General features: G+C 61.0%; 55 protein-coding genes, 1 tRNA gene, 2 pseudogenes and 1 riboswitch (1 of these 59 running past the window's edge). Of the genes and pseudogenes, 25 read left to right on the top strand and 33 right to left on the bottom strand.

Annotation, left to right across the window (positions count from 1 at the left end; genetic code table 11):
• Positions 1-300: 300 nt before the first annotated feature.
• Entirely contained in the window at positions 301-2,586 is a 2,286-nt protein-coding gene (locus tag ACD590_RS10550) for an FdhF/YdeP family oxidoreductase (protein WP_439002528.1), read from the top strand.
• 33 nt (positions 2,587-2,619) lie between these two features.
• Here ACD590_RS10550 and ACD590_RS10545 read toward each other — a convergent pair whose 3' ends face one another.
• The 3 genes and pseudogenes from ACD590_RS10545 to ACD590_RS10535 all read right to left on the bottom strand — a co-directional run bounded on the left by ACD590_RS10545 (position 2,620) and on the right by ACD590_RS10535 (position 4,720).
• Positions 2,620-3,666 (bottom strand): glycoside hydrolase family 25 protein, encoded by a 1,047-nt coding sequence (locus ACD590_RS10545; RefSeq protein ID WP_115157502.1) that lies wholly within the window; start codon positions 3,664-3,666, stop codon positions 2,620-2,622.
• A gap of 153 nt (positions 3,667-3,819) precedes the next feature.
• A pseudogene (locus ACD590_RS10540) lies at positions 3,820-4,008 on the bottom strand (hypothetical protein); the annotation flags it as partial.
• A gap of 88 nt (positions 4,009-4,096) precedes the next feature.
• Complete coding sequence (locus ACD590_RS10535) at positions 4,097-4,720, bottom strand: TetR/AcrR family transcriptional regulator (protein WP_115157503.1); 624 nt, start codon at positions 4,718-4,720, stop codon at positions 4,097-4,099.
• 95 nt (positions 4,721-4,815) lie between these two features.
• Here ACD590_RS10535 and ACD590_RS10530 point away from each other — a divergent pair, with 95 nt between their 5' ends.
• Positions 4,816-5,784 carry an SDR family NAD(P)-dependent oxidoreductase gene (locus ACD590_RS10530; RefSeq protein WP_115157504.1) on the top strand — a complete coding sequence of 323 codons (969 nt, stop codon included), beginning with the start codon at positions 4,816-4,818 and terminating at the stop codon, positions 5,782-5,784.
• Between the two features lie 291 nt (positions 5,785-6,075).
• Here the strand turns inward: ACD590_RS10530 and gcvP are convergent, their stop codons facing one another.
• Genes gcvP through gcvT form a run of 3 tightly spaced genes read right to left on the bottom strand, consistent with a single transcriptional unit; the run spans position 6,076 to position 10,462 of the window.
• Entirely contained in the window at positions 6,076-8,940 is a 2,865-nt protein-coding gene (gene gcvP / locus ACD590_RS10525; protein WP_018242158.1) for an aminomethyl-transferring glycine dehydrogenase, read from the bottom strand.
• Positions 8,940-9,302 (bottom strand): glycine cleavage system protein GcvH, encoded by a 363-nt coding sequence (gene gcvH, locus ACD590_RS10520; RefSeq protein ID WP_017994172.1) that lies wholly within the window; start codon positions 9,300-9,302, stop codon positions 8,940-8,942. The genes gcvP and gcvH overlap by 1 nt, the downstream gene beginning before the upstream one ends.
• A 23-nt stretch (positions 9,303-9,325) precedes the next feature.
• Positions 9,326-10,462 (bottom strand): glycine cleavage system aminomethyltransferase GcvT, encoded by a 1,137-nt coding sequence (gene gcvT, locus ACD590_RS10515; protein ID WP_115157506.1) that lies wholly within the window; start codon positions 10,460-10,462, stop codon positions 9,326-9,328.
• A 156-nt stretch (positions 10,463-10,618) separates the two neighbouring features.
• A riboswitch (glycine riboswitch) is annotated at positions 10,619-10,711 on the bottom strand.
• Between the two features lie 157 nt (positions 10,712-10,868).
• Here gcvT and ACD590_RS10510 point away from each other — a divergent pair.
• Together ACD590_RS10510 and ACD590_RS10505 are read left to right on the top strand one after the other, a co-directional pair.
• Complete coding sequence (locus tag ACD590_RS10510; RefSeq protein WP_018445234.1) at positions 10,869-11,249, top strand: hypothetical protein; 381 nt, start codon at positions 10,869-10,871, stop codon at positions 11,247-11,249.
• 73 nt (positions 11,250-11,322) lie between these two features.
• On the top strand, positions 11,323-12,324 hold the full coding sequence (locus tag ACD590_RS10505; RefSeq protein ID WP_439020860.1) for a DUF1775 domain-containing protein: 1,002 nt from the start codon (positions 11,323-11,325) through the stop codon (positions 12,322-12,324).
• Positions 12,325-12,445: 121 nt separating this feature from the next.
• Here the strand turns inward: ACD590_RS10505 and ACD590_RS10500 are convergent, their stop codons facing one another.
• Positions 12,446-12,712: a hypothetical protein gene (locus ACD590_RS10500; RefSeq protein ID WP_018242153.1), complete on the bottom strand. Its 267-nt coding sequence runs from the start codon at positions 12,710-12,712 to the stop codon at positions 12,446-12,448.
• Between the two features lie 122 nt (positions 12,713-12,834).
• Between ACD590_RS10500 and crcB the strand changes: the two genes are divergently transcribed.
• The 7 genes from crcB (at position 12,835) to ACD590_RS10465 (ending at position 18,442) form a co-directional block, all read left to right on the top strand.
• On the top strand, positions 12,835-13,212 hold the full coding sequence (gene crcB, locus ACD590_RS10495) for a fluoride efflux transporter CrcB (protein ID WP_018242152.1): 378 nt from the start codon (positions 12,835-12,837) through the stop codon (positions 13,210-13,212).
• Between the two features lie 94 nt (positions 13,213-13,306).
• Positions 13,307-14,299: an RluA family pseudouridine synthase gene (locus ACD590_RS10490; protein WP_439002526.1), complete on the top strand. Its 993-nt coding sequence runs from the start codon at positions 13,307-13,309 to the stop codon at positions 14,297-14,299.
• A complete protein-coding gene (locus ACD590_RS10485; protein ID WP_439002525.1) occupies positions 14,296-14,949 on the top strand; it encodes an HAD-IA family hydrolase in 654 nt (217 codons plus the stop codon). The genes ACD590_RS10490 and ACD590_RS10485 overlap by 4 nt, the downstream gene beginning before the upstream one ends.
• A 9-nt stretch (positions 14,950-14,958) precedes the next feature.
• Complete coding sequence (locus ACD590_RS10480; RefSeq protein ID WP_334544354.1) at positions 14,959-15,744, top strand: ATP12 family chaperone protein; 786 nt, start codon at positions 14,959-14,961, stop codon at positions 15,742-15,744.
• Between the two features lie 67 nt (positions 15,745-15,811).
• Positions 15,812-16,270, top strand: coding sequence for a hypothetical protein (locus tag ACD590_RS10475; RefSeq protein ID WP_168319113.1), 459 nt, complete (start codon positions 15,812-15,814; stop codon positions 16,268-16,270).
• 107 nt (positions 16,271-16,377) lie between these two features.
• Positions 16,378-17,910: an acyl-CoA carboxylase subunit beta gene (locus ACD590_RS10470; RefSeq protein WP_018445240.1), complete on the top strand. Its 1,533-nt coding sequence runs from the start codon at positions 16,378-16,380 to the stop codon at positions 17,908-17,910.
• A gap of 139 nt (positions 17,911-18,049) precedes the next feature.
• The gene (locus tag ACD590_RS10465; RefSeq protein ID WP_018242146.1) at positions 18,050-18,442 is read left to right on the top strand and encodes a DoxX family protein; all 393 of its coding nucleotides are present in this window, start codon (positions 18,050-18,052) and stop codon (positions 18,440-18,442) included.
• Positions 18,443-18,483: 41 nt separating this feature from the next.
• Here the strand turns inward: ACD590_RS10465 and sugE are convergent, their stop codons facing one another.
• From sugE to ACD590_RS10425, 8 genes are all read right to left on the bottom strand, one after another.
• Positions 18,484-18,798, bottom strand: a complete 315-nt coding sequence (gene sugE / locus ACD590_RS10460; RefSeq protein ID WP_018072208.1) for a quaternary ammonium compound efflux SMR transporter SugE — start codon at positions 18,796-18,798, stop codon at positions 18,484-18,486.
• 166 nt (positions 18,799-18,964) lie between these two features.
• Positions 18,965-19,432 (bottom strand): YaiI/YqxD family protein, encoded by a 468-nt coding sequence (locus ACD590_RS10455; RefSeq protein WP_018242145.1) that lies wholly within the window; start codon positions 19,430-19,432, stop codon positions 18,965-18,967.
• Between the two features lie 43 nt (positions 19,433-19,475).
• Entirely contained in the window at positions 19,476-19,874 is a 399-nt protein-coding gene (locus ACD590_RS10450) for a hypothetical protein (protein ID WP_018242144.1), read from the bottom strand.
• Positions 19,875-20,025: 151 nt separating this feature from the next.
• Complete coding sequence (locus ACD590_RS10445; RefSeq protein ID WP_018246033.1) at positions 20,026-21,153, bottom strand: S-(hydroxymethyl)glutathione dehydrogenase/class III alcohol dehydrogenase; 1,128 nt, start codon at positions 21,151-21,153, stop codon at positions 20,026-20,028.
• Positions 21,154-21,267: 114 nt separating this feature from the next.
• Positions 21,268-23,289 (bottom strand): acetyl-CoA carboxylase biotin carboxylase subunit, encoded by a 2,022-nt coding sequence (locus tag ACD590_RS10440; RefSeq protein ID WP_130652459.1) that lies wholly within the window; start codon positions 23,287-23,289, stop codon positions 21,268-21,270.
• Positions 23,290-23,364: 75 nt separating this feature from the next.
• Positions 23,365-24,069 carry a hypothetical protein gene (locus tag ACD590_RS10435; RefSeq protein ID WP_439002524.1) on the bottom strand — a complete coding sequence of 235 codons (705 nt, stop codon included), beginning with the start codon at positions 24,067-24,069 and terminating at the stop codon, positions 23,365-23,367.
• Positions 24,070-24,166: 97 nt separating this feature from the next.
• On the bottom strand, positions 24,167-25,117 hold the full coding sequence (locus ACD590_RS10430) for a DMT family transporter (RefSeq protein ID WP_018242140.1): 951 nt from the start codon (positions 25,115-25,117) through the stop codon (positions 24,167-24,169).
• A gap of 97 nt (positions 25,118-25,214) precedes the next feature.
• Positions 25,215-25,299: transfer RNA gene (locus ACD590_RS10425), tRNA-Leu, on the bottom strand.
• Positions 25,300-25,481: 182 nt separating this feature from the next.
• Here ACD590_RS10425 and lipB point away from each other — a divergent pair.
• On the top strand, positions 25,482-26,201 hold the full coding sequence (lipB, locus tag ACD590_RS10420) for a lipoyl(octanoyl) transferase LipB (protein WP_130652458.1): 720 nt from the start codon (positions 25,482-25,484) through the stop codon (positions 26,199-26,201).
• An 82-nt stretch (positions 26,202-26,283) separates the two neighbouring features.
• Here the strand turns inward: lipB and ACD590_RS10415 are convergent, their stop codons facing one another.
• The 3 genes from ACD590_RS10415 to ACD590_RS10405 all read right to left on the bottom strand — a co-directional run bounded on the left by ACD590_RS10415 (position 26,284) and on the right by ACD590_RS10405 (position 28,059).
• Complete coding sequence (locus ACD590_RS10415; RefSeq protein WP_018242137.1) at positions 26,284-26,649, bottom strand: hypothetical protein; 366 nt, start codon at positions 26,647-26,649, stop codon at positions 26,284-26,286.
• A 322-nt stretch (positions 26,650-26,971) separates the two neighbouring features.
• Positions 26,972-27,481: a BON domain-containing protein gene (locus tag ACD590_RS10410; RefSeq protein WP_130652457.1), complete on the bottom strand. Its 510-nt coding sequence runs from the start codon at positions 27,479-27,481 to the stop codon at positions 26,972-26,974.
• 83 nt (positions 27,482-27,564) lie between these two features.
• Positions 27,565-28,059, bottom strand: a complete 495-nt coding sequence (locus tag ACD590_RS10405; protein ID WP_112903218.1) for a peptide deformylase — start codon at positions 28,057-28,059, stop codon at positions 27,565-27,567.
• Positions 28,060-28,301: 242 nt separating this feature from the next.
• On the opposite strand from ACD590_RS10405, the gene mgtE reads away from it, so the two are divergent.
• Complete coding sequence (mgtE, locus tag ACD590_RS10400) at positions 28,302-29,717, top strand: magnesium transporter (RefSeq protein ID WP_018242134.1); 1,416 nt, start codon at positions 28,302-28,304, stop codon at positions 29,715-29,717.
• Between the two features lie 63 nt (positions 29,718-29,780).
• Entirely contained in the window at positions 29,781-30,173 is a 393-nt protein-coding gene (locus ACD590_RS10395) for a MerR family transcriptional regulator (RefSeq protein ID WP_018242133.1), read from the top strand.
• Positions 30,174-30,197: 24 nt separating this feature from the next.
• Here ACD590_RS10395 and ACD590_RS10390 read toward each other — a convergent pair whose 3' ends face one another.
• The 3 genes from ACD590_RS10390 to rpiB form a co-directional block, all read right to left on the bottom strand.
• Positions 30,198-31,187: a heparan-alpha-glucosaminide N-acetyltransferase gene (locus ACD590_RS10390; RefSeq protein WP_439002523.1), complete on the bottom strand. Its 990-nt coding sequence runs from the start codon at positions 31,185-31,187 to the stop codon at positions 30,198-30,200.
• Positions 31,187-31,951, bottom strand: a complete 765-nt coding sequence (locus tag ACD590_RS10385) for a DUF599 domain-containing protein (protein ID WP_439002522.1) — start codon at positions 31,949-31,951, stop codon at positions 31,187-31,189. Before ACD590_RS10385 ends, ACD590_RS10390 begins: the two co-directional genes overlap by 1 nt.
• Before the next feature lie 255 nt (positions 31,952-32,206).
• Positions 32,207-32,656, bottom strand: a complete 450-nt coding sequence (gene rpiB, locus ACD590_RS10380) for a ribose 5-phosphate isomerase B (protein ID WP_168319105.1) — start codon at positions 32,654-32,656, stop codon at positions 32,207-32,209.
• Between the two features lie 95 nt (positions 32,657-32,751).
• Between rpiB and ACD590_RS10375 the strand changes: the two genes are divergently transcribed.
• Both ACD590_RS10375 and ACD590_RS10370 read left to right on the top strand, forming a co-directional pair.
• Positions 32,752-32,874, top strand: coding sequence for a hypothetical protein (locus ACD590_RS10375; RefSeq protein ID WP_427148533.1), 123 nt, complete (start codon positions 32,752-32,754; stop codon positions 32,872-32,874).
• Positions 32,875-32,978: 104 nt separating this feature from the next.
• Positions 32,979-34,175: an acyltransferase family protein gene (locus ACD590_RS10370; RefSeq protein WP_439002521.1), complete on the top strand. Its 1,197-nt coding sequence runs from the start codon at positions 32,979-32,981 to the stop codon at positions 34,173-34,175.
• 3 nt (positions 34,176-34,178) lie between these two features.
• Here ACD590_RS10370 and ACD590_RS10365 read toward each other — a convergent pair.
• Positions 34,179-34,616, bottom strand: a pseudogene (locus ACD590_RS10365) (VOC family protein).
• Between the two features lie 447 nt (positions 34,617-35,063).
• Between ACD590_RS10365 and ACD590_RS10360 the strand changes: the two are divergent.
• Together ACD590_RS10360 and ACD590_RS10355 are read left to right on the top strand one after the other, a co-directional pair.
• Complete coding sequence (locus tag ACD590_RS10360) at positions 35,064-36,467, top strand: L-serine ammonia-lyase (protein ID WP_026230502.1); 1,404 nt, start codon at positions 35,064-35,066, stop codon at positions 36,465-36,467.
• Between the two features lie 61 nt (positions 36,468-36,528).
• Complete coding sequence (locus ACD590_RS10355; protein ID WP_028733748.1) at positions 36,529-36,966, top strand: DUF1489 family protein; 438 nt, start codon at positions 36,529-36,531, stop codon at positions 36,964-36,966.
• A 90-nt stretch (positions 36,967-37,056) separates the two neighbouring features.
• Here ACD590_RS10355 and ACD590_RS10350 read toward each other — a convergent pair whose 3' ends face one another.
• From ACD590_RS10350 to ACD590_RS10320, 7 genes are all read right to left on the bottom strand, one after another.
• Complete coding sequence (locus ACD590_RS10350) at positions 37,057-37,332, bottom strand: hypothetical protein (protein ID WP_003559631.1); 276 nt, start codon at positions 37,330-37,332, stop codon at positions 37,057-37,059.
• Positions 37,333-37,445: 113 nt separating this feature from the next.
• Entirely contained in the window at positions 37,446-39,044 is a 1,599-nt protein-coding gene (locus tag ACD590_RS10345) for a serine hydrolase (RefSeq protein ID WP_439002520.1), read from the bottom strand.
• A 134-nt stretch (positions 39,045-39,178) separates the two neighbouring features.
• Complete coding sequence (locus ACD590_RS10340; protein ID WP_439002519.1) at positions 39,179-39,964, bottom strand: hypothetical protein; 786 nt, start codon at positions 39,962-39,964, stop codon at positions 39,179-39,181.
• Positions 39,965-40,168: 204 nt separating this feature from the next.
• A complete protein-coding gene (locus tag ACD590_RS10335; RefSeq protein WP_018242123.1) occupies positions 40,169-40,774 on the bottom strand; it encodes a transglutaminase-like cysteine peptidase in 606 nt (201 codons plus the stop codon).
• Positions 40,775-41,157: 383 nt separating this feature from the next.
• Positions 41,158-42,123: a prolyl aminopeptidase gene (gene pip, locus ACD590_RS10330; protein WP_439002518.1), complete on the bottom strand. Its 966-nt coding sequence runs from the start codon at positions 42,121-42,123 to the stop codon at positions 41,158-41,160.
• Positions 42,124-42,494: 371 nt separating this feature from the next.
• Positions 42,495-43,106, bottom strand: coding sequence for a PilZ domain-containing protein (locus ACD590_RS10325; protein WP_018072182.1), 612 nt, complete (start codon positions 43,104-43,106; stop codon positions 42,495-42,497).
• A gap of 124 nt (positions 43,107-43,230) precedes the next feature.
• Positions 43,231-43,875: a PAS domain-containing protein gene (locus ACD590_RS10320; RefSeq protein WP_130652447.1), complete on the bottom strand. Its 645-nt coding sequence runs from the start codon at positions 43,873-43,875 to the stop codon at positions 43,231-43,233.
• 260 nt (positions 43,876-44,135) lie between these two features.
• Between ACD590_RS10320 and ACD590_RS10315 the strand changes: the two genes are divergently transcribed.
• Positions 44,136-44,927, top strand: a complete 792-nt coding sequence (locus ACD590_RS10315; protein WP_065277530.1) for a rhomboid family intramembrane serine protease — start codon at positions 44,136-44,138, stop codon at positions 44,925-44,927.
• Between the two features lie 91 nt (positions 44,928-45,018).
• Complete coding sequence (locus tag ACD590_RS10310; RefSeq protein WP_130652446.1) at positions 45,019-45,453, top strand: CBS domain-containing protein; 435 nt, start codon at positions 45,019-45,021, stop codon at positions 45,451-45,453.
• A gap of 69 nt (positions 45,454-45,522) precedes the next feature.
• Here ACD590_RS10310 and ACD590_RS10305 read toward each other — a convergent pair whose 3' ends face one another.
• From ACD590_RS10305 to folE, 3 genes are all read right to left on the bottom strand, one after another.
• The gene (locus ACD590_RS10305; protein WP_018242118.1) at positions 45,523-46,485 is read right to left on the bottom strand and encodes a patatin-like phospholipase family protein; all 963 of its coding nucleotides are present in this window, start codon (positions 46,483-46,485) and stop codon (positions 45,523-45,525) included.
• A gap of 116 nt (positions 46,486-46,601) precedes the next feature.
• The gene (gene hisI / locus ACD590_RS10300) at positions 46,602-47,054 is read right to left on the bottom strand and encodes a phosphoribosyl-AMP cyclohydrolase (protein WP_018242117.1); all 453 of its coding nucleotides are present in this window, start codon (positions 47,052-47,054) and stop codon (positions 46,602-46,604) included.
• 25 nt (positions 47,055-47,079) lie between these two features.
• Positions 47,080-47,694, bottom strand: coding sequence for a GTP cyclohydrolase I FolE (folE, locus tag ACD590_RS10295; protein WP_003559608.1), 615 nt, complete (start codon positions 47,692-47,694; stop codon positions 47,080-47,082).
• Between the two features lie 307 nt (positions 47,695-48,001).
• Here folE and ACD590_RS10290 point away from each other — a divergent pair, with 307 nt between their 5' ends.
• The 5 genes from ACD590_RS10290 (at position 48,002) to thrS (ending at position 54,347) form a co-directional block, all read left to right on the top strand.
• Positions 48,002-48,448 carry an iron-sulfur cluster assembly scaffold protein gene (locus tag ACD590_RS10290; protein ID WP_018242116.1) on the top strand — a complete coding sequence of 149 codons (447 nt, stop codon included), beginning with the start codon at positions 48,002-48,004 and terminating at the stop codon, positions 48,446-48,448.
• A gap of 5 nt (positions 48,449-48,453) precedes the next feature.
• On the top strand, positions 48,454-48,867 hold the full coding sequence (yidD, locus tag ACD590_RS10285) for a membrane protein insertion efficiency factor YidD (protein ID WP_130652445.1): 414 nt from the start codon (positions 48,454-48,456) through the stop codon (positions 48,865-48,867).
• The gene (locus tag ACD590_RS10280; RefSeq protein ID WP_439002517.1) at positions 48,864-49,391 is read left to right on the top strand and encodes a DUF1697 domain-containing protein; all 528 of its coding nucleotides are present in this window, start codon (positions 48,864-48,866) and stop codon (positions 49,389-49,391) included. The genes yidD and ACD590_RS10280 overlap by 4 nt, the downstream gene beginning before the upstream one ends.
• Positions 49,392-49,610: 219 nt before the next feature.
• Positions 49,611-52,211 carry a tetratricopeptide repeat protein gene (locus tag ACD590_RS10275; protein WP_439002516.1) on the top strand — a complete coding sequence of 867 codons (2,601 nt, stop codon included), beginning with the start codon at positions 49,611-49,613 and terminating at the stop codon, positions 52,209-52,211.
• A gap of 150 nt (positions 52,212-52,361) precedes the next feature.
• Positions 52,362-54,347 carry a threonine--tRNA ligase gene (thrS, locus tag ACD590_RS10270; RefSeq protein ID WP_130652443.1) on the top strand — a complete coding sequence of 662 codons (1,986 nt, stop codon included), beginning with the start codon at positions 52,362-52,364 and terminating at the stop codon, positions 54,345-54,347.
• 226 nt (positions 54,348-54,573) lie between these two features.
• Here the strand turns inward: thrS and ACD590_RS10265 are convergent, their stop codons facing one another.
• Positions 54,574-55,294 carry the 3' portion of a hypothetical protein gene (locus ACD590_RS10265; protein WP_028733740.1) on the bottom strand. The gene runs 377 nt beyond the window's last position, so only the last 721 of its 1,098 coding nucleotides appear in the window; the start codon falls outside the window, past its right edge — the gene reads right to left on this strand; it ends in the stop codon at positions 54,574-54,576.

The following is a 55,294-nucleotide window of genomic DNA, read 5'->3' as shown; positions in this document are numbered from 1 at the left end:
GGATCAACAAGATCATCCCCAATACCTATGTATAGTTTCGTCGCCTGCTATCGGGACGGTAAGGTCTGGGTGTCTCTCGGAAGTGACTTCCATGTGGAGACCGGCACCGCGAATGTGCCGATAGACATCGGCATGTCCCCTCCCGCGCCGAAGTCTCGTGGATCCGATGATCCGCCAGGACCGCTCCGCCGCCCATCGGAGCGGTCCGATCTTTTTTAAGAGGATGTCCGCGCCATCTATCGCATGGCATCCCTTTGCATTGATAATGGGCTGACCCTCGGCGGATTTGTGGAGCAGGTGATGACCAAGAAGCGGCCGAAAGGCATCGAGAAATACACGGCCCCCGCCGGCGGCTGGGGTGCACTCAAAGCCGTTGCCGAAACCCTTGCGCGCCAGCAGGTCATTGCGCAGGGGGCTGCGACGCTGCTGAAAGCCAATCAGCCCGAGGGCTTCGATTGTCCGGGCTGCGCTTGGCCCGATCCCAAACATACGAGTTCGTTCGAGTTCTGTGAAAATGGCGCCAAGGCGATCACCTGGGAATCCACGGCGAAACGTGCCGGGCCCGACTTTTTCGCGGCGCATACGGTCGCCGAACTGTGGCAATGGAACGACCATCAGTTGGAAGACCAGGGCCGCCTGACGCACCCGCTGGTCTATGATCACGCCAGCGACCGTTACCTGCCGATCGGCTGGGAGGAAGCCTTCACGCTGATCGGCGCGGAACTGCGCAAACTGCCCGATCCTGACATGGCTGAATTCTACACATCGGGACGCGCCTCGAACGAGGCTGCATTCCTGTTCCAGCTTTTCGTCAGGGCCTACGGCACCAACAATTTTCCCGACTGCTCGAACATGTGCCATGAGGCAACCAGCGTCGGCCTGCCACACTCGATCGGGGTCGGGAAGGGCACGGTGACCCTCGAAGATTTCGATCATGCCGATGCGATCTTCAGCTTCGGCCACAATCCTGGCACCAACCACCCGCGGATGATGACCACTCTGCATGATGCCGCGAGGCGCGGCGTCCCGATCGTGGTCTTCAATCCCCTGAAAGAACGCGCGCTCGAGAAATTTGCGGCACCGCAGAACCCGGTGGAAATGGCGACGATGTCTTCGACGCCGATCGCATCGGCTTATCATCAGCTGCGCACCGGCGGGGATCTCGCTGCCCTCAAGGGCCTGATGAAGCGGATATTCGAGCGCGACGATGCCGATATCGCGGCAGGCGGCAAAGGCTTTCTCGACCGGGAATTCATCGAAGCCCACACGATCGGACTGGAGGCTCTCAAGGCCGATATTGCAAAGACGGAGTGGGTGTCGATCCTGAAGAGATCAGGACTGACGCTCGAAGCGCTCGACAGCGCCGTTGATGTCTATCTCAACGCCCGCAATGTCATCCTCTGCTATGGCATGGGCATCACCCAGCACAGCCACGGCACCGCCAATGTCCAGCAGCTTGCCAACTTCCTGATGTTGCGGGGAAATATCGGCCGCCGGGGTGCTGGTATCTGCCCGCTGCGGGGGCATTCGAACGTTCAAGGTGACCGGACCGTCGGGATCACCGAGATCCCCAACAAGGCGCTTCTCGATGGTATGGAGAAGGCCTTCAGTTTCCGCCCGCCCGAGGAGAAAGGCCATAATGCCATCGAGGCCATCGAGGCGATCATCGAAGGCCGGTCGAAGGCGCTTGTCTGTCTCGGCGGCAATCTCGCCGTCGCCATATCCGATCCGGAGGCGACGTTCGAAGGTATGCGCAAGCTCGACCTTGCGGTCCATCTCGCGACAAAACCCAATCGCTCGCATCTGCTGATCGCCCGAAACTCCATCATCCTTCCTGTCCTCGGTCGTACTGATCAAGACATTCAGAAGACGGGACCACAATCGGTGACCGTCGAGGATTCCATGTCGATGGTGCACGCCTCACGCGGCTTTCTGAAGCCGCCCGGCGACGAACTAAGGTCCGAACCGGCCATTATCGCCGGCATCGCCAAGGCAACGCTCGGCGCCAAATACGATATCGATTGGGACGGGATGGTCGCTGACTACAACCGCATTCGGGAAAAGATCGAGGTGGTCTTTCCCGATTTCCATGATTTCAACACAAGGGTCAGGAAACCCGGCGGTTTCCGGCTCACGGTGGCCGCCTCCGATCGGCAATGGCGCACGCCCTCGGGAAAAGCGCAGTTCCTCATCGCGCCTGGACTGGAGGAAGATCCGCGCCTTGCAGACGCAGACACACTGGTTCTGACAACGCTGCGCAGTCACGACCAGTACAACACGACAATCTACAGCCTTGACGACCGCTATCGAGGTGTCTTCGGCCGCCGTGACGTGATCTTCATGAACAGCGGGGATCTCTCCGCACGCGGCCTCGCCGACGGCGACAAGGTCGATATCGAGTCGGTCGCTGAAACCGGCAGCAGGGCGGTCAAAGGCTTCACCGCAGTGGCCTACGACATCCCTGTTGGCTCCATCGCCGGATATTATCCCGAGATGAACAGGGTCATCGCGCTTGGTGATTACGACCGGAGATCGGGAACGCCTGCCTACAAGGGCGTGCCGGTAAAGGTGCAGAAGTCCGCGTGAGGTCAGGCAAGCGGACTGGCCTGGCGGGCTCGGCTACCGCGACGCCACCCAGTCGTGCCAGTCGCTTTCGTTGCCGTTGAACACGTTGAGATCGATCTTGCCGTCGACGCCATCGGAAAGGCCGGAGCCGGAATACTGCCAGAAGAGCCACTTGCGGCCCGGATAAACCTTGGAGGGATGAGCGGCGACCGAGCGCAGCCAGAAGGGATAGTCGAGCAGTTGACCCTTCAAATTGTCGCGGTAGAAGTCCGGCGCCGTGTAGATGATCGGGCGTTGGCCGTAATAGCGCTCCAGCTTGTCCATGAAGACCTGCATCTTTTCCCGGACACGTGCAGGCGAGATGCGCCTCTTGCAGCTCGATTCGCCGTTCCATTCAACGTCGATGACGGGTGGAAGAGCGTTGGCTTCCCTCGGCACGTTGCGGATGAACCAGTCGGCCTGTTCGCCGGCTGTCCGGCACCAGTAGAAGAAGTGATAGGCGCCGTGTTTCAGGCCGGCTTCCTTGGCCCGGCGCCAGTTTTTCTTGAACATCGGATCGAGGTGATCGCCGCCGTCGGTGGCCTTGATGTAGACGAAGTTCGCGCCTTGCCGCCGCAACGTCTCCCAGTCGATCTCGCCCTGCCAGCGCGACACGTCGACTCCGTGGACGGCTAGCTTTCTCGGCGAGGTGGAGCCGAAGTTGATCGGCTTGGCATCGCGGAACCGGTGGCCGTAAATTTGTCCGCGGGTCGGCGACCTCGTGCCGACATCGGGCATTGTATTGCCGGTGGGATTGGTCGGCATCAGCAGGGCGACCGGCTTTTCCGTCGGCATCGGCATGCCGACCGGCCTGTCTGCGGGCACGAGCGCCTGCGGCTCTGGAACCTCTCCTGTCCAGCTCAACGCCTGCTGCGGCGGGCTTGCCTGGGGCGCAGGATCGCCCACGGCGGCAGCCGGTATCGGGCCGCTCGGCTGGGTGATGGCGTTGGTCGTTTCCCGCGACGGTACGGGGGTGAGCACATCTTCGGCGCCAGAACTTGCGGCGCATCCCGACAGGATCAAGGCGGCGAGGAGGATTGCTGGCACAGCCGATGGACGCATAAGAACCTGCACGCAAAACAAGGGACCGACGATGATCCATGTTGATGGAAGCCACTTTATGAATTGCTAACAGAGACTTGCTAAGAAAGGTTAAATTTGATCCTTTGGCCCAAAAGGCATGCAGCCCTTCCCAACCTGTGGAAGGGGCTTTGCCTAACACTGCCACTTAGCCGCCTCGGCGTCGCTTTCCACCAGCGGGCAGCTGCAGATCAGGTTGCGGTCGCCATAGACATTGTCGACGCGGTTGACCGGCGATCAGTATTTGTCGACGCGGAAGGCGTCGGGCGAGAAGCTGGCCTGTTCGCGGCTATGGGGGCGATCCCAATCGCCGACGAGGTTTTTCCAGCTTGTGCGCGGAGATCCTCCATGTCGATGTTGCCATTCTTGCGCAACTCCATCTGAGACGGCCGTGCCGGATGGTACGACAGCCTCAGCGACTGGCTTTCATGCCCGCTATCAGAATATCGATGAGTTGCCTTGCCGCATCCCGCCAGGCGGGGCTACAGCTGATGCTCGCGCCGCCCGCTAGGGCGCGCAGGATATCGAGCGGGTCCATCGCCAGACGGATTTCACCGGTGGCGACTGCGCGATCCACCAGCAGATTGACGGCACCTATGATCAAATCGGCAGAATCGGCATAGAGCTCGGAGGTGCCGCCGACCAAAGAATCCAGCACCTCGGACATGCCGTGTTTCGTCACGACATAATCCACGAACTGCACCAGCCACAGGCGAAGCGCTTCGACAGGCGGATGTGTATCGGCAAGACTTTTGGCGGCAGCGGCAAGCTGCGTCGTCTCGTTGCGGTAGATGGCGGAAACCAGTGCATCGCGCGTCGGGAAATGGCGATAGAGCGTGCCGATGCCGACGCCCGCGATGCGGGCGATTTCCTCCAGGCTGGCGCTGGAACCCTTGTCGGCAAAGACGGTCTTTGCCGTTTCCATCAGCAGAAGACGATTGCGTTCGGCATCCGCACGCGGCTTTCGGACGGTGGGTCCGTCACTTTTTTCAGCCATTTCCGAGAAGTCCCCTTGATAACCGGAGGCGCCCTCCATATTTATCTGGAGGCATCCTCCTTTTATTTCATTTGAGGCCGGCGGGCAATGGTCCACCAGCCCGGAGCGGTGCGTCCATAATCAAGGAGATAATCATGAGTGGACTTTTTGGCGCGACATCAACCACCGATGAGGTGCTCGCCGGCGTCGATCTCAAGGGCAAGCGAGTTCTGGTGACGGGTGTTTCGGCCGGCCTCGGCGTGGAAACCGCGCGCGTGCTGGCAGCCCATGGAGCGCAGGTGGTGGGTACGGCACGTGACCTTGCAAAGGCGGGGGTGGCAACGGAAGTCGTGCGCGCCGGTGCGGCCAATGGCGGCAGCCTGGATATCGTCGAGCTTGATCTTGCCTCTCTGGCAAGCGTGCGCGCCTGCGCCGATGCGCTCATTTCGGATGGCCGCCCCTTCGATGTCGTCATTGCCAATGCCGGCGTGATGGCCGCTCCCTTCGGCCGCACCGCCGATGGCTTCGAAACGCAGTTTGGCACCAACCATCTCGGTCATTTCGTGCTGGTCAACCGCATCGCACCGCTCGTCAAATCGGGCGGCCGAGTGGTGATCGTCGCATCCTCGGCCCATCGCATGGCGCCCTTTAGCCTCGACGACCTCAATTTCGAGAGCAAGACCTATGAGCCCTGGGCGGCCTATGCCCAGTCGAAAACCGCAAATATCCTGTTCGCAGTGGAACTCGACCGGCGCCTCAAGGAGCGCGGCATCCGTGTAACGGCACTGCATCCCGGCGGCATCCAGACCGAACTCGACCGTCATCTCGACCCTAATATGATCGAAGGCATGATAACGCAGATCAACGCAGCACTCGCCGCCGAGGGCAAGCCGTCCTTCCGGTGGAAGACGATTCCTCAGGGTGCGGCTACCTCCGTCTGGGCAGGTTTCGTCGCCCCGGCAGACGCGGTCGGCGGCAAATATTGCGAGAATTGCCACATCTCCGAAGTGACGGATGCGGAGATCAGCCCGATTTCCGAAGGCGTGCGCACCTACGCGCTCGATCCCGAGACGGCCAGGGCATTGTGGGCCAAAAGCGAGGATATGGTCGGCGAGCGCTTCTAGGCCGTAAACCGGCACGCTTCGACGCTGATAGAGAGCAGGGGAACTGGGAAACTGGTGCCCCTGCCGAGGAGTTGAACCTGGATCGGCGGCTAACCAGACACCTGCTCTGACGTTGAGCTACGTAGGGCGTAGCATGTTATGCCAGAGATGACGTTCGCAGGCGAACGGAGCTTCGAGAGACGGTTAGAGGCTGAGGTTAACCGCGCATCTCTATCAGAATTAGAAAAGCCCCTTCCATGATGGAAGGGGCTCGGATTGTTCGGCCCTTCGCTACAGCATCGGCCTTGACCGCTATTCCGCTGCCTCGGCGTAACTTTCCACCGGCGGGCAGGTGCAGATCAAGTTGCGGTCGCCATAGACGTTGTCGACGCGGTTGACCGGTGACCAGTATTTGTCGACGCGGAAGGCGCCGGGCGGGAAGCAGGCCTGTTCTCGGCTGTAAGGACGATCCCATTCGCCGACGAGGTCTTCCACGGTGTGCGGGGCGTTCTTCAGCGGGTTGTTCACCTTGTCCATGCGGCCATCCTCGATGGCGCGGGCTTCCTCGCGGATCGCCAGCATCGCCTCGCAGAAGCGGTCGAGTTCGGCCTTGGTCTCGCTTTCCGTCGGCTCGATCATCAGCGTGCCGGCGACCGGCCAGCTCATGGTCGGCGCGTGGAAGCCACAGTCGATCAGGCGCTTGGCGACGTCGTCGACCGTGACGCCCGAGCTGTCGACCAGCGGACGGGTGTCGATGATGCATTCATGCGCGACGCGGCCGGCAGCCGACTTGTAGAGCACGTCATAGGCGCCCTTCAGCCGGGTGGCGATATAGTTGGCGTTGAGGATCGCCACCTTGGTCGCCTGCGTCAGGCCTTCGCCGCCCATCATGAGGCAATAGCTCCAGGAGATCGGCAGGATCGAGGCGGAGCCGAAGGCGGCGGCCGAGACCGCACCCGAACGGCCGTCGGTTTCGGGATGGCCAGGCAGGTAGGGAGCCAGATGCGCCTTGACACCGATCGGGCCCATGCCGGGTCCGCCGCCGCCATGCGGGATGCAGAAGGTCTTGTGCAGATTGAGATGCGAAACGTCGGAGCCGATGTCACCGGGGCGAGACAGACCGACCATGGCATTCATGTTGGCGCCGTCGAGATAGACCTGGCCGCCATGCTCGTGCACCAGATCGCAGATCTCCTTGACGGTCTCCTCGAAGACGCCATGCGTCGAAGGGTAGGTGATCATGCAGCAGGAGAGGTTTGCCGCATGCTGCTCCGCCTTGGCGCGGAAATCGTCAAGATCGATATCGCCATTTTCGCGCACCTTGACGACGACGACCTTCATGCCGACCATCTGGGCCGAGGCCGGGTTGGTGCCATGCGCAGAGGTCGGGATCAGGCAGACGTCACGATGGCCGTCGCCATTGGCGATATGATAGTTGCGGATCGTCAGCAGGCCGGCATATTCGCCCTGCGCGCCGGAATTCGGCTGCATGGAGAAGGCGTCGTAGCCGGTGACGGCGCAGAGCTTTTCGATCAGGTCGTCGATCATCTCGCGGTAGCCGAGCGCCTGGTCGGCCGGCACGAAGGGATGGATGTCGGAAAACTCCGGCCAGGTGATCGGCAGCATTTCCGCCGTCGCATTGAGCTTCATCGTGCAGGAGCCGAGCGGGATCATCGAGCGGTCGAGCGCCAGATCCCGATCGGACAGCCGGCGGATGTAACGCGTCATCTCGCTTTCGGCACGGTTCATGTGGAAGATCGGATGGGTGAGGTAATCGCTGGTTCTGAGCAGGCCCTTCGGCAGGCGGTAGGAGGGCTCGAAATCGGCGATAGTGAAATTGCCACCAAAGGCGCGCCAAACGGCTTCGAGCGTCGCCGGCCGGGTGCGTTCGTCGAGGCTCATGCCGATCCCGGTTTCGCCGACCTTGCGCAGATTGACGCCTTCGGCGACGGCGGCACGCAGGATGAGGCCTTGCATGTGGCCGACATCGACGGTGATCGTGTCGAAAAAGGTGTCGGGTTCGACCTTATAACCGAGCTTTTCCAGGCCCTTGGCCATCAGCACGGCTTTCTGGTGCACTTGCTGGGCGATCGCCTTGATGCCCTTCGGGCCGTGGAAGACAGCGTACATCGAGGCCATGACGGCAAGCAGCACCTGGGCGGTGCAGATGTTCGACGTCGCCTTCTCACGGCGGATATGCTGTTCGCGGGTCTGCAGCGACAGGCGATAGGCGCGGTTGCCGCGGGCATCGACGGAGACGCCGACGAGGCGGCCGGGCATGGAGCGCTTGATGGCATCCTTGACCGACATGTAGGCTGCATGCGGGCCGCCGTAACCGACCGGGACACCGAAGCGCTGCGAGGAGCCGACGGCGATATCGGCACCCATTTCACCGGGCGATTTCAACAATGTCAGTGCCAGGATATCGGCGGCGACGATTGATATGGCGCCCGCCTGGTGCAGGCGCGCGATCAGGCCGGTAAAATCATGCACGTGACCATGCGTGCCGGGATACTGGAAGATCGCGCCGAAGACATCGACAGGATCGAGATCTGTGAAGGGATTGCCGACGATGACGCTCCAGCCGAGCGGCTCGGCGCGGGTGCGGATGAGGGCGATGGTCTGCGGATGGCAGTCGGCATCGACGAAGAAGGCCTTTGCCTTCGACTTGGCGACGCGCTCGGCAATCGCCATGCCTTCGGCGGCGGCGGTTGCCTCGTCGAGCAGCGAGGCGTTGGCGACGTCGAGGCCGGTGAGGTCGCAGATCATCGTCTGGTAGTTCAGGAGCGCTTCCAGGCGGCCCTGGCTGATCTCCGGCTGGTAAGGCGTATAGGCGGTGTACCAGGCCGGGTTTTCCAGGATGTTGCGCTGGATGACCGGCGGTGTGATCGTGCCGTAATAACCCTGGCCGATCAGCGAGACCAGCACCTTGTTCTTGTTGGCGGTCTCGCGCAGCTTGTCGAGCGCCTCGCGCTCGGTCATCGGCGCGCCCCAGACGAGCGGCGCCTTCTGGCGGATCGAGGGCGGCAGCGTCGCGTCGATCAGGCCGTCGAGGCTGTTGTAGCCGATCACCTTCAGCATGTCGGTCATCTCGGCCGGCGAGGGGCCGATATGACGGCGATTGGCGAAATCGTAAGGCTGATAGTCGGTGAACTGGAATTCTGTCGGCGTCGTCATTACGCAGTGAGCTCCTTGTAGGCCGCTTCGTCGAGCAGACCATCGGCGTCGGCAGCATTTGCAAGCTTCAGCTTGAAGAACCAGCCAGCGCCCTGAGGATCGGAATTGACCAGCGACGGATCTGCAACGATGGCCGGATTGACCTCGGTGATCTCGCCATCAAGTGGACAATAGACGTCGGAAGCAGCCTTGACCGATTCAACGGTCGCGGCATTGCCGTTCTTGGAGAAGGTTGCGCCGACTTCCGGGAGTTCGACGAAAACCAGGTCGCCGAGCTGATCGACGGCATAAGTGGTGATGCCGACCGTCGCAACGCCGCCTTCGATCTTCAGCCATTCGTGTTCTTCGGTAAATTTCAGCATTGTTCGTCCTCTCTGGAAAAGGTTTAGCGTTTGTAGGTCGGTGTGACGAAGGGCAGGGCGCTGACGGTGGTCGGCAGATATTTGCCGCGCACCTCGGCATAGACCAATGTGCCTGCGGCAGCATGGGAGACCGGCACGTAGCCCATGGCGACGGGGCCTTCAACGCTGGGGCCGAAGCCGCCCGAGGTGACCTCGCCGATTTCGATCTTGCCCTCGGCATCGGCATAGAGCTTGGCATGGCCGCGCACCGGCGCCTTGCCTTCCGGCTTCAGGCCGACGCGGCGGCGCGCAGCACCGTTTTCGAGTTCGGACAGGATGCGGCCAGAGCCCGGGAAGCCGCCGGCGCGCGCGCCGTTGCCGCGCCTTGCCTTCTGCATGGCCCATTCCAGCGCCGCCTCGACCGGCGAGGTGGTCGTGTCGATATCGTTGCCGTAGAGGCAGAGGCCGGCTTCGAGGCGCAGCGAATCGCGGGCGCCGAGGCCGATCGCCTGAACGTCCGGATGTTCGAGCAACCGCATGGTGACATCCTCGGCCTTGTCGACGGGGATCGAAATCTCGAAGCCGTCCTCGCCGCTATAGCCGGAGCGTGAGACCAGACAGGAAACATCGTGCAGGCGGCAATGGCGCACGTCCATGAATTTCATCGCCGCGACGTCGGCCCAGAGCTCGGCAAGAACTTCGACCGCGCGCGGTCCCTGTAGCGCGATCAAAGCGCGATTGAGGAGCGTGATGTCGCAGCGGTCGCCGATATGGGCCTGCAGATGAGCGAGATCGGCCTCCTTGCAGGAAGCGTTGACGACGATGAAAAGGTGATCGTCGAGATGAGTGATCATCAGATCATCGAGGATGCAGCCGGTATCGTCGGTGAAGAAGCCATAACGCTGGCGGCCTTCGGCAAGGCCGAGGATATCGACCGGCACCAGGCTTTCGAGCGCCAGCGCCGCATCCTCGTAGCTGCCAGATTTCGCCTTCACGATGACCTGGCCCATGTGGGAGACATCGAAGAGGCCGGCTTCGGCGCGGGTATGAAGATGCTCCTTCATGACGCCTGCGGGGTATTGCACCGGCATGTCGTAACCCGCGAACGGCACCATGCGGGCGCCGAGCGAAAGATGCAGGGCATGCAGCGGGGTTTTCTTCAGGGCAGCAGTATCGTCCAAAAGACGCCTCCGGGGTTTGCGCCTTCTCACGAAGGCGCGGGCTCAAATCTGAAGGCGCGGCTGCGCACTTCTCTCCTGAGCCCCCTCTGTCCCTTTGCCTGAGATTGTTATCCCTTCGGCGAGCGTTTTGAGAACGCTTCTCTCCAGAGTTCCGTCTGCCCCTTGCTGGTCCTTTTGCCTGAGAGTTTCCGGGGCGGTTGCTCCTTCGGCACCGGTGGCGAAAGCACCGGCTTCTCCCAACAAGGTTGGCGCAATTATCCGGCGGGTGCGGCGCTTGGCAAGGCCAAATGTCGTGACTGGACAATTTTTTGTCGCCATATCCCGGCCAAGCCCTGATCTGCGGCAAATCTGCTTTTGCATTCCGTGGGGAAACCGGCTATCGCGACATGCTTTTGAAGGGGATCTCATGCGGCAGACCGGACTGAAAGCGACGCTCTTCCTGCGCATGCTTTGCGCATTGAGCCTGCTTTTGCTTGGCCTCGCCCATCAGGCACCTCAGGCTGTCGCCTCCGAAGGCTACGATGCAGCGGCCTATGTGCTGCCTGACGGTACCTTCGCCTCGCTCTGCGTCACCGTGAAGGACACCGACGGCAAGACCGTCGCCTTCAAGCCGAATTGCGAAGCCTGCCGGCTGTCGGCCTCCGTCATCCTGCCGGCGCCGGATGCGGGCTCCTGGCTCGAGCGCAAGCTCGCCGCGCTGATCAACGCGCCGATCGAAACTTCAGCCGTTGCCAGCGTAAGCGCCGTCAGCCGGCCGAATTCCCGCGCACCTCCCGTCCTCGCCTGATCTGCTTCCGCAACCCATGATGCAGCATGCCGGTCCGCCCGAGAGAGGTCCGTGGCCGGCGAGGAGATATCCGATGAAAACTATCAAGACATTTGGCAAGACATTCGGGCTTGCCGCCGTTCTTTCCGCGACCGCTTTTGCCAGTGCCGAGGCGCATGTGACCTTCCTCGACAGAGAGGCGAAGCAGGACAGCACCATTCTTGCCACGCTGCAGGTGCCGCACGGCTGCGACGGCAAGGCGACCACGGAAGTGCGGGTCAAGCTGCCGGAAGGCTTCGTCTTCGCCAAGCCGCAGCCGAAGGCAGGCTGGGAGCTCGAGGTGATTAAAGGCGACTACCAGAAGACCTACGACAATCACGGCGACAAGGTGAAGACGGGCGCGATCGAAGTGCGCTGGAAGAACGGCAATCTCTCCGACGATTTCTACGATACTTTCGTCATCCAGGGTAAAGTGTCAGGAGTCGAGGCCGGCACCTCGCTCGCCTTTCCGGTGACGCAGATGTGCGGCGATACGGTCACGGCCTGGGATCAGGTGGCAAAGGAAGGTGGCGACGCGCATGGACTGAAAAGCCCGGCGCCGCTGTTGAAGGTCGTCGCCGGCGAAGACCATGGTCACGACCATGACGATATGGCAGGCATGGACATGTCCGGCATGTCCGGCATGTCCGCTGCCGCACCGGCTGGCGAAACGGTCAAGGCCGGCGATCTCGAAATTTCCGGCGGCTTCGCCAAGGCAATGCTGCCCGGCCAGCCGGTCGGCGGCGGCTTTTTCACGGTGAAAAACAACGGCAAGACGGACGATCGCTTGCTGTCCGTGACGTCGCCTGTATCAGGCGAAGTTCAGATCCACGAGATGGAGACCAAGGACAACGTCATGCGGATGCGCCAGCTGAAGGACGGCATCGCCATCGCCGCTGGCGAGACGGTCAAGCTTGAGCCCGGCAACCTGCACCTGATGTTCCAGAAGGTGAAGACGCCGTTCAAGCAGGGAGACACGGTGCCGGTGACGCTGACCTTCGAAAGGGCCGGCAAGGTCGATCTGGTCCTGCAGGTGCTCTCCGCTCAAGGCAAGTGAGAGCAGCGATTCAAAGTGCTACAGCGTCCTTTGCGCGTCTGGAAAGACGCGCGGCGCTGTAGTTAAAAAAAGCCCGCGACAGCAATCGCAGTCGCGGGCTTTCGTTTGGAAGGCGATCGCCTCAGAAGTCTTCGTAGGATCGCAGCGCCTGTTTCAGGCCGGACTGCGGCTGGCGGTTGCCCTTCGCCATCAAGTCGAGCGCAACTTCGGTTGACTGGATGATGCTGGAGGGCTCGTCTATTTCCTCAGTGCCTTCGGCCTTCAACTGCCGGTCGGCAACCCGCCGTGCGTCGCGCGCCGCAGTGCTCGTCGCGACACGCTGCGGGATTCGGAGCGACTCGAAAGCAACAGCGGCGGTGTTGGCCGATATGGACAGGAGCTGGGTCATGCCAGTCACCGTATCGGCATGATCTTGGCGCCATCATAAGAAAATCATTGGCATTTTACAAAATGGTAAGAATTCATATGAGCTCGATTGGAATCACTTTCGCAACGCGGTAAATCCGGCTCATGATCCAGGCTCTCCTTGTCGCCTTCGGCGGCGCTATCGGTTCCGTTCTCAGATATTACGTCGGTCAGTGGACGCTACGTCTCATGGGGCCGGCCTTTCCCTGGGGAACGCTTGCCGTCAATGTTGTCGGCTGCTTCGTCATTGGCGTCTTCGCCGAGCTGATCGCGCGGAAGTTTAACGCCTCGACGGAACTGCGCCTTTTGCTGATCACCGGCTTCCTCGGTGGCTTCACCACTTTTTCGGCCTTCTCGCTGGATGCCATCTCGCTATTCGAACGCGGCGAGGCTGTTGCCGGCGGCATTTATATCGCTGCGAGCGTCGGACTATCGATGGCGGCCGTCATCGCAGGCCTTGCTGTCATGCGCGCTTTGGCCTGATCTCTTTTCCGGTTTCCGTTTTGCGTGAAAATGCTCTAAAGGCTGCGGCAAGAACGCCGGCTTGGCCCGCGCAGCAATTTCCGAAAGATTTTTTATGGCTGGCATTGAACATATCAAGGTTGAACCCGACGAAGCCGGCATGCGGCTCGATCGCTGGTTCAAGGTACACTTTCCGGGGCTCGGTTTCGGCCCGCTGCAGAAGCTGCTGCGCTCCGGCCAGGTGCGCGTCGACGGCGGACGTGTCAAATCGGATGCGCGCGTGCAGCCCGGCCAGACGGTGCGCGTGCCGCCGCTGGATGTCGATGCCAAGCTGAAGTCAGGACCGATCGCCGGCAAGGATCTCAAGCATTCGACGGATTTCGAACTGCTGTCGCGCATGGTGCTGCATGAGGACGAAAAGGTGATCGTGCTCAACAAGCCACCCGGTCTTGCCGTGCAGGGCGGTTCCGGCGTCGCCAGGCATATCGACCAGATGCTCGAAGCCTGGACCAGCCCGAAGGGCGAGAAGCCGCGGCTCGTCCACCGTCTCGACCGCGATACGTCTGGTGTTCTCGTCATCGCCCGCACCCGCGGTGCCGCACAGAAGCTGACGGCGGCCTTCCGCGAGCGCGATACCAAGAAGACCTACTGGGCGCTGGTCAAGGGCGTGCCACGCAAACACGAGGACAAGATCTCGACCTGGCTGGTGAAGGAGCCGACGGCCGACGGCGACCGCATGCGTATCGCCAAACACGGCGAGGATGGAGCAGATCACGCCGTTTCCTTCTATCGTGTGCTCGAAACCGCCGCCCAGAACCTCGCCTGGCTGGAGATGGAACCCTATACCGGCCGGACCCATCAGCTGCGCGTCCATGCCCTGCATATCGGCCATCCGATCATCGGCGATCCGAAATATTTCGACGACGATCCGAATTGGGATTTTCCAGGCGGTGTCCAGAAGAAGCTGCATCTGCACGCGCGTCACATCGACATCCCGCATCCCTCCGGCGGGCGCCTGCGCATCAGTGCGCCGCTGCCGTCGCATATGGTGCAGACCTGGAATCTTCTCGGCCTCGATCTCGCCAACGCCGAAAGGGACGCCGAATGAAACTGGCGCTTTTCGATTGCGATGGCACACTGGTCGATAGCGCCGGTCTGATCCATGAAACCATGCGCAGGACCTTCGATAAGTTCGGCAAGTCGGAACCACGCTTTGAAGACACCAAGGCCATTATCGGCCTGTCCCTCGATATTGCGATTGCCCGCATGCAGGGCAGGCAGCATGTGGAGCAGGATGACATCGACATGACGGCGCATTACAAATCGCTGTTCTCGATCGTGCGTCAGGATCTCGATTACAAGGAGCCGCTGTTTCCCGGCATCCGTGAGATGATCGACGCGATCAGCGGGCGCGATGACCTGCTGATCGGCGCGGTGACGGGCAAATCCCGCCGCGGGCTCAAGCTCGTGATGGAGACACATGGTTTCGACGCGCATTTCATCGTCGCACGCACCGCCGACGATTGCCCCTCCAAGCCGCATCCAGCCATGGTGACGGAATGCTGCGATGAAACCGGCATGAATGCTGCCGACACCATTGTCATCGGCGATGCGGTTTACGATATGCAGATGGCAAAGGCTGCCGGCGCCAAGGCGATCGGCGTTGCCTGGGGTTATGCCAGCGTGGATGAGCTGATCGCCAACGGCGCTGATGCGATCGCCTACCATCCGAACGAGATATTGCGTCATTTTTCTTGAGGTGAGCCCATGCGCGATCTGCTGAACGACCTTTCCGAAGGCCTGAGCCATCCCGATCCCATCCGCCGCGCGCAGATTCAGATGAAGAAGCCGCTGCCCAAGCGCTTCTATACCGACGTCTCCGTTGCCGAACACGAGGGCGGTTTTGCGATCACGCTCGACGGCAAGATGGTGCGCACGCCGGCACGGCAGGTTCTCGCCGTTCCGACCGAGGCGCTCGCGCAGCTTGTCGCTGCCGAATGGCAGGCGCAGGGCGAGGAGATCAATCCCGTGAGCATGCCGGTAACGCGGCTCGTCAACACCGCACTCGACGGCGTTGCCGCCAACGCGCAGGCGATCTTCGAGGATATCCTGCGCTTTTCTTCCAGCGACCTCATCTGCTACCGAGCGGGGGAGCCGGAACTTCTGGTCGAACGCCAGGCCGAGCACTGGGATCCCGTGATCGACTGGGCGGCGAATGATCTCGGCGCCCGGTTCATCCTCGTCGAAGGGGTGATGCCTCAGGAGCAGCCGCGCGAGGCGACTGCCGCCTTCGCCGTCACGCTCGCGAGATATGATAGCCCGATGGCACTTGCAGCGCTCCACACGGTCACCACGCTGACCGGCTCGGCGATCCTGGCGCTCGCCTTCGCCGAGGGCCGGGTAACGACTGAGGAGGCCTGGTCGCTTGCCCATCTCGACGAGGATTGGACGATCGAGCATTGGGGCAGCGACGAGGAAGCCGAGGAGCGGCGGGCCAAGCGCTTTGCCGAGTTCAAAGCGGCAGCGGATGTTTTTTTCGCCCTAAGCGCCTGAAACATATTGCCTTCCAATGCATTATGACGAAGTCTGCGACTCCAACGGGGTGGTGCGGGATTTTGCAATGAATTGGCTGAGGTCGTGTTTTTGCCGGGCCGCACTTGTCTGTATCGCGCTTACGGCCTGCGTCGGCCTCTCGGCCACCAAGCCGGAGGCACCGGTCTATGATGTGCGCAGCGCCGTCGTTCTCTCCGGTCCGAACATGCCGGCCGAGCTGCTTTCCGGCATCAACGACCGCGTCAACGCCGCGATCAACGCCACCGTGCGCGACACCGTGCTGCCGCGGGTGGTGCTGACGATCCGCGTGGTTTCCATCCAAAAGGGCCTCGGCTTCCAGAAGGACCGCAACGTCGCCAAGATCAGCATCGACGCGGCCTCGGTCGAGGACGGCTCGGTCATCGCCGTCAGCGCCTTCGACGTGACCAGCATTGCTGCTGATCCCAAGCTTGCCGACGAGATCCTGGCCGAGGACGTCGCGGCAAGGATACGCTCGGTTTTCTCACTCAGCGGGCGCGGGCGCTAAATAGTTAGAACATGATGTTGTCCGAAAACCGCGCTCACTTTTCGGCATCATGCTCTAGCGCATAATCCAACCGCCGGATTGCCGCCCGCAGCGGCGAGGGAGATTACATGAAGGAAATTCTCGAGGAACTGGAACGGCGCCGCGGCATTGCCCGCCTTGGCGGCGGCGAAGCACGCATCGACGCCCAGCACAAACGCGGCAAGCTGACGGCGCGCGAGCGTATTGACCTCTTCCTCGATGAGGGCTCCTTCGAGGAATTCGACATGTTTGTCGAACATCGCTCCACCGATTTCGGCATGGATAAGAGCCGGATTGCCGGCGACGGCGTCGTCACCGGCTGGGGCACGGTCAATGGCCGCACGGTGTTCGTCTTCGCCAAGGACTTCACCGTCTTCGGCGGCTCGCTATCGGAAGCGCATGCCGAGAAGATCATGAAGGTGCAGGACATGGCGCTGAAGAACCGCGCGCCGATTGTCGGTATCTATGATGCGGGCGGCGCCCGTATCCAGGAGGGCGTGGCGGCTCTCGGCGGTTATGCCGAGGTATTCCAGCGCAATGTGCTCGCCTCCGGCGTCATTCCGCAGATCTCGGTGATCATGGGTCCTTGCGCCGGCGGCGACGTTTATTCGCCTGCGATGACAGATTTCATTTTCATGGTGCGTGATACCTCCTACATGTTCGTCACCGGTCCCGATGTGGTGAAAACCGTGACCAACGAGACGGTGACGGCCGAAGAACTCGGCGGCGCCGTGGTGCATACGGTGCGCTCGTCGATTGCCGATGGCGCCTATGACAATGACGTCGAAACGCTCTTGCAGGTACGGCGGCTGATCGATTTCCTGCCGCTGTCAAATACCGCGCCGCTGCCCGAGATCGAATGTTACCAGTCGGTGACAGAGATCGACACCTCGCTTGACACGCTGGTGCCGGCGAGTTCCAACAAGCCTTACGACATCAAGGAACTGATCCGGAAGGTGGCGGACGAGGGGGATTTCTTCGAGATCCAGGCGAGTTTTGCCGGAAATATCGTCTGCGGCTTCGGCCGCGTCGAAGGCTCCACCGTCGGTTTCGTCGCCAACCAGCCGATGGTGCTGGCCGGCGTGCTCGACAGTGACGCATCGCGCAAGGCGGCCCGTTTCGTGCGCTTCTGCGACTGCTTCAACATTCCAATCGTCACCTTCGTCGACGTGCCGGGTTTCCTGCCGGGTACGGCGCAGGAATATGGCGGCCTCATCAAACACGGCGCCAAGCTGCTCTTTGCCTATGCCGAGGCGACGGTGCCGAAGCTCACCGTCATCACCCGCAAGGCTTTCGGCGGCGCCTATGACGTGATGGCGTCGAAGCATCTGCGCGGTGATCTCAACTATGCTTGGCCGACGGCGCAGATCGCCGTGATGGGCGCCAAGGGCGCCGTCGAGATCATCTTCCGCAAGGATATCGCCGATCCCGAAAAGATCGCCGCCCATACGAAAATGTATGAGGACCGGTTCCTCTCGCCCTTCGTTGCCGCCGAGCGTGGTTATGTCGACGAGGTGATCATGCCGCATTCCACCCGGCGGCGGCTGGCGCGCGGGCTGAAGATGCTGCGCAACAAGGATCTCGCCAATCCGTGGAAGAAACACGACAACATCCCGCTTTAACGTTTTCCGCCGAACAAAGCTGCGCGATCGGGTGTTTACCCGCTGTCGAAAAAGTGAACGGCCGTCAGCGATCCGTGTGTTCAATCCTTGCGAGGGACAGGCTAACGCTCGGCTCTTATTGTTTTAATGGAGAGGTTTAATGTCAACTTTCGAGCGTCTTTCTGCCTATCGCCCCTATGGGCTGGCCGCTCTCAGAATCATCACCGCGCTGCTGTTCATCGAACACGGCACGATGAAGCTTTTCGCTTTCCCGGCTGCGCAGATGGCCGGCCCGCTGCCGCCGCTGATGCTTTTCGCCGCCCTTCTTGAGCTTATCGGCGGTATCCTCATTCTCGTCGGCCTGCTGACGCGCCCTGTCGCCTTCCTCCTCGCCGGTGAAATGGCCGTCGCCTATTTCATGGCGCATGCTCCGAACAGCTTCTTCCCGGCCGTCAACCAGGGTGACGCCGCGATCCTGTTCTGCTTCGTCTTCCTCTACCTGTTCTTCTCCGGTCCCGGCGCTTTTGCCGTCGATAACCGCAAGACAGCCTGAACGATAGACTGAGGGGCGTCGCGACGCCCCTCAGTCTGACATCAGGCGGTAAGCTTGAGACCGGCGATGCCGGCGACGATCAAAGTGATGCAGGCAAGACGGGAGACACTTGCCTCATCGCCGAGCAGCCAGATGCCGAGAAATACGGTGCCGACCGTGCCGATGCCGGTCCAGACCGCATAGGCGGTGCCGATCGGCAGGTGCTTCACCGCCAGGCCGAGCAGCACGATGCTCACCACCATGGATATGACGGTCAGCGCCGTCGGCAGCGGCCGCGTGAAACCATCGGTATATTTAAGGCCGATTGCCCAGCCACATTCAAAAAGACCGGCGAGAAAAAGCAGAAACCAGGCCATGCGACTCTCCTTGTTCAAGAGCGAGGCCGTCCCCGCGACAGTTGCATCCTGGAGGATGCCGCAGTCGTCTGCGATAACGCCTATATGCGTGAGGCGGCGGCGGTGTTCAAGGTCGGAATCGGCACGGCTGCCATGCCACCCGTTTCTTGCGGGCTTGGGAGCCGGATCAGGATTGCCCGCCAGCCTCGGCGGAAAGGCTCTTGGCGCGGCGGCAGAGGCGATCGAAGGTTTCGAGGAAGCGTGAACGGTCTTTCGGGCTGAAGGCGGCGTTGTAGCCCTTGCTCTCGCCGGTTTCACGCAAGTGCGCGCCGAGATCGCGCATGGCGCTCGCCATGCCGATATTGGTCTCGTCGAAGACGCGCCCTGTGGGTCCGCTGACGAAGGCGCTAGCGGCGACACAGCGTACGGCAAGCGGCACATCGGCGGTGACGACAACATCGCCCGCACCGGCTCGTTCGGCGATCCAGTTGTCGGCGGCGTCAAAGGCGTTGGAGACGATGACGTTGTGGATCATCGGATCGCGCGAGGGGCGCAGGCCGGAATTGGCCACGAAGGTGACTTCGAGGCCGAGACGTTCGGCCACCTTCAGGATTTCCGGCTTCACCGGGCAGGCATCGGCGTCGACATAGATCAAAGGCTGTTTACCTCATTCAATGCCGACGCCTGATACGCGCGGATTACTCGCGAGTCCAGATTTCGCTCGCAACCTTTTCCGAGCCGCCATAGGTCCAGACACCCTGCCAGCTGCCGTCCGGCTGCTCGAAATACATGGCGATGCCGAAATTCTCCTTGGAGACGTAGCCGACGGAGATCGCCGTATCCTCGTCGCTTGCCGGACCCATTTCGAAACGATCGCCGCTGAATTTTGCGCCGAGGCCGGTGCCGATCGACTCGTTCTTGCCGATCATCCAGTCGACGATATAGGTCTCGCCGTTGCGAAGCACCTTGACGGTGCCCTGATATTTGCTGCCGTCCTCGCTGGTGCCAGCGACCTTGTAGGAACCTGTGGGGTCCGCAAATGCAATGGCGGGCAGTAACACAAATGCACAGGCCGAAATAATAGTCCGAAAAATCATAGGGCCCCCCTTTTGGCGAAGCACGATTGCCAAGCACCGAAGCGGTAACATGAAAGGGCTTCACACTTGGTGAAGCCCTCTGCAGATCAGGCCCGTTATTTTTGGGGTATCGAGCGGTTTTACTTCAAGCCCGCAGTCTTTGTGTCATGCATTAGTACACCACGACGCCGCGGATGCTTTTGCCTGAATGCATCAGCTCGAAGCCCTTGTTGATGTCTTCGAGCGGCATGGTGTGGGTGATCATCGGATCGATCTGGATCTTGCCCTGCATGTACCATTCGACGATCTTCGGCACGTCGGTGCGGCCGCGCGCGCCGCCGAAAGCCGTGCCCATCCAGTTGCGGCCGGTGACCAGTTGGAACGGACGGGTGGAGATTTCCTGGCCGGCGCCGGCCACGCCGATGATAACCGACTTGCCCCAGCCGCGATGGCTGGCTTCCAGTGCCTGGCGCATCACCTTGGTGTTGCCGGTGCAGTCGAAGGTGTAGTCAGCGCCACCGATCAGGTCGCCGTTGCGTTTGGTCAGGTTGACGAGGTAAGGCACGATGTCGTCACCGACCTCCTTCGGATTGACGAAATGGGTCATGCCGAATTTCTCGCCCCATGCCTTGCGGTCAGGGTTGATATCGACGCCGATGATCATGTCGGCACCGGCAAGACGCAGGCCCTGAAGCACGTTGAGACCGATGCCGCCGAGACCGAAGACGATCGCCGTGGCGCCGATCTCCACCTTGGCGGTATTGATGACCGCACCGATGCCGGTCGTCACGCCGCAGCCGATGTAGCAGATCTTGTCGAACGGCGCGTCGGGATTGACCTTGGCAAGGGCGATCTCCGGCAGCACGGTGAAGTTCGAAAAAGTCGAGCACCCCATATAGTGGTGGATCTTGTCCTTGCCGATCGAAAAGCGGCTCGTTCCGTCCGGCATCAGCCCCTGGCCCTGGGTAGCGCGGATCGAGGTGCAGAGATTGGTCTTGCGGGAAAGGCAGGAATAGCACTCGCGGCATTCCGGGGTGTAGAGCGGAATGACATGGTCGCCCTTCTTGACCGAGGTGACGCCGGAGCCGACATCGACGACGATGCCGGCACCCTCATGGCCGAGAATGGCCGGAAACAGGCCTTCAGGATCGGCGCCCGACAGGGTGAAATCGTCGGTGTGGCAGATGCCCGTCGCCTTGACCTCGACCAGCACTTCGCCGGCCCGCGGCCCTTCCAGCTGCACGGTCATCACTTCCAGCGGTTTTCCGGCCTGAACGGCAACGGCGGCGCGAACGTCCATCTTCACATCTCCCTGTCGATTTTTGTTGGTTCCCAGCTGATTTATCGGGCTGAGCTTGGCATGGTCGGCGAACTCGGCTCAAGCGAAAACGGCCGGTCGCCCGGTCTTTTCCTCTCAGGCGAATTCCATGATCACGGCATCGACGGCCAGGCTTTCGCCGGCCGCGGCATTGATCTTCGAGATGACGAGATCGCGGTCGGCGCGCAGCACGTTTTCCATCTTCATCGCTTCGACGATCGCAAGCGTCTCACCGGCCTTGACCTCCTGGCCCTCGGCAACCGCGATGGCGACGACGAGGCCAGGCATCGGGCAGAGCAGGAGCTTGGAGGTATCGGGCGGCAGTTTCACCGGCATCAGCCTGTCGAGCTCGGCATGACGCGGCGAAAAGACCTTGGTAATCACTGAAAGCCCCTGCCAGTCGATACGCAACCCGTTCAGAACGGGGCGAATCTGCGCGGTGATGTCGCGACCGCCGACCTTGCCGCTCCAGACAGGATCCCCCGGTCTCCAATCGGTGACAACACTCTTGCTCTCGCCCTCTATCGCCCCCTCGATCGCGATGTCCATATCGAAGGGGATAGTGACGAGGCCGTCGAGCAATCTTGCAGCGACGTGGTTGTCGCCGATCTTGACCACCCATTCCTCGCGCAGCGCGCCCGATGCGGCGCGCAGACGATCGGCGAAACGTTCGCGGCGGTTTGTCTCGATCAGCGAGGCGGAGAGGGCGATGCCGGCAAGCACGGCTTCTTCCGCCGGGTCCGGTTTCATCGGCGCAAAACCATCGGGATATTCCTCGGCGATGAAGCCTGTGGACAGCCGGCCCTCGCGCCAGCGCGGATGTTTCATCAGCGCCGACAGGAAAGGCACATTGTGCTCGATGCCATCGACGACGAAGCCGTCGAGCGCCCGGCCCATGGCGTCGATCGCCTCGGGCCGGGTCGGCGCCCAGGTGCAGAGCTTGGCGATCATCGGATCGTAGTACATCGAAATCTCGGCACCCTCGAAGACGCCGGTATCGTTGCGGATAACGACATTGCCGGTCCTGCCTTCCGCCGGCGGGCGGTAACGCGTCAGGCGGCCGATCGAGGGCAGGAAGTTGCGGTAGGGATCTTCGGCATAGAGCCGGCTCTCAATCGCCCAGCCGTCGAGCCTGATGTCCTCCTGAGCAAAGGGAAGGGGCTCTCCGGCTGCCACCCGGATCATCTGCTCGACGAGATCGATACCGGTGACGAGTTCGGTCACGGGATGCTCGACCTGCAGGCGGGTGTTCATTTCTAGGAAATAGAAATTGCGGTCGCGGTCGACGATGAATTCGACGGTGCCGGCGCTCTGGTAATCGACGGCCTTCGCCAACGCCACCGACTGTTCGCCCATGGCCTTACGGGTGGCTTCATCGAGGAAGGGCGAGGGCGCCTCTTCCGCGACCTTCTGGTTCCGCCGCTGGATCGAGCATTCGCGCTCGCCGAGATAGACGACGTTGCCATGCGCGTCGGCCAGCACCTGGATCTCGATATGGCGCGGCTCGACGACGAACTTCTCGATGAAGACGCGGTCGTCGCCGAAGGAGCTTTTTGCCTCCGAGCGGGCGCGCTCGAAGCCGTCACGCACATCAGCCTTGTTCCAGGCGATGCGCATGCCCTTGCCGCCGCCACCCGCCGACGCCTTGATCATGACAGGATAGCCGATCTCGCCAGCGATCACTTCCGCATGGGCGGCATCTTCGATGATGCCGAGATGGCCCGGCACGGTGGAGACACCGGCGGCATTGGCGAATTTCTTCGATTCGATCTTGTCGCCCATCGCCATGATGGCCTTCGGCTTCGGGCCGATGAAGACGATGCCCTGCTTTTCGAGTTCAGCGCAGAAGGAGGCGCGTTCGGAGAGGAAGCCGTAACCGGGGTGGACGGCCTCGGCCCCCGTCGCCTTGCAGGCGGCGATGATCTTTTCGGCGACGAGATAACTCTCCGACGCCGCCGCCGGGCCGATATGCACAGCCTCGTCAGCCATCTCGACATGCAGCGCGTCCCGATCCGCATCCGAATAGACCGCGACGGTCAGAATCCCCATGCGGCGCGCAGTCTTGATCACGCGGCAGGCAATTTCGCCGCGATTCGCGATCAGGATTTTCTTGAACATGGAGACTCCACCCAGAAATGCATCCCGGAGTTTTACGCACAAAACACCGGAACGCACAATCAGGCTTGCGGAGCGTCAGGCGACGGCAGCTTCGGAGACAGGTTCCTCGTCGACGATGCGCAGCCAGCGGCTGCGACGCGGCTCGGCATAATCGCGCAGCTCGACGGCAGCCATGATCCCCGCCCAGTGCGGATGATTGGCGCCGGACAGCGTTGCCTGCTCGATCTGCTGGAGAACGCCGTATTCGACCGACGAGACGGGGATGATGCCGCCTTCGGCGACGCTTCTGAAGATGCGCATTGCGTAGTCGACGTCCTGGCGGGTGATGCCCCGGCGATCGATGGCGCGCGACAGCTTGTAGCCACCGATATTGTCGGTGATCGCCACACGAAGCTGATCGAGGGCAAGCGCTCTCAACTCAACTGGGACATCGGTCGAAATCTCCATAACGTGGAGAATGAGCTCGAGCTCGAGCGCCGAGTTGACGACACCATTGGTCGTGAACATGCGCATGATCCAGGCGACGTTGATTTCATCCAGCGAGCCCTGCGGATAGGTGTAATGGACGATGAAACCGGCGAGCTGCTCCACGAAGAAAGCGTTCCAGTCGGCACATTTTTCAGGGCAGGAATTGTTGAGCGCCAACATCGCCACGACGTCGTCGGATGTCCGGATACCCTCCGGAAAACTATGTTTGCGCAGCAGTACTATATCTTCGGCCGTCAGCCGATGCTTGCCGGCCACGACACAGGCCGGAAAAGCGAGACGAAATTCGCTCATGTTTTAACTCCAGGCTTCATCATGAAACCGGAGACAGTTTTAGCGCCTGCGAATTGACGATCCCTCAAGAAGAGGAGTTAATCTGATATTCCCGAGGTCAGGAAGATTTTAACGTTTGCGCCTGCAGCCGCTCGCGCCAGATGATGAAAAGGCCTGATGCAACGATGATGAAGATGCCGATCCATTTGGAAAAGCTCGGGAAATCGTTGAACAACGCATAGCCGAGAACGGTCGCCGAGATAATCTCGAAGTACTGGAACGGCGCAAGCAGCGACAGCGGAGCGAGGCGGAAAGCCCGGACCACGAGCATATGCGCATATCCCGAGATCGAGCCGAGGGCGAGAAGCAGGATAAGGCCGAGACCGGAGGAGGGCAGAGAGACGGCAAAATCGGCATTGCCGAAACTGTTTCCGACGAAAAGCGCAGCCGCCATGAAGATCGTTCCGCCGATGCCGGCCATCGTCTGCATGGTCAGCGGCGAATCGGCCTCGCCAATGGCGCGGTTGAGGAAGAGATAGAGCGAGAACAGAAAGGCGCAGGCGACCGGGAGCAGCGCCTTCAGCCCGAAGATCTCGTAGCTTGGCTGAATGACGATCATTGCGCCGCCGAAGCCGACGATGATCGCCATCCAGCGCCGCCAGCCGACCTTGTCGCCGAGAAACAGTGCCGACATCGCGGTCAGCATGAAGGGCTCGACGAAATAGATGGCGAAGACATCGGCGAGCGGCATGTATTTGACGGCGACGAAGAAAAGCAGGCTCGCAGCGCCATGCAGCACGCCGCGCAGCAGATTCATCCATGGCCGTTTGGCCGAAAGCGCCTTAAGCCCGAAGAGGGCGAAAAGAATCGGCAGGGTACAGGCGATCTGAAAGAAGAATCGGTAGAAGGTCACCTGGCCCGGCGACATCGCCTCGAAGGTCGCCATGTATTTGGCGATCGCATCCATGGTCGGCAGGATGAGCATGGCGCCGGACATGATGGCCATGCCCTGCAGGGAATTTTGATGGGGCTCTGACATGGCTGCTGATTCTTGCGAGGATGACGCCATCAATCACGGGAAAGCCAGGCAATCAAGCCAAGCAACCGCAAATAGCTTCGAGGTGAAATCGAAATCATCGCTTAGAGAGCGTTTCCCTGAAGGGAAATGGTGCGGTCGAGAAGACTCGAACTTCCACGGGTTGCCCCACAGCGACCTCAACGCTGCGCGTCTACCAATTCCGCCACGACCGCATCGTGGTAGGTGCCGATTTGCGTCGGCGGGGCAGCATGTAGCAAAAGCATCTGGGGTGCACAAGGGCGATATGACAGTTTTTTTGAAAACCGCTCACAGCATTTGAATTGGCCCCGAAACAGGTCCATATAGCTGTCCTGCCGCCCCCTTTTCGCAGGCATTTCGGGGAGAGCGGCAAGGAATGACCATGCTTCGCACCGATCTCGAATTCTCTATGCTTCCCCGACTCGGAACCCGGCCGGTACGCTGGCGCATCGCCGATGGCCTCGTTCCCTATGAGGAGGCGGTGGAGACGATGGAGCGCGAGGTGGCGGTGATATCAGATGGCGGCGATGAACTCGTCTGGCTCGTCGAACATCCGCCGCTCTATACTGCCGGCACCAGCGCCAATGCGAGGGACCTCGTCCAGCCGAACCGGTTTCCGGTCTTTGCGACAGGGCGTGGCGGTGAATATACCTATCATGGACCCGGCCAGCGCGTCGCCTATGTCATGCTCGACCTGAAAAGGCGGCGCCAGGACGTGCGCGCCTTTGTCGCTGCCCTTGAAGATGTCGTCATCCGCACGCTCGACATGATGAATGTCCGCGGTGAGCGACGTGAAGATCGCGTCGGCGTCTGGGTGCGCCGGCCGGAAAAGCCGTTGCTGGCCGATGGGACGATGGCCGAGGACAAGATCGCCGCTCTCGGCATAAGGCTGCGGAAATGGGTGACCTTCCACGGACTGTCGCTCAACGTCGATCCGGATCTTGATCATTTCGGCGGCATCGTGCCCTGCGGGATATCAGCCTATGGCGTGACCAGCCTCGTCGATCTTGGCCTGCCTGTGATGATGGCTGATGTCGATATCCGGCTGCGCACGGCCTTCGAAGCGGTTTTCGGGGAAACGATGGGAGAAACCTGACCCTTTGGGGAACGGCTCGCCGAGCGTCTAGAGATGGATTGAAAAAGAGAAGGGCCGGTTTCCGGCCCTTTCTTTTATCGGATCAATGGGTTGCGCGGCATGCTTCAGTGCGGGAAGCGCCGCTGTCGGCACCCTTGGTATGGGAGCCCTTCGGGCCGATCATGCTATGGCATGGGGGCAGCGGCGTGATGCTGGCCGTTGCGGTCTTGTCGACGGCAGGGGCTGCCATGGCGCTCGGTGCGAAGCCGTCGCTGTCATTGGTGTAGTCGCTGGAATAGGACGGAGCCTTGCGGCTGCTGTAGTGCACTGGGGCCGGCTTCGAGGTGGGGCTCGGCGCGAAGCCGTCGCTGTCGTTGGTGTAGTCGTCGGAATAGGTCGGCTGGGCGAAGGCAGCGCCTGCAAGGCTGACGGCGAACAGGGACGCGGCAAGGGCAAATTTGATGCGCATGGGTCTATCTCCTCAATCTGCTGTTGAATTCCACAACATAAACTAACCCCCGGCACACACGAGTTCGCGCCCCAATTCAGGCAATTTTGTGATAATATGGCGACGCACCCGCGACCTTTTGTCCAAATGAAATCACAGTGTTGTCAACGAAATTGACGTTCGCGTGACAGAAGCCGCCTAACAAAAATAGGCGATTGGTGTCACGAATAAGACAGCTGGTGCTGCAATCGTAAATTGTTAACTTTTGGTAATATTGGGAAAGATCACCAACGGCAGGCGGCAGCCCGCCTTCGGTTGGTGATCTGCGCCTTGGGCGTGGAAGTCAGTCGTCGTTCGGGATATGCGCATCGACACCGGTCAGCTGCAGTTTGTTGCGGACATGATGGACGCCATCGACCGAAAGCGCGCCGAGTTCGACCTTGCGAGCGATGCCGATCGTCTCCACCGACCCTTCCAGGGTGACGACGTGACCATCTGCATGAACCTCGATGCTGTCGATGTCGACCTCAGGAATGTTTTCGAGATTGTCGTTCACCCGCGCTTCGAGATCGTCGCTTTCATCGCGGTCGATCGTATCGGCGCGCAGCGAATCCTTCAGGCGATTCTCGTTGCCGTCCTCATCCGTGCCATCGACCCGGAAGCCCTTGTTGGGATCGCTGTCGAAATTGGCTGCGGTCTCGCCATAAGGGCGGTTGGCGGGGTCGGCGCCGCTGCCGTCGGCATAGGGCCAGCCGTCGTCGAGATTGCGCTCTTCGAGGTCGCGATAATCTTCCTCCCGGGAAAGCTCAGGCTTTTCCCGGGAAATCGGGGGCTTGTCACCGATTCTTGCCATTGCAGTCGCTCCTTGTTTCTTTGCTGGAAACGCCGGCAACGGCGAATGGTTCGGCATGGACGGCGATTTGTCGGCCGTGATTGTCAGCCCTGGGCCTTCTCCCATTTTTTCACGAGACGGTCGCGTTTCAGCCGTGAGAGGCGCTGTAGCCAGAAAATGCCGTCGAGCTGGTCAACCTCGTGCTGAATGCAGATGGCAAGGAAATCTTCGGCACCGTCCTCGTGCATGGCGCCCTCGGCATCCTGATAGCGGAAGCGGATCGCCCGCGGGCGCGTGACCTCGTCGGTCGCACCGGGCATGGAGACGCTGCCTTCGGTATGGCTAATCGTCTCCTTCGAAAACCAGGTGATATGAGGATTGACGTAGAGGCGCACGCCGTCGGCCTTGTCGAGTTCCAGCACGGTGACACGGTTGAAGACACCGATATGGGCGGCGGTGATACCGACGCCGGGGGCAGCGCGCATCGTCACCAGCAGGTCGTCGGCAAGCGCGGCGAGCGAGGAATCAAAGGCCGTCACCGGTGCGCAGACAGTCTTCAGGCCCGGATGTGGATAGCGCAAAATTGGACGGATGGGCATGGGGCAGGCTTCCTCTGCTTGGACGGGTGAGGAAACTATCGCCGGCCACGAGCATTGTCATCACGAAGCGCAGTTTGCCGCTTTACGACACGGGTGCTTTGGGCTAGCAGGGGCCAAGAATTCCGGCTGCGGGAGCCTCGCGCAGGATTCGCTTATCCGCTTGTTGATAATGTGTTTTCAGCCGACATTTGCGAATGCGGCGCGGCAGTCGTTGAAATTCGAACCAGATGCGAGGGCGGCAGATGACGACGACCGATGAGGAAGACCGAATCCGCAGGCGTCCCGATGACGAGGACGCTGATATCTACGACGAGGACGGCAATGTCCGCAGCGATTTCCTGGCGCTCGTCGGTGCTGCGATCGCCGATCGCGACACGCTGTTCCTGCGTCAGAACGTTGCTCGCCTGCATGAATCGGAAATAGGCGACCTGTTGGAATCGATCCAGCCGGATCAGCGCCTGGCGCTGGTGCGCCTGCTCGGCGACGATTTCGACATGACGGCGCTGACCGAGGTCGACGAGGCGATCCGCCGCGAGATCGTCGACCAGATGCCGAACGCGCAGATCGCCGCCGCGATCGGCGAGCTCGATTCGGACGATGCCGTCTACATTCTCGAGGACCTCGACAAGGAAGACCGGGAGGAAATCCTTGCCCAGCTGCCGTTTACCGAACGGGTGCGGCTGCGCCGGGCGCTCGACTATCCCGAAAGCTCGGCCGGGCGCCGCATGCAGACGGAATTCGTCGCCGTGCCGCCGTTCTGGACAGTCGGCCAGACGATCGACTACATGCGCGACGAGGAGGATCTGCCCTATTCCTTCTCGCAGATCTTCGTCATCGATCCGACCTTCAAGCTGCTCGGCGCCGTCGATCTCGACCAGATCCTGCGCACCAAGCGGCAGACGAAGATCGAGCAGATCATGCGCGAGACCAACCATCCGGTTCCGGCCGAGATGGACCAGGAGGAGGCGGCCCAGCTCTTCGAGCAGTACGACCTTCTCTCGGCTGCCGTCGTCGACGAAAACGGCCGGCTGGTCGGCGTGCTGACCATCGACGATGTCGTCGACGTCATCCACGAGGAGGCGGACGAAGACATCAAGCGCCTCGGCGGCGTCGGCGACGAAGAGCTGTCGGACAATGTGCTGTCGACGGTGCGTTCGCGCTTCCTGTGGCTTTTGATCAATCTCGGCACGGCGATGCTGTCGGCAAGCGTCATCGGCCTGTTCGACGCCTCGATCGAGAAGATGATCGCGCTCGCGGTGCTGATGCCGATCGTCGCCTCGATGGGCGGCAATGCCGGTACGCAGACGATGACGGTGACGGTGCGCGCGCTCGCCACTCGCGATCTCGACATCTACAATGCCGGCCGCATCATCCGCAGGGAGGCGGGTGTCGGCATCTTGAACGGCATCGTCTTTGCGACGATCATGGGCGCGATCGCCGGTACCTGGTTCCACGACTACCAGCTCGGCGGGGTGATTGCGGCGGCGATGATCATCAATCTGATAGCGGCAGCCCTTGCCGGCATCCTGCTGCCGCTGCTGCTCGACAAGATGGGGGCCGACCCGGCGATCGCCTCTTCCGTCTTCGTCACGACGGTGACGGACTGCACCGGCTTCTTCGCCTTTCTCGGCATCGCCACATGGTGGTTCGGCATCTGAACCGCCAAAAATTGACTATTACGTAAAAGTCAATATTATCGTCTGTCCGACGACGGGGAACACATGCCGGTGAACAAGTTTTATAGCATAACGGAGCTGACGCGCGAATTCGGGGTCTCGACGCGCACGCTCCGCTTCTACGAGGACGAGGGACTGATCCATCCGGAGCGGCGCGGGCGCACCCGTCTGTTCCGGCAAGCCGACCGGCGGCTCATCGCCGAAATCCTCCGCGGCCGGCGCATCGGTTTCACCATCGCCGAAATCCGTGAGATCATCCAGGTCTACAAGGAGCCGCCGGGCGAACTCGGCCAGCTGAAGCTCCTGATGAAGCGCGTCGACGAGAAGCGCGACGACCTGCGCCAGAAGCGCAAGGATATCGACGACACGCTGGCGGAACTCGACGCTATCGAAGAGACCTGCCTCGGCCGCCTCGCCGAAATCGGCGTCACCACCTGATCACGCGCCGTATTGTCGGCGAATTCATTCAGCCTCGGCGCTGCATTCGGCGGCAATGGTCTGGACCCGCTCGTCGTTCTGTATATCGATCGTGCCCGCCTGAAGCGGCGTGAACAGGGCCTGCGCCTGCAATTTCTCCTGCGTGCACCGGCAGAAGCTGCGGCAGAGCGCTTCGCCTTGCTGCATGACGCAAGAGGCGTTGCATTGCCTTAGGTAAGTCGCAACCGGATCCGGCGCCTGCGGTGGGACGACGAGGGACAGCCCATAGGCGATAGCGATCAACACCGGCTGGTGGATGAGGTAAAAGGCAAGGCTGTGGCGGCCAAGCCTTGCCGGCCACCAGGAGCCGGTGCCAATGGCGGCAAGCCGGTGCAGCAGCCGGGTTCTGATGGCGATCGAGGCGATGCTCAATCCAGCGAAGAAGGGCGTTGCCCAGGGAAATAGCGGCACGTAGTCGTTGGACCGTTCCGGCATCACCGCAAGGCCGATCCAGGCGAGATATCGGGGATCGAAGAAGGATGAGCGCAGCAGGCCGGGCGGGCCGAAATTGTCGGTGATCCAGGCGGCAAAGAGCGCGAGCGTGGCGATGAGGGTGAGGGCCAGCGGCAGTCTCAAGAAAACAATGCCGATGAGCGCGAGCACCGCGATACAATGCAGGATGCCGAAGTAGATCCACTCGTCCGGCACCGCGATGCGCGTGGCGATCGAGATCACCGCGGCTGCCGCGGCAATCATGCCGAAGCGCTTCCAGAAGGAGGGCCAGCGAATCTCGGGCTTGCTCGACAGCACCAGGCTGATGCCGACGATGAAGAGAAAAGTCGTGGCGATCGCCCGGGCATAGATCTTCAGCCAGCCGGTCTCGGCCGTGCCCGGCGCGAGATAGCCCATGAACTCCATGTCCCAGCTGAAATGGTAGCTCGCCATGGCGATCAGCGCGACGCCGCGCGCCGTATCCAATAGACCGATGCGCGGTGGCCTTGCCGCCGCATCGGTTTCCGTTGCCGGCAATGTCATCAAAGTCCCTCGGGCAAATCACGTCCGTCGCTCGACGGCATATCGCGGCGAATAGCAGAAAGGTGGAGATTTGATGGCGGGCCGGCATCCATGATCGCCAGTCGCGCCTCCGAGAAGAATTGCCGCCGTGCCAGCACGAAGATGACGATCGCCGTCGTCATCATGAAGACATAAGGGTTGATGAACCAGCCGAGATAACCAATCGACAGGAAGATCGCCCTGAGGCCCTCGTTGAAATTGCTGCCGGCAATGACATTCATGCGGATGACGCGTTCGGCGGCCCGCTCGGCGGCGATGATGTCGCGCTCGCTGTCGCGCATCATCGGGATCGAGCCGAAGAGAATGGTGCAATAGTTGAAGAGCCGGTAGGACCAGCCGAACTTGAAGAAGGCATAGCCGAAAAGCGCTGCCAGCCCGCCGACCTTCATCTCGAAGACGGCATGGCCGCCATGGAAGACGAAGGGCAGGTCGGCGAAGACGGCGTCGACCTTCTCCGTCGCGCCGAGCAAAGCAAAGCAGCTGCCGATCGCGAAGATCGACGTCGAAGCGAAGAAGGCGGTGCCGTTCTGCAGGCCGGCCATGATCTGCGTGTCGATCATCTTCAGGTCGCGGCGCAGCGAATTATAGATCCACTCCCGGCGCCGTTCGGTCATCGCATGGGTGAGGCTGGTGCGTCCGAAGAAGGCACGGCCATGCAGCAGCCAGGAATAGGCCACCCAGACCCAGGCAAAGAAAGCCAGAGCGATATAGTCCGCCGTCGTCATCAGTGATCCAGTCTCCGCATGAATGCGGCCAGTATGCCGCAAGTTGGATTTTGCCGCATGGCCGAGTTGGGCGGCTTGACGCGGGCTTTTGGCCATGCGGCAGTTCGGCATAATCGAGTCGTCGGGAAACGACGAGGCTTGGTGGATAGCCGACCGGCATCTTCTGGACCTAAATGTAGCAATGCGGTGATCCGTCAGCTTGGAGATTCGGGGCGGGACCCAAAGAAGAAGAAGAAGAAGAAGAAGAGGACAGTGCTACCCCTCTAGCGCCTCAATCATCTCCACCCGCGTTGCATGCCGGCCGCCTTCGAACTGGGCGGTCAGGAACGCATCCACGATATCGAGCGCCAGCCCTTCGCCCACCACGCGGACGCCAATCGATAGCATGTTGGCATCGTTGTGTTGGCGGATCATGCGGGCTGAGAATGTGTCGACGCAGACGCCGCATCGGATGCCCTTTACCTTGTTCGCCGCCATCATGATGCCCTGGCCGGTGCCGCATAGGATGATGCCAAACCGGCAATCGCCGGAGGCGACGAGACGCGCGGCCGCTTCGCCGTGCTTAGGATAGTGTGTGCTCTCCGGCGTTGTCGGCCCGATATCGACCACTATCCAGCCTTGCGCCGCGATATGACCGGCAATGGCCTGCCGGAGCTGAATGGCGGCGTGGTCGCTGGAGAGGGCGATGCGGTTGGTGGCTGTCATGGAGAAGCGGTCCCGATTTCCAAAGCAATTTGCCGTCTTGAAGATGCACCCTAGCGCATCAGTCCGAAAATCGGAATCGATTATCGGAAAGCGCCATGCGGGGATTGAAAGAGTTAGAGCGGCGCGATCTTTCAGATCCGCTCCTCGCGCTTGAGGCCTTTGTTTTACGCATGTCGCTGTCGGAAAACCGCTGCACAGTTTTGCGCGACATGCTTTAGCGTAACGCCAGTCTAGAGGTGCACGGGCAGGGCACCGCGTTAACCGCTTGTAAAGTCGTGATAGCCAATTGTTCAGGACTGAAAACCTGATTCAAAAGTGACCCATGAGCCGGCCGGATTACATTCCCAGTCTCGATGGCCTGCGCGGTGTCGCTGCGCTTCTGGTCGTTGAAGCCCATATTGGCTTTATCTTTCCAATCACAGCGCCGCATCTCGTGACGCTGGGCGACGAAGCTGTCGGTTTGTTTTTTGCTCTCAGTGGCTTCCTGATGGCTCATCTCTATGGTTCACGGCCGGTGACGAGAGAAAACGTGTTGGATTTTCTTGTGAGCCGCTTTGCTCGCATCTATCCGGTTTACCTGGCGGCGGTCGTTTTCGTGGCGATGCTGTCGATCATGCAAAATCTGCATTTTGTTCAGCCTATCGTTGGCGTCACAGATTTTGTGCGTCATGTCTTTCTTCTCGGCTCGAGTGGTGTTTTCTGGTCAATACCACCCGAGATCCAATTCTATCTGCTCTTTCCTGTCCTGTGGCTTTGCTTGGCCCGACCGCACCGCTATAGCGGCGTGATTGTTGGCCTCACGGTGGTCGTCGTCGTGGATGGCCTGGTTGAATTGCCAGGCCCGGGAATAATGCTCGTCTCCAAGCTTCCTTACTTTCTTTTCGGCGCAATTGCCGGGATGATGCATTCCCATTGGAATAGATGGAATCCATCTGCCCTCACAGGAATTTTAACGCTTTTCCTTCTGGCGGTGTTCTTCACTTACAGGCATGTCTCGTCGGGCTTTACCCCTGAATTTTGGAGCCTGCAAAGTGCGGTGGCCGCGGCCGTCATTGTCGGGCTCGTCGCTCGACAGCCACCCATCGCTGCACATGTCCTGGCAGCTGGGCCGGTGCGGTTTCTAGGGAGGATCAGCTTTTCACTTTACCTTTTCCATGTGCCCATAATGTTCCTGACGCGTCTGACTTTTGATGCCTTGATGCCAGAACCGGCGCTCATCGTGGTGACGCTTTTCGTTGCGGCAATCGGGGCATGGTTCATCCACGAGACGATCGAGGTTCCCGGCCGGCGGCGGCTGGTCCAGCTATGGCAGGATAATCGCTTGCGGATGGTTTCGCGCGAAACTCCGGCTGGTCAAATGGACCGCGCGATCCTCAACCTGCAAGAGATCGAAAAGCGCCTGCTGAGCGGCGCAACTTCAACCATGGCCGATCAACGACAAATCTCGACGACGCCCGAACCCGATGCCGTCGACGGCACGGTCATTCAGGATAATCGCAACGGGAAGCTTCGCGCATAGCGCTCAGCTGAGTTCTTGGGCGAGTCCGATGAGAAGCCCTTCAGGCCCGCGGATGTAGCAGAGCCGATATGTGTCTTAATAGTCCACTACGTCGCCTAAGAGCTGCGCGCCGCGCTTGCGGAGCCTTTCAAGCGTCTCATTGATGTCGTCTACGGTGAACATGACGCGGAGGTAGCCTAGAGCGTTCACCGGGGCATTGCGGTGATCCTCGACGACAGGCGGGGTGAGGAAGCGGGAGAGCTCGAGCCGGCTGTGGCCATCCGGCGTGCGCATCATGGCAATCTCGACATGCTGATCGCCCAGTCCAGTGACACGTCCGGCCCATTCTCCTTCGATCGTGGCCCGCCCTTCGAGCTCGAGGCCGAGTTCGCGAAAGAAATCAATCGTCACTCCGAGGTCTTCGACGACGATTCCGATGTTGTCCATCCGTTTGAGCGCCATAAGTCCAATCTCCCAATCTGCAAGGTGTCGTCTAGTCTAAGAACGGACAGGTTTCTCAACCTTGCCCGACCCCCATCCGGGGAGCCCGCATCAACGAAGGAGTTCAACTTGCCGGGCGCTGTCCAGGCCGGCCTCCGTCAGTCCTGTTGCATCGACGTCTGTAGGACATTGGGAGCCGGTGCAGACTGTCAAGATAAGGCAACCAGTTCTTCCGCCGCATAGTCTTCATCACCCCAGCGCTTACGGCCAGATCGCGATTCCGAAAATCGGATTCGATTTTCGGAAAGGATTATGCGCAAGCTCAACGTGCTAGCGCGTCCTATTGGAGTCGCGGCGCTCTAGTCTGCAGTCCGAATGTCGCACCGGCTCCATGCGATGTCGGTGCGCCGCACGGATTCGAAACCGGCCTCGCTTAAGCTTGCATCCTCATATTCAGAAGGCGCACCCATGTTTCTCTCGGTATTCGATGTCTTCAAGATCGGTGTCGGGCCGTCGAGCTCGCACACGATGGGTCCGATGTCGGCGGCCAACCGGTTTCTCGAGCTGATCCTGTCGAACGAATGGCCGCGCCCGTCATCGGGTGCACAGGTCACAGCGATCAAGGTCAGCCTGCACGGCTCGCTCGCCCATACCGGTATCGGCCACGGCACGGGCAGGGCTGTCATTCTCGGGCTGATGGGCGAGGCGCCCGACAGCGTCGATCCCGACAAAATGGACGGCATCGTCGACACGGTAGAGCGCACCGGCCGCATCATGCCGGAGGGCCATCCCGGCTATCAGTTCCAGCCGAAAACCGACCTGATCTTCGACAAGAAACAGCCGCTGCCGGGGCATGCCAACGGCATGGTCTTTTCCGCCTATGACAGGGACGGCCGGCTGCTCGTCAAGCGCATCTATTATTCGGTCGGCGGCGGCTTCGTCGTCACTGACACCGAGCTGGAGCAGATGCGGGCGAAGAAAAACGCGGCTGGTGGGACGCGCGTGCCCTATCCCTTCTCCACCGCCAAGCAGATGCTCGAGATGGCGGCGCGCTCCGGGCTGTCGATCGCGCAGATGAAGCGGGCGAATGAGGAGAGCCAGCGCAGCCAAGAGGAGCTCGATCAGGGGCTCGACCGCATCTGGGAGGCGATGCGCTCCTGCATCGAGCGCGGCCTCAAGGTCGAGGGCATCATGCCCGGCGGCCTCAACGTCAAGCGGCGCGCCCGCAGGATTCACGACAAGCTGGAAGAGGAATGGCGCAGCAACCGCATCAACCCGCTGCTCGCCAATGACTGGCTGAGCGTCTATGCGATGGCGGTCAACGAGGAGAATGCAGCCGGCGGGCGCGTCGTCACGGCGCCGACCAACGGCGCGGCCGGCGTCATCCCGGCGACGATCCGCTACTACGAGCATTTCCATGAGGACTGGGACCAGAACGGCATCCGCGACTATCTGCTGACGGCCGCTGCGATCGGCGGCATCATCAAGCACAATGCCTCGATCTCCGGCGCCGAGGTCGGCTGTCAGGGCGAGGTGGGCTCGGCAGCGGCAATGGCTGCCGCGGGCCTTGCCGCGGTCATGGGCGGAACGCCGGAGCAGATCGAGAACGCCGCCGAAATCGCGCTCGAACATCATCTCGGCATGACCTGCGATCCGATCGCGGGCCTGGTGCAGGTACCCTGCATCGAGCGCAACGCGCTCGGCGCCGTCAAGGCCGTCACGGCAGCCTCGCTCGCCATCAAGGGCGACGGCCAACATTTCGTGCCGCTCGACGCCTGCATCGAAACAATGCGCCAGACCGGGCATGACATGAGCGAGAAATATAAGGAAACCTCGACCGGGGGGCTCGCCGTCAACGTCGTCGAATGCTGAGTTTGTGGATGCTTGATGCTTGAAGCTTGACGCTCGCTGCCAAAAGGATTTCAACGGCAGCATGGCATTGCATCTCATCAAACTCTGTGTCGGCGCCGACTCGATAGACGATCTGCGCGAATGGGTGGCGGAACGCTCACTGCGCGCCATCGCCGCCGGACTCGAGCCGCATTCGGTGCATACGACGCGCATGGCGCCGAAACGGATGGAGGAGCTGCTTGACGGCGGCTCGCTCTACTGGGTGATTAAGGGGCAGGTGCAGGCGAGGCAGAAGCTGCTCGACATCGAGACCTTCACCGACGGCGAGGGGATTTCGCGCTGCCGCCTGATGCTCGGCCCGGAGGTCATCGAGACGGTCGTGCAGCCGAAGCGTCCGTTCCAGGGCTGGCGTTATTATACTGAGGATGACGTGCCGCGCGACCTGACAAGCCTTGGCGCCGGCATTGCCGAAATGCCCGCTGATCTTCGACGCGAACTTACGGACCTTGGTCTGCTCTAATCCCGGAAAACCGGAGCCGATTTCCGGAAAGGTTTATGCGTGGATTGAACGTCTTCCGCGCGTCCTTTCGGACGCGCGGCGCTCTGCAGTTCAGCGCAGGCGCAACTGCACCGGCGCGCTGCCGTCCGGCGAGGTCACATGCAGATGGATGCGGGCTTCGGGCTGGGAGTAACGCCAGGCGCGGGCGCCATGGCACAGCAGCAGATTGATGAGATCCCGGGTCTTCGGAGACTTCGCCTTCGGCCGCTGCAGGCCGATCTCGGCAAGGCGCAAGGCCGCCTCGTGCAGCGGATGGAGGGATGAGCGCCCTTTAGCCGCCATGCGGCGGTCGGCTGGCACTCCTGGAAAATTCTCATTGATCGCCATTGTTTTCCCCGTACGCAATACTGATCGAGTTCAAGAAAGGTGGCCGGAAACGCAAACACCGATTCCGGCCGTCACCGATGCCGCCGGCCATCTTGCAGGCAGCATCGAATAGCTCATTGGGCAGCCGCCCAGCACTTGATGCCGGCCTTCTTCAAGGCCTTGCAGGCATTGACGGCGTCGCGCTGGTCACCGAAGCCGCCGAAGCGGGCGCGATAAAGCTGGTCACCGCCAGCGGCATAGGCGACCGCGAAGGGCTTTGCCGAGGCCAGCGCCTTGCCGCCCTTGCTCTTGGCGCTTTCCAGAAGATCCATGGCCATCTGCCGGCTCGGCGAGACGCCGACCTGCACCACCCAGCCGGCCGGACCGTTGCTGGTTGAAGCAGCACGAGTCGGGGAGGGAGTGGTCGAGGCGGTGGTGACCTCATCGACCGAGGTATCGCCCTGTTCCGGCGGCATATAGGCGGGTGCCGGCGTCGGCACAGCGACCGATGCCTGCTGCTTGAAGGTCATGGTCTTGACTTTGGTCGGCGCCGGCATCGGCGCCACCAGCGGATTGTCGGATTTCGACTGAGCGGTCTCGGCATAGGCGACTTCGGTTTCGGCAACCTGATAGCGCGCATCCGGCAGCGGGCCTTTGTGCGGCAGGCTGAGATCGGCAGCCGCTGCTGAAATCGGCGGCTGCGCTGCGGTGATCGTCTTTGCGACCTGCTGTTGGGCCATTTGCGGCTGAGCTTTCTGCTGGGCCTTCTGCGGCAGGACCGGAGCGGGCGTCTCGATCATCGCCGGGGCAGGGGCTGCCTGGGCGATCAGCGCCGACGATCCGCCGCGGCTCGATGCCTTCGGCAGGTAACTGGCGATCAGATTGCGCATCTGGGCATCGCGGGCAGGCGTCGAGGCGCCACCGAGAACGACGCCGACGATCGACTTGCCGTCGACCTGCACCGAGCTCACCAGATTGAAACCGGCAGCGCGCGTGTAACCGGTCTTGATGCCGTCGACGCCGCGCACCGAACCGACCAGGCGGTTGTGGCTGCGGATCGTGCGGCTGCCGAACTTGAAGGCGCGGGTGGAGAAATAGCCGTAATATTGCGGGAAATGCTGGCGAAGGGCGATGCCAAGGCGGGCCTGGTCGCGCGCCGTCGTCATCTGCGCCGTATTGGGCAGGCCGTTGGCGTTGCGATAGGTGGTGCGCGTCATGCCGAGCGCATGCGCCTTGGCGGTCATCAGCTGGGCGAAGCGATCCTCGCTGCCACCGCCCAGCATTTCGCCGAGCGCAGTTGCGGCATCATTGGCCGACAGGGTGACGAGACCGAGAATGCCCTGCTCGACGGTGATCGTGCCACCGGCGCGCACGCCGAGTTTGGTCGGCGCCTGGGCTGCCGCATGGGCGGAGAAGGGGACCGGCGTATCGAGGCGGATGCGACCCTGCTCCAACGCCTCGAAGGTCATGTAGAGGGTCATCATCTTGGTCAGGGAGGCGGGGTATTGCAGCCGGTCGGCATTCTCACTGTAGAGAACGTTACCGGTCTTGGCGTCGACGACGATGCCTGCATATTTCGGATTTGCCGCTTCCGCGTCGGCATTCACCGAATCGACCAGGACGATCGTGACGGCCACCGAAAGGATCGCCAGCAGCTTTGCGAAAAAACTGCCGGATCGGGACGATGATACGGAGGAGACTGACCTTGACACTATTCCACTCTTCGCTTGCATTTCAGATATTTGGCACTTCAGATTTTGGCAGGAACCGCACACCTCCCGCCGTACAGCTCGTCTTCTAAAATTACCGGTTGGGCGTTACCAATCCGTTTATGATGAATCGTTTATTTCGCTGTCCGGAGAGCATTTTAGGGACTTGTCGCAGAACGGTTCACAAGACGCGCGTCCACAAAGGTGCGGATAGCGGCATCAATATGTTCCCAGTCGTCGAGATGGCTGCTTGAGAAACGGTAGAGAACGCTGAGATCCCTGCCGACCTTGATATCGCGCTGACAATCTCCGCCCGCCGCCTTATCTGGGGCTGACGGCAATATGCAGCGCACGACGTAATCCTGCCCACCCTTGATGGGCGCCGTCAGCAGCACTTCATCGCCGTAACCCGCATCGGCGCGAAGACGGTGCAGCGTCAGCCCGTCCCGGAAGGACTCGGCCGGGCCTTCAAGCAGATGCGAATAGATCGGTTCCAGCCGCCCGGACATGTCGCGCGACATGGTGCTCTGGGTGATCTGCAGGAAGATCAGCCCGGAGGATTGAGCGATATCGTCGAATCGAAGGTGGTTTTCCTTGCCGTAACCCTGCATTTCAGGCCAGGCGAGGTAGAGATCGACGCGCTCGGCGGCGCCTTCGTGTCTTTGACTCGGGAAGCGGATGGCATTCTCGGGGAATTTCACGGTGTCGCGGCCGATGGCCAGCTTGATTTCAGCCGTGCTGTCGGTGTTGCCGGCAAGCGAGATATGCCGGCCGAACCAACGGCCGCCAATGCTGATTGCAACAGTCAGGAGCGCCAGTACGGCGATCACCGCCATCGTGCGGAGGAGAAACCCCATGGAAAGAAGCGGTTGCTCGTCGGGTGCGCTGTGCGCGGCATGGCTCATGGCGGTTCTTCGGGTTTCGGTCCGCCGCAGGAAGAACATGAGCCGCCGGTGCCGATGATGAATCTCATCGTCATGATCGGACCAGCAGGGTTAATAATTCGCTAATGCGCTGATGGCGTAAGGCTCAAAAAGGAGCGAGCCGTTCCCGGGACAGCGGGAACGGCTCTTGGGCACCGGTCGGGGACGGGATGCGGGGACTGACCGGGCCGCAGGCAGCAGCCGGCATTGGCCGGCAGGCTGTTCTTACTTGACGCTACCGACCGCGACAGCGCGGCCGTCCTGAAGCTTCGACCAGCGCGCCGGATCGTCGGCGGACTGGCGCTTCAGATAGGTGTATTCGGTATCCGACCACAGCAGCACCTTGTTGCGCATGTTGTCGAGGATGAAGTCGCCGTGATCGGTGCGGACCGTCAGCACGGCATGGCCTTCGCCATTCGGCTGCAGCACGACGGTGATCAGCGTGTCGGACGGCGAGAAACCGTCGTCGATCAGCATCTTGCGCTTCAGCAGGGCGTAGTCCTCGCAGTCGCCGACGGTGCGCGGATAGGCCCAGCGCTCTTCGACACCGTAGATCTGCTCATCCGTCATCGGCTGGATCGTCGAATTGACGGTGTAGTTGACCTTGAGAATTTCCTTCCAGCGATCCTCGTTGAGGATGGCCGGTCCGGCATCGCCGCCGACTTCGACACATTCCGTCGGATTCGCCTTGCAGAATTCATAGTGTCCGATCGGCGGGCTGGCATTGCCTGCCAGTACCATGCTGGCGGGCATTGCCTGTCCCGAACCCGCCATTGCCATCATGATGGCACCGGCCAGAAGGCCGCCTTTCAGGATATTCGCAGTTGTCATTGCCGTCTCCCCGTAAGTTGAGGTGACAATGGCACAGACGTTTTTATCTCACGCAAAATTACGCATTAGAATTAAAGGCTTAGTTGATTCAAATGCCGATAAAACTTGGCTAAAAACAGATTCGAATGCGCATAAAATTTGACGCGGATTTGTCGCGAAATCGATTAAAATTGTAATCAACGCAACAAGGCTTTCGCCCGCGAAGGGGTTGCGTTGCCGCCCGCATGTTAAGGATTTTCGTTGAGCCGGGTAAATCTCAGCTGCCGGCTGGCGATCTGCGGCAACGCGCAGCCGGCCGGCGATGCCGCTGGAATGGGCCGATTCGGCCGGTTCAAAAGCAGATTGTCGCTCAGATCCTCGATTCCGGCAGGAAATTATTTTTGCTAGTTATCGCGAAATCGATCGGTGGCACCGACGATCGCCGCGCTCATATCGGGATTTGCGGTGGAATGGGCCGCATGCGCAAGGATGCTGAGCTCGCTTTTCGGCCAGGCGCGGGCCAGTTCCCAGGCCGTGACGAGCGGCGCCTCGATGTCGAACCGTCCCTGCAGCAGGATACCGGGGATGCCGGTGAGCCGCGCGGCGTTCTTCAAAAGCTGGGCGTCCTCCAGCCAGGCGCCATTGCTGAAGTAGTGGGTGATGATGCGGGCCCGTGTTAGCAAATAGGCCGGATCGGCCCAGCGGCGCGGCAGGCCTTGGGGATCGGCGAGGAGAATCGAGGCCGCCTCCCAATCATGCCAGTCGCGCGCCGCCTTGAGGCGCGTCTCCGGGTCCGGATCGTTGAGGAGACGATGATAGGCGGCAACCATGTCCTCATCTCGTCCCTGGCTGCCTGGGGAAACCGCCTGGCGGAAACGGTGCCATTCTTCCGGAAAGAGCGGCGCCATGCCGCGATAAAGCCAGTCGATTTCCGAGCGGCGGGTGGTGGTCACGCCTGACAGGACGACCGCGGAGACACGCTCCGGATGGGTTTCGGCATAGGTCAGCGCCAGCGTCGAACCCCAGGAATTGCCGAAAAGGAGCCAGGCCTCGATGCCGAGACAGGCCCGCAGCCGCTCGATATCGGCAACGAGATGCCAGGTGGTGTTGAGGGAGAGATCGGTTTCGGGATCGGCAGCGCTCGGCAGGCTGCGGCCACAATTGCGCTGATCGAACAGAATGATTCGGTAGGCATCGGGATCGAAATAGCGGCGCGCCGTGGGCGAACAGCCGGAGCCAGGGCCGCCATGCAACACCAGCGCCGGGCGGCCCGCCGGATTGCCGCAGGCCTCCCAGTAGATCTGGTTGCCATCGTCGGTATCGAGCAGACCATGATCATAGGGTTCGATTTCGGGATAGAGAGCTGACATCGGTGCGCCTGCGGTCGAAGCGGACCTTATCCATCATCTCGCTGACAAAGGGAAGACGGGTGAGGGCGGAGCGCTCTGGGACGCAAAATCACCGCACAATTTTGGGCGACCTCGTTGGGTGCCGATCGGTGTCGCAGCTTGTTCCACACATAATATAATCTACCGCCTGGGTGGAACGACTTGCGACAGGAATTCACGCTGCGTTCCAAAGCCAGATTTGTAGCCGCTTGCAAAGTCGTCGCGGTGAAGTGCAGGCTTTTCAACACGACCTGACCGGGTGCGCACCGGACCTGGCAATCGCGTTCGATGGAAGTCTGTCGAGAATTGGCACCCGCCACGGAATCCGTGGCATCGCCCATTTTCAGCAGCTGCTAAAGGAATTCCCGCAGCGTCTCGCGGGACTGGATCGACAGGAATTCGATCGCAACACCTTCGACGAAGTGGCGCACGACGCGACCACGCATGTTGCCGAGGCGCACGGCCGTTCCGATCGAAGGGCGCATCTCGACGTCGACGGCAGCGCCCGACAGCGAAAGGTCCATGATACGGCAGGAATAACGCGTGCCGTCCTCGAGCGTCAGTTCGGTCTTCGTGTCGCGTGGCGTCAGACGGTCGTGGCGGCGATCCTCGGGCAGGCCGAGTTCGTGCTTGTTGGCAAGCCAGGTGAGCTGGGCCGCGAGTTTCTCGCGTTTCCGGTCGGTGGCGTTGATCGACATGGTGAAGCCACGGCCATCGATCGTCTGGACATAACCTTCGACGCGGCCGAGATGGTCGATATAGGCGACGACGCGTTCGTTGGCGCGCGGCCGGCCGGGGCAGGTGACGTACATGTCGCCAGGCGACATGTCGATCACCATACATTCGAATTCCTCGTAATTCGCAAGCATCAGCCGGCCCTGCATATTGATGGGCACGCGCTGGAAAACGCCCTGTTCAGGGCGCGGCGCAGGTCGTTGCGTCTGAGCTGGCTGGAACGAGTGCATCAAAGGGCTTCTTCATCAAAATCGCAGAGACCGATCTTTACCCACAATCCATTAACAGAAGGTTGTTTCGCCCAGTCCCGACGTAGCGGAAAACGAGTATATCCGATGTCCTAAAATGGGACCGTCAGCGAGCCTCCACGCTCAGCAGCTGCGACACCATGCGGCGCATGACCTGCCCGAAATGGATGCTTTTGCCAGCGACGATCCTGTTGATGGGGCGCAGGTCGGCCGGTGCTGGCTTGTCGAATTTTCCGGGCAGCAGGCGGCTGCGGTCGAGCGCCAGGAATTCGAGCGGTACGATCTCCAGCCAGCTCGCGGTTACGGCCGGCGCGATCGCGCCGAGCAGCCGGTCGCAGGCGCCGTCCGGCGAACGCAGCGGCATCATGATAATCTCGAAGGAGGCCTGATGACCGACGGTGCTGTAGCCGGTGGCGTTGAACAGAGCCGGCATCGCATGGTCCATGACACCCATCGCCGTGCGTTCGATGTCCGCGAGCTGACTATTTGCCCAGAGAGACGAAAAACGTTCGCCGCGCAGGTCACGCCCAAAGAGATCACAGATGCGGGTGCCGGCGAGCCGGAAACCGATATCTCCGCCCTCGCGCCTCTCAAGAATAAACAAACTCTGGAGCAGGTGGGGGACGGCGGAGGGTTCGACCTGTGATTTCAGCGGCGCATCGGCAGCGCCGCGGATACGGTTCCAGTAGTCAAAAATTTCGATGGTCGTTTGCACACGCATTTCACACCAACCTGTCCCATTCCGGATCATTTTCGGGCAGTCATTGCCCGTACAGGCTCTACTATGCGGATTTCATGCCAGATCGCGGCGGTTAAGGTTAAGAAAGGGTTTCGGTTGAGATGCGGTGCCCGTCGTGACACTGTTCCGCATCGCTTCGACTTTCGAAGTTCAGCACAACCTACGGGCCGAGGTCTTTCCTGGAGCTCCCGGTACGCCGTCCGGCACTTCGGACGGCTTTTTTTTTGACAGTCGCTCCTGTATGGCTGTGGCCTCAACGAGGCGAAACACAGATGAATGAGCAGACGGCCGAGCCGCATAGGGCGCCCGAACCTCCCGAGGTCCAGCCGCCGGCACGGCCACCGCGCGAACCGGTCTTCAACCTTCCTCCGGCGCTGTTCTTCAGCCTTTGCCTGCTTGGGGTCATCTATGCGGTGCAGGAACTCCTGCTCTCCGACGATGCGCTGAACTGGCTGTTCTTCACCTTCGGCTTCGTTCCCGCCCGTTATGTGATTCCGCTGTCGCAGCAAGGGCCGGAGCTGTTCTGGACGCCCGTCACCTATTCGCTGCTGCACGGCAGCGTCCAGCATATCCTCTTTAACGCCTTCTGGCTGATGGCCTTCGGCGCGCCGGTCGTGCGCCGCATCGGGACGCTGCGTTTCGTGCTCTTCTGGGTTTTTTCCGCCGTCGCCTCCGCCGCCCTGCACGCGGTGCTGAACTGGGGGGATGTGTCACTGCTGATCGGCGCGTCGGGCGTCATCTCCGGGCTGATGGGCGCCGCCTGTCGATTCGCCTTTCCGGCCGAACGGCGGCCGATGGCGCCGGCGCATCTCAATCCCCGGCTTTCCATCGTCGGGGCGCTGAAGAGCCGCACCGTCATCATCTTCATGCTGCTCTGGCTGGTCGGCAACGCGCTGATCGCCGTCGGCATCCCGCTCGTCGGCGACAGCGACCAGGCGATTGCCTGGGATGCGCATATCGGCGGATTCGTCTTCGGCTTCTTGCTGTTTTCGCTGTTTGATCGGGCGCCGCGCCCGCCGGTGATGGAACCTGACGGAACCGAGAAGGATATGTTGCAATCCTGAGCCGGGCAGTGCACCATCAACCTATCTGCGATGGGGGGAGAAACCGCCGCGGATGCCTGTGACAAGTGTTTCACGGACATAGGAGGTTCGAATGACCAGTTCAGTCAAAGCAATCCTCGACCTGAAGGGCAGAGACGTCATCACTGCCGGGCCGAGCACTACCGTCGCCGAGGCGGCCGCCATCCTCAGCAAGAAAAAGATCGGCGCCATCGTCGTCGTCGGCATGGAGAACAGGATTTCGGGAATGTTCACCGAGCGCGATCTCGTGCATGCGATCGCCAAACACGGCAAGGCAGGCCTCGACCAGTCGCTGGCCCAGGTCATGACCGCGAAGGTCTACCGCTGCCATGAGGATACGACCGTCAACGAGCTTATGGAGCTGATGACCAGCCGCCGTTTCCGTCACGTGCCGGTGGAAAGCAATGGCAAGCTTGCAGGCATCATTTCGATCGGCGACGTGGTGAAATCGCGCATCGCCGAAGTCGAGCGTGAGGCCGAGGAAATCAAGGCCTATATCGCCGGCTGAGGTTTTAGCCGGCCGTGCTTGACCGATGTCGTTATCGCAAAACCGCTGCAGGCTTTTAGACGGCCTGCATCAGGGGTGGCTGGCGTAGACTTCCTGCATGCGCTTGATCTCGGGGAGCCGGGCCCTGGCTTCCTCGTAGCCGCGTTCGATCGCCTCGCCAGCCCGGTGGAATTCGGAAAGGCCGATATAGCTGAGACGCGGCTGCAGTGAAATATCCGGCGGGTCGCCGGCAAGGCGGGCGCGGGCGATCCTATCCTGGATAATGTTGAAGGCCTGCACCATGACGCCGGTCATACCGAGGCGCGCATAGGGCGCCTCTTCCTGCTTCTGCACTTCCTGCGGAGAGAGGCTGGCATTGTGCCGGACGACGGCCGAGCGGCCGTAGAGATCGTAATTGAGATTGACGGCGACGACGAGCGGCTGTTCGTAGGCGCGGCAGACGGAGACGGGGACGGGATTGACCAGCGCCCCGTCGACCAGCGTGCGATGGTTGCTGCGCACCGGCTCGAAAATGCCGGGCAGGGCATAGGAGGCGCGCAGCGCCGTAATCAGCGAACCATTGGCAATCCAGACCTCATGGCCGGTATTGACCTCGGCCGCGACCGCGACGAATGGCCGGTCGAGATCCTCGACGTTCAGGCCTTCGAGATGTTCCTGCATGCGCTTGGTCAGCCGCATGCCGCCGAACAGGCCGCTGCCGCCGATGGTGAGGTCGAGGAGACTTGCGATACGGCGCATCGTCAGCGAGCGCGCGAAGCTTTCGAGTTCATCGAGTTTGCCGGCGAGATAGCAGCCGCCGACCAGCGCGCCGATAGAGGTGCCGGCAATCATGCCGATCTCGACCTTAGCCTCGTCGAGTGCGCGCAGCACACCGATATGGGCCCAGCCGCGGGCAGCGCCGCCGCCGAGCGCGAGCGCAATCTTGATTTTCTTTTGAGGCGCCGGAGGCGGGAGCATATCGAGCGTGGTCGACATGCCGGAACCAGAACCCTCGCCTTCAGAGCTTTGACGATGCAGACTCCAGCTCAACATGGCGCTCTCCCCTCCCAGCAGAACACGTGATTTCCGATAGTGTGCCCGATCAGTTTCCAAATGGTATATAGAAGCGGTTTCTGGCGCAATAAGGAGCAAGTACCGGGAAATTCGGGCTATTTTCCGTAGACATCCTGCGGATCGAATTGAAGCTCGTCGTCAACGATATCAAGCATCGGCTTTCCGTCCTGAAGCGTGATCGTCCGGTAGAAACAGGAGCGGCGGCCGGTGTGACAGGTGGCGTCGTGGCCGGCGACCTCGACCTTCAGCCAGATGGCGTCCTGATCGCAATCGGTGCGGATTTCCTTCACGGTCTGGAGATTGCCGGAGGTCTCGCCCTTCTTCCAGAGCTTGCCGCGCGAACGGCTGAAATAATGCGCCGTGCCGGTCTGGATGGTCAGCGCCAATGCCTGGGCATTCATATGCGCCACCATCAGCAACTCGCCATCGCCAGCATCGGTGACGATCGCGGTGATCAGGCCGCGGTCGTCGAAACGTGGCGTGAAATCGCCGGCGTCTTCCAACGCCGACTTGTCCTCGGATGGTTGATTGAAGATCAGTTGACTCATCGCGGCCCTCCTGAGGGAGCCGGTATCAGCGGCTCCGCACCATAGTCATGAAACGGGCCTGATCGGCCGGCTCCGTCTTGAACGTTCCCGTAAAGGTGGTCGTCAACGTGGTCGAGCCCTGCTTCTGAACGCCGCGCATCGCCATGCACATGTGTTCGGCCTCGATCAACACGGCGACACCGCGCGGATGCAGCGTATCGTCGATTGCCCGGGCGATCTGCGCGGTCATCGTTTCCTGCGTCTGCAGGCGGCGGCCATAGATCTCAACGACACGGGCAATCTTCGACAGGCCGAGCACACGTCCGTCCGGCATGTAGGCGACGTGAGCCTTGCCGATGATCGGCACCATGTGGTGTTCGCAATGCGAGTAAAACGGAATGTCCTTGACGAGGACCATGTCGTCGTAACCGGCGACCTCCTCGAATGTGCGGCCGAGCACGTCTTCCGCCGCCATGTCGTAACCGGAAAAGAGTTCGCGGTACGATTTGACGACGCGGGCCGGCGTTTCGAGCAGGCCTTCACGCGTCGGGTCATCACCGGCCCAGCGCAGCAGAACGCGAACGGCTTCCTCCGCCTCCTGCTGGGAGGGGCGATCCGAGTCGCGGTTCGTCTGCGGAAAATTCTTTACGATGGCGTCCATGAACAATGGTCTCCTGGTCCGCACCGCGGACCCATCTGTCGGAATCGCCACTGGTCAATCCCATGCGGGAATTCATGCACCTTTGGCAGGCTCCGGGGCTTTCAGGGCAAGTTCAGCCCGTCCGGCACGGTTTCCCAATCAAACTTACACGAGGCCATTGCATTTTAATGGCCTTCGAACGACATACATATAGGAAGACGGCCATCGTATGTAAGTATCCTCAGACGACACGGTGTGTTTTTTGTTTTGATGACAATAACGCCCCCATAAAGGCCGATCCGCAGTGATTTTGGAGCGGAAATCCAGCATGGACGATATCTACAACAGCAAAATCCTCGAATTCGCCGGCAATATTCCGTTGACCGGCACGCTTGATGATGCGGATGCGACCGCCCAGGCCTATTCCAAGCTCTGCGGCTCGAAGGTGCGGATCTGGCTGAAGATGGATGGCGATGCGGTGACCGGTTTTGCCCATGAGGTGAAGGCCTGCGCGCTCGGCCAGGCCTCGTCCTCGATCATGGCCCGCCATGTGGTCGGCGCCACATCGGGCGAATTGCGCCAGGCACGCCAGGACATGCTCGCCATGTTGAAGGCGGATGGAGCGGGGCCACAGGGACGGTTCGAAGACATGCGTTATCTCCAGCCGGTGCGGGACTACAAGGCCCGCCATGCTTCGACGATGCTGACCTTCGATGCGGTCGTTGACGCGATCGGGCAGATCGAGGCGAAACGGGCGGAAGTTGTCGAGGCGTAACTAACATGTGCGAGTTCTGCGCCCAGCAGGCTGAAGATGAGGACGACGGTGGCGCCGCCGGATCGGACAAGCCGCGTGAAAAGGCCGCACGCACTTCCCGCAATTACACCGGTCCTTTCCGCAAAACTCCCGACCGCCTGCTCGGCATGGGTCTCATCCGCCTCTACCAGCTGACGCTGTCCGGCTTTGTCGGCAATTCCTGCCGCCATATCCCGACCTGCTCCGAATATGGCTACGAGTCGATCGCCCGCCACGGCCTCTGGGCCGGCGGCTGGATGACGCTGTTTCGCGTCGGCCGCTGCGGCCCGGGCGGCACCAGCGGCCTCGACCAGGTGCCGGAGATACTCGGCGACAGCTTCCGCTGGTGGACCCCATGGCGTTATCTCGCCCTCGGACGCAAGAGAGGGCGAGTGCCATGAGCACCTTCATAGCCCTTCTGCACAGCATTGTCCTGACGCCCGATCGCCGCGTCATCATGCAGGATTTGCGCGCACTTGCCGAAGAACTCGGTTATCGCGAGCCGCGCACGCTGGTTTCCACAGGCAATCTCGTCTTCGAGGCCGACGATATGCGGCCGCACGAACTCGAAGTAACCCTGGAAGAGGGCTTTGAAGAAAAGTTCGGCAAACATGTCGATATCATCGTGCGCAGCGACTGCACCTGGATGGCGCTTTGCAGCACCAATCCCTTCAAGGACGGCAACGGCGACCAGGTGATCGTCCGGGTGATGCGTCTGCCGGTCGACCCGAAGAAGGTGGAGGCGCTGAAGCCGCTGATGACGGAGGGACAGCGCATCGCCGTCGTCGGCGGCGATCTCTGGATCGATTTCGCCGGCAAGCCGAGCCAATCCAAGCTGCTTTCGGCGCTGACGACCAAGCAGCTTGGCGTCGGTACGATGTGCAACTGGAACACCGTGCGCGGCCTCACCGAAATGATCATATAGCCCCGCTTCTTCTTTACTCAGACAGGAAATGATGCCGCTACTGACGGTCGGTATGCTGCGCACTGGAACACGGTGCGAACTCTGATGGACATGCTGGATTAGATGCAAGGAAAACACGTCTTCAAAGGTTTTCATCACTTGAGAAAAAATGTACTTGCAGTTGAATAAGTGACAGATATCAGTGTATTTCCTGTTCTAATTTTTGAAATTCCGTCACTGATGAAGCTCTTTCACTATCTCGCGACTGCCTCGCTTTTTCTCGCCGTCTCTATTGCCAACTCCCCGGCAGCTGCTGCAACCGCAGTTGACCCAGCATCGGAAGCCACGTGCCGCCATCTGGCGCGTGATGGCGTAGAAATCGACAATCTCGCTTACTGGCGGGATGCGCTTGCCGCTTGCGAAGCCTATTTGCAGGCAGAACCAAGCTCCATCGACGCCCGTTATTTCTGGCTCGCCAGCAAGTTCAACCTTCAGCAATTCGAACCGGCCCTTGCCGGATTCGAGGAGTTGGCGGCCCAGGGGCACGCACCCTCCATGGATTACCTGGCGAAGGCATCTGCTTACGGTCTCGGGCGTGAGCGTGATTTCAAAGCCGCGCTGGCCTGGCTGAGAAAGGCAAGAGAAGCAAACGATCCGCGCTCCGCCGACTATCTTGGAGAGATGTACATGTTGGGGTGGGGCGTTGCGCAGGACTTTGTCATGGCGCGCTCCTATTTCGAACTTGCAGATCGGCTGGGCTACATTCCCGCCAAGAGGTCGCTTGCCTGGATGTATCTGGACGGGATTGGTGTTCCCGTTGACGCCGAGCGGGGTTTTGGACTGCTTTCAGCCGCAGCACAACTGGGCCATGAGAGAGCGACAACGGACATCACATTCCTTTACACGAAAGGCATCGGAACGGAGAAGAATGCCAGCCGCGCCGTTGCCATGCTGGACGACCTGGTGCGGAAAGGTTCCGCCGATGGAATGAGGACGCTTGCTCGATATTATCTGAGAGATGGGGACAAGACGCAGAGAAAGACCGCGCTCGATCTCCTTGAGAAAGCCGTGGCACTTGGCGACGGCAATGCGATGAGGACGCTGGCAGACGTCTACGTGGCGGGCAGAGAGACGAAGCGTGACTTCGCAAAGGCCGAGAGCCTGCTGGATCAGGCAATTGCGCAAGACATACTCGCTGCCTATCGCAGCAAGGCTTTGCTTTTATTGAAGATGCCCGATCCGCGCTATGACCAGGCCATGTACTGGATGAAGGAAGCTGCCTCTCGTGGGAATGCCCGTGCCATGGCAGATGTGGGCGCCATGTATGAGCAAGGTAAAGGTGTGCCGGTAGACGAGAGCGAAGCCCGCATCTGGTATGGAAAATCTGCCGAACTCGGAGATTCCAGCGGCGCCCGACGTTTCGGTCAATCGCTCTATATGGGAACGGGTGGTCCTCGTGACGTCGAAAACGGCGTGAAATGGCTGGAGAAGTCTGCGGCCGCCGGCGAGACAGACGCCATGCGGGTGCTTGCCTATGGTTATGAAAAAGGCGGCGGCCTTCCCAAGGATGTGGTCAAAGCTTTCGAATGGTTCCAGAAGGCGGCGGAGGCAGGAGATACCAACGCATTTCTCGAAGTCGCTGACCGCTCCTATGACGGTTCGGGTACGACTGCCGACGCTAAAAAATCCTTTGTCTGGTATCTCAAGGCGGCCGAAAATGGCTCGGCCAAGGCCCAGTATTGTGTTGGGCTTTTGTATGAAAGAGGCGAGGGTACGGCTCAGGATTCGAGAGAAGCCGTACACTGGTTTAAGGCCGCTGCAGAGAACGGATTTATCGATGCCTTCGCCGAGCTTGGCGAAATGTACGCCAATGATGCCAACCTGCCGCGGGACGACGGCAAGTCGATCGACTATCTGGAAAAAGGCGCGGCCGCCGGTAACGTCACGGCGATGATCCTGCTCGGCATCAAGTATGAGGATGGCGATGGGGTCGCCCGCGACTATGCGAAAGCGATCGAGTGGTACGAGGCGGCGGCGAACAAGAACTCTGCTGATGCGATGTACAGGCTCGGGACGCTCTATCGAGGAGCGGATGGAAACCTGAAGGATTTCGGCAAAGCTCTGGAATGGCTGACGAAGGCCGGGGCCCATGGCAATGCGAAAGCGCAATACTCCCTGGGCGATATCTACGAATACGGGCAGGGCGTGCCTATTGATCGCTCCAAGGCGCTCAGCTGGTTCATGATGGCGGCCTTCAAGCAATATCCTGAAGCGATGAACGCCGTCGGCTACTACTACCAGAATGGCATCGGCACCAAAGAGGACCAGACCATCGCCCGCAACTGGTATCAGAAGGCGGCCGATGCGGGATCTGCGGCCGGCGCTCTTAATCTTGGGTGGTACTACGAGAACGGCAAGGATCAAGATCAGGCTATCGCATTCCAATATTACAAAAAATCCGCCGAGCTGAATTCGGCCGGCGGCATGTTCTCGCTCGGGCGTTTCTACGACGATGGCCTCGGAATTGCTGTCAACCGGCAAGAGGCCATCAAGTGGTATCTGCGGGCGATGGACACTGGCTACAACAGAGCCGCCTATCGGCTGGCCTATGCCTATGATGCGACCTTCAGTTCGGATAACGCAGCCGAAAACATCCTTCTGGCAATGCGGCAGGGAGACCGGCAGATTGCCGATGAGTTGAAGGCGTTTTCATCTTTCACCCGCACGGCACTGAAAAGAAGCCTCTCGCGACGCGGCCTTTACGATGGGCCACTGGACGATGAGATTGACCAGCCCTTGAAATCGGCGCTCAGGGATTACGCAATGACCTACGGCGGATAGACGCACGACCTCGTTTCGGTGCCGGATCGCCCCGCTTTTTCTTTACTCGGGCAGCAAATCTGGCTATCAGGCGGCGGCGCATCCAAGGACGGAGGCGCTGTCGTTGCAACCACCCGCATTCGTTGGCGGGACTGGACAAGGAGAATTTCGATGTCCCAAGCTATTTCCCTGACATTTCCCGATGGTTCCGTGCGCAGCTACGATGCTGGCGCAACCGGCCGGGATGTCGCCGAATCCATTTCCAAGTCGCTCGCCAAGAAGGCAGTCGCCGTTGCAATCGACGGCACCGTGCGCGACCTTTCCGATCCCGTGCCGACGGGCAGGATCGAGATCATCACCCGCAATGACGACCGCGCGCTGGAACTCATCCGCCACGACGCGGCGCATGTCATGGCCGAAGCGGTGCAGGAACTCTGGCCCGGCACCCAGGTGACGATCGGTCCGGTCATTGAAAACGGCTTCTATTACGACTTCGCCAAGAACGAGCCCTTCACACTCGACGATCTGCCGAAGATCGAAAAGAAGATGAAGGAAATCATCGCCCGCAACGCCGCCTTCACCAAGCAGGTCTGGTCGCGCGAGAAGGCGAAACAGGTCTTCGCCGACAAGGGCGAGCAGTACAAGGTCGAACTCGTCGACGCGATCCCGGAAGGGCAGGATCTCAAGATCTATTATCAGGGCGACTGGTTCGACCTTTGCCGCGGCCCGCACATGGCCTCGACCGGCCAGATCGGCTCAGCCTTCAAGCTCTTGAAGGTGGCCGGCGCCTATTGGCGCGGCGACAGCAACAATCCGATGCTGAGCCGCATCTACGGCACGGCCTTTGCCGAGCAGTCGGAACTCGACAACTACCTGCATATGCTTGCCGAAGCTGAAAAGCGCGATCACCGCCGCCTCGGCCGCGAGATGGATCTCTTCCATTTCCAGGAAGAGGGTCCTGGCGTCGTCTTCTGGCACGGCAAGGGCTGGCGCGTCTTCCAGACGCTGGTCGCCTATATGCGCCGCCGGCTGGCCGGCGATTATCAGGAAGTCAATGCGCCGCAGGTGCTCGACAAATCGCTGTGGGAAACCTCCGGTCACTGGGGCTGGTACCGCGATAACATGTTCAAGGTGACGGTTGCCGGCGACGACACCGACGACGACCGTGTCTTTGCGCTGAAGCCGATGAACTGCCCCGGCCATATCCAGATCTTCAAGCACGGGCTGAAATCCTACCGCGAGCTGCCGATCCGGCTTGCCGAATTCGGCAATGTCCATCGCTACGAACCGTCGGGCGCGCTGCACGGGCTGATGCGCGTGCGCGGTTTCACGCAGGACGATGCGCATATCTTCTGCACCGACGAGCAGATGGCCGCCGAATGCCTGAAGATCAACGACCTGATCCTTTCGGTCTATAAGGATTTCGGCTTCGACGAAGTCACCATCAAACTTTCGACCCGGCCGGACAAGCGCGTCGGTTCGGACGAACTCTGGGACCGCGCCGAAAACGTGATGATGGGCGTGCTGGAGACGATCCAGCAGCAGTCGAATGACATCAAGACCGGCATTCTGCCGGGCGAGGGCGCCTTCTACGGGCCGAAGTTCGAATATACGCTGAAGGATGCGATCGGCCGCGAATGGCAGTGCGGCACGACGCAGGTCGACTTCAACCTGCCGGAACGCTTCGGCGCCTTCTATATCGACAGCAACTCCGAAAAGACGCAGCCGGTGATGATCCACCGCGCCATCTGCGGCTCGATGGAGCGCTTCCTCGGCATCCTGATCGAGAACTTCGCCGGCCACATGCCGCTTTGGGTATCGCCGCTTCAGGTGGTGGTCGCAACGATCACCTCGGAAGCCGACGCCTACGGGCTTGAAGTGGCCGAGGCGCTGCGCGAGGCCGGTCTCAACGTCGAAACCGACTTCCGCAACGAGAAGATCAACTACAAGGTCCGCGAACATTCGGTCACCAAGGTTCCTGTCATCATCGTCTGCGGCAGGAAGGAGGCCGAGGAGCGCACGGTCAATATCCGCCGCCTCGGCAGCCAGGAACAGGTTTCGATGGGGCTAGACGCCGCCGTCGAGAGCCTTGCCCTCGAAGCGACACCGCCCGACATTCGTCGCAAGGCCGAAGCAAAAAAAGCCAAGGCGGCCTGAATAGCAGGGATCCGACAGCGCCAGGCTCGGCGCTGTCGGAAATCCGGTCTGCGCGTCGCCCGAGTCCGAGCGGCGCTTCAACGAATCTCCCCATACCAATGATGAAACCTGCTGATTTGTGCGGCCGGGGGCTTCTAAGTCGCGATAACGAGGCCGTCCTAACGATGGCGCCGCAGAAGCGCGCCTTCCAAACGTCTCGGCTGAGCCGAAACCGCGCGCGGTAAAATCAATCGAGGCTGGTGTCGTCGCCGCCCTGCGGCACGAGCTGTTCGTAGGACGGCAGCGGCGCCACCGGGGCCGGCTGGACGCCCGGCGGTGTCGGTGTGCCCACAGGCACCTGCTGCACCGTGCGGGCAGCATCCGCCGGCGGCTGCGGCTGCTGGTCCTTCATCAGGACCTCGACATCGGTGTTCCTGCCGGCGACGACGGTGAAATCGCGCTGGTAGATCTTGTCCTTGTTGCGGGCGACGGCGGAATATCCGCCTTCGGCGAGAACCATGGTCGGGAAGGCGCTGACGCTTTCGCCGACGCTGTCGCCGGCCGCCGTCAGGATCGACCATGCCGTATCGGCGATCGCCTCGCCACCGGCGTCCGAGACCAGCTTGAAGGTGATCTGCGCGGCGCGATGCTGGATCGTCGCTTCGGTCAGCTTGCCGGCCTCGACCTGGATGTCGGCGCGGATCACGGCGTTGACGCTGCCATATTCGGAAACGATGTGGTAGGTGCCGGCATTGAGGCGGACAACGGTATTCGGCGAGACATCGGCCATGACGAGGCCGCGCTCGCCATCGTCGCGCACTTCCGAGGAATAGATCGAGAAGCTCAACTGGTCGGGGCGGATGCGGGCATCGGTGCCGGAGACGGCATTGAGCAGCAGGCCGCCGGCATCGAGCACCATCACCTGCTTGTCGACCTCGCCTTCAGCGGGCACGGTCAGTTTTTTGGTG

It is taken from the genome of Rhizobium sp. 862_C5_N1_2, from assembly GCF_051811205.1.
In the GTDB taxonomy this organism is placed as follows: Bacteria; Pseudomonadota; Alphaproteobacteria; order Rhizobiales; family Rhizobiaceae; genus Rhizobium; species Rhizobium leguminosarum.
The sequence above is the reverse complement of the archived record's forward strand: the minus strand, read 5'-3'. Positions and strand labels throughout refer to the sequence as shown.

Excerpts from the sequence above, each read along its gene's own strand:
- ACD590_RS10550 (WP_439002528.1), top strand. The coding sequence starts at position 301 with ATGACCAAGAAGCGGCCGAAAGGCATCGAGAAATACACGGCCCCCGCC.
- ACD590_RS10545 (WP_115157502.1), bottom strand. The coding sequence starts at position 3,666 with ATGCGTCCATCGGCTGTGCCAGCAATCCTCCTCGCCGCCTTGATCCTG.
- ACD590_RS10535 (WP_115157503.1), bottom strand. The coding sequence starts at position 4,720 with ATGGAGGGCGCCTCCGGTTATCAAGGGGACTTCTCGGAAATGGCTGAA.
- ACD590_RS10530 (WP_115157504.1), top strand. The coding sequence starts at position 4,816 with ATGAGTGGACTTTTTGGCGCGACATCAACCACCGATGAGGTGCTCGCC.
- gcvP (WP_018242158.1), bottom strand. The coding sequence starts at position 8,940 with ATGACGACGCCGACAGAATTCCAGTTCACCGACTATCAGCCTTACGAT.
- gcvH (WP_017994172.1), bottom strand. The coding sequence starts at position 9,302 with ATGCTGAAATTTACCGAAGAACACGAATGGCTGAAGATCGAAGGCGGC.
- ACD590_RS10510 (WP_018445234.1), top strand. The coding sequence starts at position 10,869 with ATGCGGCAGACCGGACTGAAAGCGACGCTCTTCCTGCGCATGCTTTGC.
- ACD590_RS10505 (WP_439020860.1), top strand. The coding sequence starts at position 11,323 with ATGAAAACTATCAAGACATTTGGCAAGACATTCGGGCTTGCCGCCGTT.
- ACD590_RS10500 (WP_018242153.1), bottom strand. The coding sequence starts at position 12,712 with ATGACCCAGCTCCTGTCCATATCGGCCAACACCGCCGCTGTTGCTTTC.
- crcB (WP_018242152.1), top strand. The coding sequence starts at position 12,835 with ATGATCCAGGCTCTCCTTGTCGCCTTCGGCGGCGCTATCGGTTCCGTT.
- ACD590_RS10490 (WP_439002526.1), top strand. The coding sequence starts at position 13,307 with ATGGCTGGCATTGAACATATCAAGGTTGAACCCGACGAAGCCGGCATG.
- ACD590_RS10485 (WP_439002525.1), top strand. The coding sequence starts at position 14,296 with ATGAAACTGGCGCTTTTCGATTGCGATGGCACACTGGTCGATAGCGCC.
- ACD590_RS10480 (WP_334544354.1), top strand. The coding sequence starts at position 14,959 with ATGCGCGATCTGCTGAACGACCTTTCCGAAGGCCTGAGCCATCCCGAT.
- ACD590_RS10475 (WP_168319113.1), top strand. The coding sequence starts at position 15,812 with ATGAATTGGCTGAGGTCGTGTTTTTGCCGGGCCGCACTTGTCTGTATC.
- ACD590_RS10470 (WP_018445240.1), top strand. The coding sequence starts at position 16,378 with ATGAAGGAAATTCTCGAGGAACTGGAACGGCGCCGCGGCATTGCCCGC.
- ACD590_RS10465 (WP_018242146.1), top strand. The coding sequence starts at position 18,050 with ATGTCAACTTTCGAGCGTCTTTCTGCCTATCGCCCCTATGGGCTGGCC.
- sugE (WP_018072208.1), bottom strand. The coding sequence starts at position 18,798 with ATGGCCTGGTTTCTGCTTTTTCTCGCCGGTCTTTTTGAATGTGGCTGG.
- ACD590_RS10450 (WP_018242144.1), bottom strand. The coding sequence starts at position 19,874 with ATGATTTTTCGGACTATTATTTCGGCCTGTGCATTTGTGTTACTGCCC.
- ACD590_RS10445 (WP_018246033.1), bottom strand. The coding sequence starts at position 21,153 with ATGGACGTTCGCGCCGCCGTTGCCGTTCAGGCCGGAAAACCGCTGGAA.
- ACD590_RS10440 (WP_130652459.1), bottom strand. The coding sequence starts at position 23,289 with ATGTTCAAGAAAATCCTGATCGCGAATCGCGGCGAAATTGCCTGCCGC.
- ACD590_RS10435 (WP_439002524.1), bottom strand. The coding sequence starts at position 24,069 with ATGAGCGAATTTCGTCTCGCTTTTCCGGCCTGTGTCGTGGCCGGCAAG.
- ACD590_RS10430 (WP_018242140.1), bottom strand. The coding sequence starts at position 25,117 with ATGGCGTCATCCTCGCAAGAATCAGCAGCCATGTCAGAGCCCCATCAA.
- lipB (WP_130652458.1), top strand. The coding sequence starts at position 25,482 with ATGACCATGCTTCGCACCGATCTCGAATTCTCTATGCTTCCCCGACTC.
- ACD590_RS10415 (WP_018242137.1), bottom strand. The coding sequence starts at position 26,649 with ATGCGCATCAAATTTGCCCTTGCCGCGTCCCTGTTCGCCGTCAGCCTT.
- ACD590_RS10410 (WP_130652457.1), bottom strand. The coding sequence starts at position 27,481 with ATGGCAAGAATCGGTGACAAGCCCCCGATTTCCCGGGAAAAGCCTGAG.
- ACD590_RS10405 (WP_112903218.1), bottom strand. The coding sequence starts at position 28,059 with ATGCCCATCCGTCCAATTTTGCGCTATCCACATCCGGGCCTGAAGACT.
- mgtE (WP_018242134.1), top strand. The coding sequence starts at position 28,302 with ATGACGACGACCGATGAGGAAGACCGAATCCGCAGGCGTCCCGATGAC.
- ACD590_RS10395 (WP_018242133.1), top strand. The coding sequence starts at position 29,781 with ATGCCGGTGAACAAGTTTTATAGCATAACGGAGCTGACGCGCGAATTC.
- ACD590_RS10390 (WP_439002523.1), bottom strand. The coding sequence starts at position 31,187 with ATGACATTGCCGGCAACGGAAACCGATGCGGCGGCAAGGCCACCGCGC.
- ACD590_RS10385 (WP_439002522.1), bottom strand. The coding sequence starts at position 31,951 with ATGACGACGGCGGACTATATCGCTCTGGCTTTCTTTGCCTGGGTCTGG.
- rpiB (WP_168319105.1), bottom strand. The coding sequence starts at position 32,656 with ATGACAGCCACCAACCGCATCGCCCTCTCCAGCGACCACGCCGCCATT.
- ACD590_RS10375 (WP_427148533.1), top strand. The coding sequence starts at position 32,752 with ATGCGGGGATTGAAAGAGTTAGAGCGGCGCGATCTTTCAGATCCGCTC.
- ACD590_RS10370 (WP_439002521.1), top strand. The coding sequence starts at position 32,979 with ATGAGCCGGCCGGATTACATTCCCAGTCTCGATGGCCTGCGCGGTGTC.
- ACD590_RS10360 (WP_026230502.1), top strand. The coding sequence starts at position 35,064 with ATGTTTCTCTCGGTATTCGATGTCTTCAAGATCGGTGTCGGGCCGTCG.
- ACD590_RS10355 (WP_028733748.1), top strand. The coding sequence starts at position 36,529 with ATGGCATTGCATCTCATCAAACTCTGTGTCGGCGCCGACTCGATAGAC.
- ACD590_RS10350 (WP_003559631.1), bottom strand. The coding sequence starts at position 37,332 with ATGGCGATCAATGAGAATTTTCCAGGAGTGCCAGCCGACCGCCGCATG.
- ACD590_RS10345 (WP_439002520.1), bottom strand. The coding sequence starts at position 39,044 with ATGCAAGCGAAGAGTGGAATAGTGTCAAGGTCAGTCTCCTCCGTATCA.
- ACD590_RS10340 (WP_439002519.1), bottom strand. The coding sequence starts at position 39,964 with ATGTTCTTCCTGCGGCGGACCGAAACCCGAAGAACCGCCATGAGCCAT.
- ACD590_RS10335 (WP_018242123.1), bottom strand. The coding sequence starts at position 40,774 with ATGACAACTGCGAATATCCTGAAAGGCGGCCTTCTGGCCGGTGCCATC.
- pip (WP_439002518.1), bottom strand. The coding sequence starts at position 42,123 with ATGTCAGCTCTCTATCCCGAAATCGAACCCTATGATCATGGTCTGCTC.
- ACD590_RS10325 (WP_018072182.1), bottom strand. The coding sequence starts at position 43,106 with ATGCACTCGTTCCAGCCAGCTCAGACGCAACGACCTGCGCCGCGCCCT.
- ACD590_RS10320 (WP_130652447.1), bottom strand. The coding sequence starts at position 43,875 with ATGATCCGGAATGGGACAGGTTGGTGTGAAATGCGTGTGCAAACGACC.
- ACD590_RS10315 (WP_065277530.1), top strand. The coding sequence starts at position 44,136 with ATGAATGAGCAGACGGCCGAGCCGCATAGGGCGCCCGAACCTCCCGAG.
- ACD590_RS10310 (WP_130652446.1), top strand. The coding sequence starts at position 45,019 with ATGACCAGTTCAGTCAAAGCAATCCTCGACCTGAAGGGCAGAGACGTC.
- ACD590_RS10305 (WP_018242118.1), bottom strand. The coding sequence starts at position 46,485 with ATGTTGAGCTGGAGTCTGCATCGTCAAAGCTCTGAAGGCGAGGGTTCT.
- hisI (WP_018242117.1), bottom strand. The coding sequence starts at position 47,054 with ATGAGTCAACTGATCTTCAATCAACCATCCGAGGACAAGTCGGCGTTG.
- folE (WP_003559608.1), bottom strand. The coding sequence starts at position 47,694 with ATGGACGCCATCGTAAAGAATTTTCCGCAGACGAACCGCGACTCGGAT.
- ACD590_RS10290 (WP_018242116.1), top strand. The coding sequence starts at position 48,002 with ATGGACGATATCTACAACAGCAAAATCCTCGAATTCGCCGGCAATATT.
- yidD (WP_130652445.1), top strand. The coding sequence starts at position 48,454 with ATGTGCGAGTTCTGCGCCCAGCAGGCTGAAGATGAGGACGACGGTGGC.
- ACD590_RS10280 (WP_439002517.1), top strand. The coding sequence starts at position 48,864 with ATGAGCACCTTCATAGCCCTTCTGCACAGCATTGTCCTGACGCCCGAT.
- ACD590_RS10275 (WP_439002516.1), top strand. The coding sequence starts at position 49,611 with ATGAAGCTCTTTCACTATCTCGCGACTGCCTCGCTTTTTCTCGCCGTC.
- thrS (WP_130652443.1), top strand. The coding sequence starts at position 52,362 with ATGTCCCAAGCTATTTCCCTGACATTTCCCGATGGTTCCGTGCGCAGC.